The 57,543-nt window shown below is 67.6% G+C and carries 50 protein-coding genes, 1 tRNA gene and 1 pseudogene (1 of these 52 only partly in view); 30 read left to right on the forward strand and 22 right to left on the reverse strand.

Annotation, left to right across the window (positions count from 1 at the left end):
• Positions 1–883, reverse strand: a pseudogene (locus tag A9X00_RS10740) (transcription-repair coupling factor); the annotation flags it as partial.
• A gap of 107 nt (positions 884–990) precedes the next feature.
• On the opposite strand from A9X00_RS10740, the gene lysA reads away from it, so the two are divergent.
• Positions 991–2,331: a diaminopimelate decarboxylase gene (gene lysA / locus A9X00_RS10745; RefSeq protein ID WP_067152716.1), complete on the forward strand. Its 1,341-nt coding sequence runs from the start codon at positions 991–993 to the stop codon at positions 2,329–2,331.
• A gap of 56 nt (positions 2,332–2,387) precedes the next feature.
• Here the strand turns inward: lysA and A9X00_RS10750 are convergent, their stop codons facing one another.
• Together A9X00_RS10750 and A9X00_RS10755 are read right to left on the reverse strand one after the other, a co-directional pair.
• The gene (locus A9X00_RS10750; RefSeq protein WP_067152718.1) at positions 2,388–3,548 is read right to left on the reverse strand and encodes a DUF1214 domain-containing protein; all 1,161 of its coding nucleotides are present in this window, start codon (positions 3,546–3,548) and stop codon (positions 2,388–2,390) included.
• Entirely contained in the window at positions 3,545–4,798 is a 1,254-nt protein-coding gene (locus tag A9X00_RS10755; protein ID WP_067152720.1) for a sulfotransferase, read from the reverse strand. Before A9X00_RS10755 ends, A9X00_RS10750 begins: the two co-directional genes overlap by 4 nt.
• Between A9X00_RS10755 and A9X00_RS10760 the strand changes: the two genes are divergently transcribed.
• From A9X00_RS10760 to A9X00_RS10770, 3 genes are read left to right on the forward strand one after another with little or no spacing between them, the layout of a single operon-like run.
• Positions 4,791–5,495: a TetR/AcrR family transcriptional regulator gene (locus A9X00_RS10760; RefSeq protein WP_232006759.1), complete on the forward strand. Its 705-nt coding sequence runs from the start codon at positions 4,791–4,793 to the stop codon at positions 5,493–5,495. The two genes, A9X00_RS10755 and A9X00_RS10760, sit on opposite strands and share 8 nt — an antisense overlap.
• A gap of 14 nt (positions 5,496–5,509) precedes the next feature.
• The gene (locus A9X00_RS10765) at positions 5,510–6,547 is read left to right on the forward strand and encodes a TIGR03617 family F420-dependent LLM class oxidoreductase (protein WP_067152803.1); all 1,038 of its coding nucleotides are present in this window, start codon (positions 5,510–5,512) and stop codon (positions 6,545–6,547) included.
• Positions 6,548–6,582: 35 nt separating this feature from the next.
• Complete coding sequence (locus A9X00_RS10770) at positions 6,583–7,419, forward strand: SDR family oxidoreductase (protein WP_197515130.1); 837 nt, start codon at positions 6,583–6,585, stop codon at positions 7,417–7,419.
• 6 nt (positions 7,420–7,425) lie between these two features.
• Here A9X00_RS10770 and A9X00_RS10775 read toward each other — a convergent pair whose 3' ends face one another.
• Positions 7,426–8,019: a TetR/AcrR family transcriptional regulator gene (locus A9X00_RS10775; protein ID WP_142282191.1), complete on the reverse strand. Its 594-nt coding sequence runs from the start codon at positions 8,017–8,019 to the stop codon at positions 7,426–7,428.
• 144 nt (positions 8,020–8,163) lie between these two features.
• Between A9X00_RS10775 and A9X00_RS10780 the strand changes: the two genes are divergently transcribed.
• The 9 genes from A9X00_RS10780 to pth all read left to right on the forward strand — a co-directional run bounded on the left by A9X00_RS10780 (position 8,164) and on the right by pth (position 17,968).
• A tRNA-Gln gene (locus tag A9X00_RS10780) sits at positions 8,164–8,235 on the forward strand.
• Positions 8,236–8,399: 164 nt separating this feature from the next.
• On the forward strand, positions 8,400–11,555 hold the full coding sequence (locus A9X00_RS10785) for a type 2 lanthipeptide synthetase LanM family protein (RefSeq protein ID WP_067152725.1): 3,156 nt from the start codon (positions 8,400–8,402) through the stop codon (positions 11,553–11,555).
• Between the two features lie 153 nt (positions 11,556–11,708).
• Entirely contained in the window at positions 11,709–13,187 is a 1,479-nt protein-coding gene (glmU, locus tag A9X00_RS10790) for a bifunctional UDP-N-acetylglucosamine diphosphorylase/glucosamine-1-phosphate N-acetyltransferase GlmU (protein WP_067152727.1), read from the forward strand.
• A gap of 97 nt (positions 13,188–13,284) precedes the next feature.
• Entirely contained in the window at positions 13,285–14,265 is a 981-nt protein-coding gene (locus A9X00_RS10795; RefSeq protein WP_067152729.1) for a ribose-phosphate diphosphokinase, read from the forward strand.
• Positions 14,266–14,610 (forward strand): arsenate reductase (glutaredoxin), encoded by a 345-nt coding sequence (gene arsC / locus A9X00_RS10800; protein WP_067152730.1) that lies wholly within the window; start codon positions 14,266–14,268, stop codon positions 14,608–14,610.
• A gap of 38 nt (positions 14,611–14,648) precedes the next feature.
• Positions 14,649–15,260: an LpqN/LpqT family lipoprotein gene (locus A9X00_RS10805; RefSeq protein WP_067152805.1), complete on the forward strand. Its 612-nt coding sequence runs from the start codon at positions 14,649–14,651 to the stop codon at positions 15,258–15,260.
• Between the two features lie 32 nt (positions 15,261–15,292).
• A complete protein-coding gene (locus A9X00_RS10810; protein WP_067152732.1) occupies positions 15,293–16,174 on the forward strand; it encodes an oxidoreductase in 882 nt (293 codons plus the stop codon).
• Positions 16,175–16,717: 543 nt separating this feature from the next.
• Entirely contained in the window at positions 16,718–17,380 is a 663-nt protein-coding gene (locus A9X00_RS10815) for a 50S ribosomal protein L25/general stress protein Ctc (RefSeq protein ID WP_067152734.1), read from the forward strand.
• 12 nt (positions 17,381–17,392) lie between these two features.
• Positions 17,393–17,968 carry an aminoacyl-tRNA hydrolase gene (gene pth, locus A9X00_RS10820; RefSeq protein WP_067152736.1) on the forward strand — a complete coding sequence of 192 codons (576 nt, stop codon included), beginning with the start codon at positions 17,393–17,395 and terminating at the stop codon, positions 17,966–17,968.
• Positions 17,969–17,975: 7 nt separating this feature from the next.
• On the opposite strand, the gene A9X00_RS10825 is transcribed toward pth, so the two are convergent.
• The 9 genes from A9X00_RS10825 to A9X00_RS10865 all read right to left on the reverse strand — a co-directional run bounded on the left by A9X00_RS10825 (position 17,976) and on the right by A9X00_RS10865 (position 28,427).
• Positions 17,976–19,493, reverse strand: coding sequence for an MCE family protein (locus A9X00_RS10825; protein ID WP_067152738.1), 1,518 nt, complete (start codon positions 19,491–19,493; stop codon positions 17,976–17,978).
• Entirely contained in the window at positions 19,493–20,683 is a 1,191-nt protein-coding gene (locus A9X00_RS10830) for an MCE family protein (protein ID WP_067152807.1), read from the reverse strand. Before A9X00_RS10830 ends, A9X00_RS10825 begins: the two co-directional genes overlap by 1 nt.
• Before the next feature lie 47 nt (positions 20,684–20,730).
• A complete protein-coding gene (locus A9X00_RS10835; protein ID WP_067152740.1) occupies positions 20,731–22,128 on the reverse strand; it encodes an MCE family protein in 1,398 nt (465 codons plus the stop codon).
• Complete coding sequence (locus A9X00_RS10840) at positions 22,128–23,210, reverse strand: MCE family protein (RefSeq protein ID WP_067152742.1); 1,083 nt, start codon at positions 23,208–23,210, stop codon at positions 22,128–22,130. The genes A9X00_RS10835 and A9X00_RS10840 overlap by 1 nt, the downstream gene beginning before the upstream one ends.
• On the reverse strand, positions 23,203–24,237 hold the full coding sequence (locus A9X00_RS10845; RefSeq protein ID WP_067152744.1) for an MCE family protein: 1,035 nt from the start codon (positions 24,235–24,237) through the stop codon (positions 23,203–23,205). The genes A9X00_RS10840 and A9X00_RS10845 overlap by 8 nt, the downstream gene beginning before the upstream one ends.
• Positions 24,234–25,400, reverse strand: coding sequence for an MCE family protein (locus A9X00_RS10850; RefSeq protein WP_369830739.1), 1,167 nt, complete (start codon positions 25,398–25,400; stop codon positions 24,234–24,236). The genes A9X00_RS10845 and A9X00_RS10850 overlap by 4 nt, the downstream gene beginning before the upstream one ends.
• Positions 25,401–25,636: 236 nt before the next feature.
• A complete protein-coding gene (locus A9X00_RS10855) occupies positions 25,637–26,539 on the reverse strand; it encodes an SDR family NAD(P)-dependent oxidoreductase (protein ID WP_067152748.1) in 903 nt (300 codons plus the stop codon).
• The gene (fdxA, locus tag A9X00_RS10860; protein WP_067152750.1) at positions 26,536–26,865 is read right to left on the reverse strand and encodes a ferredoxin; all 330 of its coding nucleotides are present in this window, start codon (positions 26,863–26,865) and stop codon (positions 26,536–26,538) included. Before fdxA ends, A9X00_RS10855 begins: the two co-directional genes overlap by 4 nt.
• Entirely contained in the window at positions 26,862–28,427 is a 1,566-nt protein-coding gene (locus A9X00_RS10865) for an NAD(P)/FAD-dependent oxidoreductase (protein ID WP_067152752.1), read from the reverse strand. The genes fdxA and A9X00_RS10865 overlap by 4 nt, the downstream gene beginning before the upstream one ends.
• A gap of 140 nt (positions 28,428–28,567) precedes the next feature.
• On the opposite strand from A9X00_RS10865, the gene A9X00_RS10870 reads away from it, so the two are divergent.
• Complete coding sequence (locus A9X00_RS10870) at positions 28,568–29,167, forward strand: TetR/AcrR family transcriptional regulator (RefSeq protein ID WP_067152754.1); 600 nt, start codon at positions 28,568–28,570, stop codon at positions 29,165–29,167.
• A 92-nt stretch (positions 29,168–29,259) separates the two neighbouring features.
• Here A9X00_RS10870 and A9X00_RS10875 read toward each other — a convergent pair whose 3' ends face one another.
• The 5 genes from A9X00_RS10875 to A9X00_RS10895 all read right to left on the reverse strand — a co-directional run bounded on the left by A9X00_RS10875 (position 29,260) and on the right by A9X00_RS10895 (position 35,233).
• Positions 29,260–30,894: a fatty acyl-AMP ligase gene (locus A9X00_RS10875; RefSeq protein WP_067152756.1), complete on the reverse strand. Its 1,635-nt coding sequence runs from the start codon at positions 30,892–30,894 to the stop codon at positions 29,260–29,262.
• Positions 30,895–31,150: 256 nt separating this feature from the next.
• The gene (locus A9X00_RS10880) at positions 31,151–32,107 is read right to left on the reverse strand and encodes a 4-(cytidine 5'-diphospho)-2-C-methyl-D-erythritol kinase (RefSeq protein WP_197515133.1); all 957 of its coding nucleotides are present in this window, start codon (positions 32,105–32,107) and stop codon (positions 31,151–31,153) included.
• Positions 32,108–32,169: 62 nt separating this feature from the next.
• The gene (gene rsmA / locus A9X00_RS10885) at positions 32,170–33,117 is read right to left on the reverse strand and encodes a 16S rRNA (adenine(1518)-N(6)/adenine(1519)-N(6))-dimethyltransferase RsmA (RefSeq protein WP_067152811.1); all 948 of its coding nucleotides are present in this window, start codon (positions 33,115–33,117) and stop codon (positions 32,170–32,172) included.
• Entirely contained in the window at positions 33,081–34,208 is a 1,128-nt protein-coding gene (locus tag A9X00_RS10890; RefSeq protein WP_197515131.1) for a resuscitation-promoting factor, read from the reverse strand. Before A9X00_RS10890 ends, rsmA begins: the two co-directional genes overlap by 37 nt.
• Positions 34,209–34,378: 170 nt before the next feature.
• A complete protein-coding gene (locus A9X00_RS10895) occupies positions 34,379–35,233 on the reverse strand; it encodes a TatD family hydrolase (RefSeq protein ID WP_067152760.1) in 855 nt (284 codons plus the stop codon).
• An 18-nt stretch (positions 35,234–35,251) separates the two neighbouring features.
• On the opposite strand from A9X00_RS10895, the gene metG reads away from it, so the two are divergent.
• Both metG and A9X00_RS10905 read left to right on the forward strand, forming a co-directional pair.
• Positions 35,252–36,808 carry a methionine--tRNA ligase gene (metG, locus tag A9X00_RS10900; protein ID WP_067152762.1) on the forward strand — a complete coding sequence of 519 codons (1,557 nt, stop codon included), beginning with the start codon at positions 35,252–35,254 and terminating at the stop codon, positions 36,806–36,808.
• 134 nt (positions 36,809–36,942) lie between these two features.
• Positions 36,943–37,305: a PAS domain S-box protein gene (locus A9X00_RS10905; RefSeq protein ID WP_082975056.1), complete on the forward strand. Its 363-nt coding sequence runs from the start codon at positions 36,943–36,945 to the stop codon at positions 37,303–37,305.
• 46 nt (positions 37,306–37,351) lie between these two features.
• On the opposite strand, the gene A9X00_RS10910 is transcribed toward A9X00_RS10905, so the two are convergent.
• Both A9X00_RS10910 and A9X00_RS10915 read right to left on the reverse strand, forming a co-directional pair.
• On the reverse strand, positions 37,352–38,113 hold the full coding sequence (locus tag A9X00_RS10910; protein WP_067152766.1) for a bifunctional 2-polyprenyl-6-hydroxyphenol methylase/3-demethylubiquinol 3-O-methyltransferase UbiG: 762 nt from the start codon (positions 38,111–38,113) through the stop codon (positions 37,352–37,354).
• A 100-nt stretch (positions 38,114–38,213) separates the two neighbouring features.
• A complete protein-coding gene (locus A9X00_RS10915; RefSeq protein ID WP_082975048.1) occupies positions 38,214–39,104 on the reverse strand; it encodes a WecB/TagA/CpsF family glycosyltransferase in 891 nt (296 codons plus the stop codon).
• A gap of 254 nt (positions 39,105–39,358) precedes the next feature.
• Here A9X00_RS10915 and A9X00_RS10920 point away from each other — a divergent pair, with 254 nt between their 5' ends.
• Complete coding sequence (locus A9X00_RS10920) at positions 39,359–39,916, forward strand: serine acetyltransferase (protein ID WP_067152768.1); 558 nt, start codon at positions 39,359–39,361, stop codon at positions 39,914–39,916.
• On the opposite strand, the gene A9X00_RS10925 is transcribed toward A9X00_RS10920, so the two are convergent.
• Positions 39,913–40,641, reverse strand: a complete 729-nt coding sequence (locus tag A9X00_RS10925) for a TetR/AcrR family transcriptional regulator (protein ID WP_067152769.1) — start codon at positions 40,639–40,641, stop codon at positions 39,913–39,915. The genes A9X00_RS10920 and A9X00_RS10925 overlap by 4 nt on opposite strands.
• Positions 40,642–40,773: 132 nt before the next feature.
• The gene (locus tag A9X00_RS10930; protein ID WP_067152771.1) at positions 40,774–41,451 is read right to left on the reverse strand and encodes a TetR/AcrR family transcriptional regulator; all 678 of its coding nucleotides are present in this window, start codon (positions 41,449–41,451) and stop codon (positions 40,774–40,776) included.
• 483 nt (positions 41,452–41,934) lie between these two features.
• Here A9X00_RS10930 and A9X00_RS10935 point away from each other — a divergent pair, with 483 nt between their 5' ends.
• The 13 genes from A9X00_RS10935 to A9X00_RS10995 form a co-directional block, all read left to right on the forward strand.
• The gene (locus A9X00_RS10935; RefSeq protein ID WP_067152773.1) at positions 41,935–43,167 is read left to right on the forward strand and encodes a PPE family protein; all 1,233 of its coding nucleotides are present in this window, start codon (positions 41,935–41,937) and stop codon (positions 43,165–43,167) included.
• Positions 43,168–43,282: 115 nt separating this feature from the next.
• Complete coding sequence (locus A9X00_RS10940; RefSeq protein WP_067152775.1) at positions 43,283–44,113, forward strand: glucose-1-phosphate cytidylyltransferase; 831 nt, start codon at positions 43,283–43,285, stop codon at positions 44,111–44,113.
• Positions 44,110–44,772, forward strand: a complete 663-nt coding sequence (locus A9X00_RS10945) for a PIG-L deacetylase family protein (protein WP_067152777.1) — start codon at positions 44,110–44,112, stop codon at positions 44,770–44,772. Before A9X00_RS10940 ends, A9X00_RS10945 begins: the two co-directional genes overlap by 4 nt.
• A gap of 21 nt (positions 44,773–44,793) precedes the next feature.
• On the forward strand, positions 44,794–45,840 hold the full coding sequence (locus tag A9X00_RS10950) for an NAD(P)-dependent oxidoreductase (RefSeq protein ID WP_067152779.1): 1,047 nt from the start codon (positions 44,794–44,796) through the stop codon (positions 45,838–45,840).
• Positions 45,837–46,394 carry a dTDP-4-dehydrorhamnose 3,5-epimerase gene (gene rfbC, locus A9X00_RS10955; protein WP_067152781.1) on the forward strand — a complete coding sequence of 186 codons (558 nt, stop codon included), beginning with the start codon at positions 45,837–45,839 and terminating at the stop codon, positions 46,392–46,394. The genes A9X00_RS10950 and rfbC overlap by 4 nt, the downstream gene beginning before the upstream one ends.
• A 53-nt stretch (positions 46,395–46,447) precedes the next feature.
• Complete coding sequence (locus A9X00_RS10960; protein WP_082975050.1) at positions 46,448–47,950, forward strand: sugar transferase; 1,503 nt, start codon at positions 46,448–46,450, stop codon at positions 47,948–47,950.
• Positions 47,950–49,440, forward strand: a complete 1,491-nt coding sequence (locus tag A9X00_RS10965) for an oligosaccharide flippase family protein (protein ID WP_067152783.1) — start codon at positions 47,950–47,952, stop codon at positions 49,438–49,440. The genes A9X00_RS10960 and A9X00_RS10965 overlap by 1 nt, the downstream gene beginning before the upstream one ends.
• A complete protein-coding gene (locus tag A9X00_RS10970; RefSeq protein ID WP_067152785.1) occupies positions 49,437–51,449 on the forward strand; it encodes a glycosyltransferase in 2,013 nt (670 codons plus the stop codon). The genes A9X00_RS10965 and A9X00_RS10970 overlap by 4 nt, the downstream gene beginning before the upstream one ends.
• Complete coding sequence (locus A9X00_RS10975) at positions 51,446–52,897, forward strand: hypothetical protein (protein WP_067152788.1); 1,452 nt, start codon at positions 51,446–51,448, stop codon at positions 52,895–52,897. The genes A9X00_RS10970 and A9X00_RS10975 overlap by 4 nt, the downstream gene beginning before the upstream one ends.
• Entirely contained in the window at positions 52,878–54,119 is a 1,242-nt protein-coding gene (locus A9X00_RS10980) for a class I SAM-dependent methyltransferase (protein WP_067152789.1), read from the forward strand. Before A9X00_RS10975 ends, A9X00_RS10980 begins: the two co-directional genes overlap by 20 nt.
• The gene (locus A9X00_RS10985) at positions 54,116–55,213 is read left to right on the forward strand and encodes a class I SAM-dependent methyltransferase (protein ID WP_067152791.1); all 1,098 of its coding nucleotides are present in this window, start codon (positions 54,116–54,118) and stop codon (positions 55,211–55,213) included. Before A9X00_RS10980 ends, A9X00_RS10985 begins: the two co-directional genes overlap by 4 nt.
• Positions 55,210–56,325 carry a glycosyltransferase family 4 protein gene (locus A9X00_RS10990; RefSeq protein ID WP_082975052.1) on the forward strand — a complete coding sequence of 372 codons (1,116 nt, stop codon included), beginning with the start codon at positions 55,210–55,212 and terminating at the stop codon, positions 56,323–56,325. Before A9X00_RS10985 ends, A9X00_RS10990 begins: the two co-directional genes overlap by 4 nt.
• A 3-nt stretch (positions 56,326–56,328) precedes the next feature.
• Positions 56,329–57,543, forward strand: the 5' portion of a protein-coding gene (locus A9X00_RS10995; RefSeq protein WP_067152793.1) for a polysaccharide biosynthesis tyrosine autokinase. It continues 345 nt past the right edge of the window; the window shows 1,215 of its 1,560 coding nt (coding positions 1–1,215); its start codon is at positions 56,329–56,331; its stop codon lies beyond the right edge, outside the window.

Here is a 57,543-nt window from a genome sequence, read left to right on the forward strand (position 1 = left end):
CCGGCAGCGTCACCGACATGCTGGCCAAGCTGGGCGAGGGCATCGCGGTCGACGGCATGGAGGCGCTGCTGCCGGTGATGGCGGGTTCGGCCCCGGAGTGCCGGGCGGCCAGCGCGGCGGCCCGCTCCCGCACGCCGTCGGTGAGCAGCAGCTCGCGGCACGCCACCGCGATGACCGTGTCGACCTCGATCTCGGGTATCGAGCGCTGGTCAGCGACGGCGAACATCCGCATCTCGCTGACCTCGTCGCCCCAGAACTCGACGCGCACCGGGTGCTCGGCGGTCGGCGGAAAGACGTCGAGGATCCCGCCGCGCACGGCGAACTCGCCGCGCCGCCCGACCATGTCCACGCGGGTGTAGGCCAGCTCCACCAGCCGGGCGATGACGTCCTCGAAAGCAACCTCCAGACCGACAGTGAGCGTGACCGGCTCCACGGCGCCCAGCCGCGGCGTCATCGGCTGCAGCACCGAGCGCACCGCCGTCACCACCACTTGCAAGGGCGGCCCCAGCCGCGCGTCATCGGGATGAGACAACCGGCGCAGCACCATCATCCGGGCGCCGACGGTGTCGACGCCGGGTGAGAGCCGTTCGTGCGGCAGCGTTTCCCACGACGGAAAGACCGCCACCGCGTCGCCCAGCACGCCGCGCAGTTCGGCGGTCAGGTCGTCGGCCTCGCGCCCGGTCGCGGTGACCACCAGCAGCGGCCCCAGCCGCGCCAGCGCGGTGGCGACGAACAGGCGAGCACTGGCGGGCCCGACCAGGCTCAACTCGGCCGGGCGCGCGGCCGCGCTGTCGATCAGTTGCTGGAACGTCGGCGCCGTCAGCGCCAGGTCCACGAGCCCCGCGATCGGGGTTTCTGGGCGAGCAGGCCCCGGTCCGGTCATGATGAATCCATTCTAGGGGCGCCTAACGACGTCAATATTGGCCCCGGCGGCGTCAAGGGATCGTAAGAAAAGCGGCACCGGACACCGGCCGGGCGCACCTTGAAGTCATGACATTGCTCGACATCCTGCCGTCCCTTGGAAAGGCGGCCCCGCGCCGGTTCGATTCGTCGATCTGGCCCGTCACCACGCGCTCCGACGAGGAGGGCCGCCTGTGCGTCGGCGGCGTGCCCCTGGCCGACATCGCCGACGAGTTCGGCACCCCGACCTACGTGGTCGACGAGGCCGACTTCCGCCTGCGCGCCCGCCGCTACCGCAAGGCGCTGCGCGACTTCAGGGTCGTCTACGCGGGGAAGTCGCTGCTGACGACCGCGGTAGCGCGGTGGGCGCGCGAGGAGGGCCTCGGCGTCGACGTCTGCTCGGCCGGCGAGCTGGCCACCGCCCTGGGCGGCGGCGTGGACCCGGCACGGATCGTCGTGCACGGCAACGCGAAATCGCCGGCCGAACTGCGCGAGGCCGTGCGCGTCGGCGTCGGGCGCATCGTGGTCGATTCGTGCATCGAGATCGCCTACCTCGCCGGCCTGGCGCGGCGACGGCAGCCCGTGCTCGTCCGGGTGACCCCCGACATCGACATCCACGGACACCGCGCCGTCACCACCGGGATCAGCGACCAGAAGTTCGGCTTCACCCTCGCCGGTGACCACGCCTCGGACGCCGCGAAGCGGGTGCTGGCGCACCCCATCCTCGACCTGGTCGGGCTGCACTGCCACATCGGCTCGCAGGTCACCGACCCCGCCCTCTACGGCGAAGCGATTCGCCGGCTGATCGCGGCCATGGCCGACATCCGCGCGCAGCACGGGGTCGTGCTCACCGAGCTGAACATCGGCGGCGGCCACGCCATCCCCTACATATCGGGCGACCGGGAGCTCGACCTCGACGAGCTGGCTCGCGTCATCGACGACGCGCTGGACGAGGCCTGCGCCGCCGAACACTTCCCGCGACCGACCATCGTGGTGGAGCCCGGCCGCGCCATCAGCGGCCGGGCCGGGGTCACGCTGTATCGCGCGTGCTCGGTGAAGACCCAACCGGGCGGGCGCACCTTCGTCGCCGTTGACGGCGGGATGAGCGACAACCCGCGGGTGTCGCTGTACGGCGCGCAATACACCGTCACGCTGGCGAACCGGCACCCGCTGGGCGCCAGGCTGCGCGTCACGGTCGCCGGGCGGCACTGCGAGGCCGGCGACGAGATCGCCCGGGACATCGAGCTGCCGGCCGACGTGCACCCCGGTGACCTGTTGGCCGTGGCCTGCACGGGCGCCTACCACCACAGCATGGCGTCGAACTACAACCTGGTCGGCCGCCCGCCGGTGGTGGCGGTCAACGACGGCCGGGCGCACGCCCTGGTCCGCCGCGAGACGGTCGCGGATCTGCTGGTCCGCGACTGTGGCTAAGCGGCGACCCGCTGCGCCCGGCTACGCCGCGCTTGCGATCACCGCGGGCTAACCCGTCATGGCGTATCCCGCTCGGCGAAGTGGCGTTGCCGCGCCAACAGCGCCGCCGCGCGCTGCTCGGCGGTGACGCGCCGCGACGGGTCGAAGTAGTCGTCGACGCGGTCGATGTCGATCACGGTGGCGGTGGGCGCGGCGGGCTGCTCGGCGGCGGTGGCGCGCCAGGTGACGACCCCGCTTCGGTACCCGCGCGCGTCGAGCCAGTTGTCCACGCCGACGTCCTCGGTGGACAGCAGCACCCGCACCCGGTCGCCGTCGGTGTGCGACTGGCCGAGGTTCAGACTCGTTTGACGGAAGGCGATGTCGATCATCTCGCTCCACCGGTTGGTCAGGCAAATGCCGACATAGGGGCTGCCGCTGGGGATTTGGTAGTCGATCACCAGGGCCTGGCCGTCGGCCAGTTCCCAGGAGATGGGGACGAACCAGGCGCCGGCCATGGCCGACGGCGGCTGCATCGGCGGGATGACGAAGTTCTTCGGCAGCGCCCCGAAGACCCGCGCGGGAATGTCCTTGACCCACATGGTGAACAGGTCGCGCGACGCGGCGAGGTGTTCGTCGAACGCGGCGACGGTCTGCGCCAGTGAGCCGGGGCCTGCCGGTCCGTCCGGGTTGAGGCATTCGATGCGGATGGTGCCCTTGGATTGGCGCTGCCAGTCGCCGTAGGTTTGGTAGCAGCAGAACGACTCGGCTCCCGGCGGAAGCTGAAACCAGTTGGTATCGCGCATTTTTTGGCGGGTGAAGTAGATTTCGAAGGATCCGTCCGCCGCGATGTCCAGGTCCTCGGATTGCGTCTTGACCGCTTGGGCCTGGTCGTCCTTGCCGGCGTAGACGCCGAAGGTGGTCTGCGCCACCGAGCCCAGCCTGCCGTAGACGCGGTAGTCGTGCGCGTCGTCGATACGCGCTGACAGGTACAGGGTGTCGGGGTTGGAGTGGCCCCAGTTCCACGGCGCGTACTGGGCGTTGATCAGCATGGGGCGTGCCGGGTCGCTGCGCAGCTGCAGCCCCATGTACTGAATGTGGCCGATCAAATGCCCGAGAAGCGCACTGGCAGAACCCTCGTCGAGCTCGCCCTGCGCCAGCCCCACCCCGAGCAGCTCGTCGTGCAGTTCCCCGAACCTTCGCCATGCGGCCCGCAGCGCGTCGCTCGCCTGTTCTGTCATGGCTTGCCCTCGATTCCGTAGAAGTCGCGGTAGTACTGCAGTTCCGGCCAAAGCGCCGCGATGTCGAGCCCGTAATCCTCGGCGCGGTAGACGTTGGGCTTGCGGGCGGACCCGCCCCGCTTGGCCATGAACCGGCTCATCTTGCGCCGCACGCCGTCGGTGAGTTCGATGCCGAAATGGTCGTAGATCTCCGCGACGCAGGCCATCGGGTCGCGCACCATGCGGTCCATCGAAAAGTCGACGAATTGGTCTGAGCGGTCGGCGAATTGGCGCCTCAATTCGACGTTGCGGGCGAGCATGCCCCCGGTGCGCCAGCGCATGTAGCGGCCGTGATCGTGCCAGTCGACCCCGTCGGTCACCATCGCGAAGACGGTGCCGGACAACTTGCAGCTGGAGGCGATGACCTCGGTGGGCTCGCGGTAGGTGGTGACGAAGCGTGCGTCGGGGAAGACGTCGAGGATCTTGTCGATGTTGGCCATGTGCGGTGGGGTCTTGAGCAGCCAGCTCTCCCGGGGACGCAGTCCCCCGCTTTGCATGTACTGCAGGAGCAGCTTCTCCTCCTGGTAGACCCAGGTGCGGTCCTGATCGGCCAACCACCGGTCGTAGGCCTGGCAGTTGAACATGACCAGGAACGTCTCGCTGTGAAAGGCGTAGGCGTGCAACAGCGCGCATTCCTGGGCCTCCCACGCGCCGAGCGGGTGCGCGGCGTCGAGATCGGGGGCCAGCGACAGGGTTCGGCGGATCTGCTTCTCGCTGCGCGCGATTCGCGGATCGGTGCGCATGGTGGCCGGATCCAGCGGCGGGTGCAGCTCGTCGCACTCCCAGGTGAGCGGGAAACGGAACCGGTCATCCTGGCTGAGCAGATGATGGGTGATGGTGGTGCCCGTGCGCGGCGCGCCGACGAGGAAGACCGGTTTGGCGATGGCCTCGTCCCGGATCGACGGATTCCGGCGGATGTGCTCCATAACCAGCAGGCGCTGGCGCAACAGGTTGGTGATGTGGGTCGCGGCCAGGATCCGGCCGAAGCCGTTGAGCTTGTCCTCGGAATTGATCGACTCGATGAGCCGGTCCAGGCCCGCTTCGAAGCGGGGATCGCCGAAGTCGGTCAGGCCGCCCGCGCGCCGGCTGGCCCGGTCCATGAGCGCGTACTTGCGCAGCGGCACGGGATGGGCGCCGACGCGGCGCGCGGCGCGATACGCGCCGTTGAGCATGCGAAACGGGAGCGGTCTGGGTGGTGTCTCGATGGCCATAGCGGCGTTCCTCACCGTTGAGCGCGCAGCTGAAATATCTTGGCGGCCTTTCGTTGTGCCCGGTCGTGCAAAACATTACGATCTGAACGTAATGAAATCAACACCTTTCGAGCGCAAAAGTCGCGAGGCCAAGTCGCAGGGGCGGCCCCGCGACGCGCGCATCGACGATGCGGTGCTGCAAGCCACCAACGAACTGCTCGAAGAGATCGGCTATGCCCGGCTGAGCATTCCGTTGGTGGCGACGCGCGCCGGCGCCACGCCGCCCGCCGTGTACCGACGCTTTCCCACCAAGATCGAACTCGTCTTCGCCGCGGTGTTTCCCCCGACGCCACAAGCTCAGTTGCCGCTGACGGGTGATCTGCGGACGGTCGTGCGCAGCCTGCTGGAAGGATCGATCCACCTGTTCAGCCGGCCGGCGGTGCACAGCGCGGTGTCGGGGCTGACGGCCGAACTGCCCTCCGAGCCCGGGTTGTCCGCGCGGCTGCTGGACCGCCTGCAGGGCGGCACCTACGAACGCCTGCAGCGCTACCTCGATCACGCCGCCGCCGAGGGGGCGGCGGCCGACGGCATCGACGCGCGCCTGCTGATGGACATGATCGGCGGCACGGTCATGATGTCGATGGCCACCGAACGCACGCTCGACGATGCCTGGCTCGAGCACAACACCACGCTGATCGTCCGGGGGCTGAGTCGATGAGCGCGGGCCGGCCGATGGAGGTCGTCGCCTCCGCACCGGCCCAGCTGGGCCTGGACGAAATCGGTCCGTGGGCCGCGCGCATGGAGCGCATCGGCTTCGAGGTCGTCCACGTGTCCGAGACCATCCACGACGTATTCACCATCGCGGCAATGGCATTGGCCCACACGACGCGGCTCACCGTGCGGACCAGCATGGCCCTCGCGTTGCCGCGCAGCCCCATGATCACCGCCTACGCGGCCTGGGATCTGGCCCGCTACTCCGACGGCCGCTTCCAACTCGGCCTGGCCTCCCAGGTCCGCGGGAACATCGTCGGACGATTCTCGGTCCCGTGGTCGCAGCCGTCGCTGCGGATGCGGGAGTACATCGAATCGCTGCTTGCGATATTCCACTCCTTCCAGACCGGCGAGCCCCTTGACTACAGCGGGCGGTTCTACCGCTTCGACCGCCTGCAGCCGTATTTCAATCCCGGTCCGATCCAGTGCCCGCCCCCGCAGATCTGGACCGGCGGCGTCAACAAGAAGATGTGCGTTCTGGCCGGTGAAATGTCGGACGGCTTCGTATGTCATCCCACCAACTCGCATCCGTCGATTCTCGCGACGCAGACGCTGCCGTACCTCGCCGAAGGCGCAAAGCACGGTCGCCGCAATCGAACTCCGCTCGCGGTGGTCGCCAATCCGCAACCGCTGATGGCCGCCACCCACGACGAGCTGGCCCGATTGCGGGAGGCCCGGCGATCGGAACTGGCCTTTCTGTACAGCACCCCCGCCTACCGCCGGCAGCTCGAACACTTCGGCTTCGAGGACATCGGCGAGGCGCTCAGCGGCATGGCGCGCCGCAACGAATGGGCCGACCTGCCCGAGCACCTGACCGACGAGGTGATGGATCGGGTTGTGCCGCAAGGCACCTACGACGAAATCCCCGCGGTGCTCGAGCGCTGGTACTCCGGCGTCTGCAGCGGGCTGAGCCTGCCGGTCACCGACGTACCCGACGACGTCCTGACGATGCTGATCGAACGCCTCAAATCCATTCCCACCCTCGGAAGGCGCCAATGAACGCAACACAATCGGCTGTCGCCAAGCAGTGGCGCTTGCACAGGCCGTTCGTCCGGCGCCCACCGAAGAACTTCGCCGGGCAGTACGGGCCGTGGGCGCTCGTGTCCGGTGCCAGTGAGGGCATCGGCGGCGCCTGGGCGGATTACGCTGCCTCCCAGGGCTTGTCGGTCGCGATCGTCGCACGCGATCCCGACAAGCTCGAGAAGAAGCGCCAGGAACTGGTGTCCCGGTTCGGCGTCGAGGTGCTGACCGTCTCCCAGGACCTGGGGGCGGCCGACGCCGTGGAAAACATCGTCGCGGCCGTCGGCGACCGCGAAATCGGGCTGCTGGTCTCCAACGCCGCCCTGGCCACGGTGGGCGGATTCTGGGCCGACGACCTCGAATTCGAGCGGCGCCGGATAAACATCAACTGCGGCAGCCCGTTTGGGCTGACCTACCACTACGGGGCGCTCATGAAGGCGCGCCGTCGCGGCGGCATCGTCCTGATGAGCAGCGGCACGGGGCTGATCGGCAGCCCGTACTACACGCACTACGGCGCGACGAGGGCATACAACATCATTCTCGCCGAAGGGCTCTGGTACGAACTGAAACCCGACAACGTGCACGTGTTGGCCTGCATGGCCGGACTCACCAGTTCGCCGGGGGCCGCCGAGGCGCTCGAGGTCGCACGGGCCAGGGGCAGCCTCATCAACACGCCCGAAGAGAACGTCGAGGAGGCGGTCCTGTATCTCGGCAAGCGGCCCAGCATGCAGGTGGGGGCGCCGAATCGGCGGATGATGTTCGTCGTGACCCGCCTGCTTCCCCGGCCCCTGGGCATCCGGGAAATCGGCAAGCACGCCCTGAACAACTTCCTCGACGGGGTGCGGCCCTAGCGAGCGTTACTCGTCCTGCAGCTTGGGATCCGCTTCCAGGTGGGTCAGGCCGTTCCACATCAGGTTGACCAGGTGCGCGGCGACCACTTCTTTCTTGGGCTCGCGGGTGTCGAGCCACCATTGCGCCGTCATCGACACCGAGCCGACCAGCGCCTGGGCGTACAGCGGCGCCAGGTCCGCGTCCAGGCCGCGGCGGGCGAAGTCACCGGCCAGGATCGAGCTGACCTGGCTGACCGCGTCGTTGAGCAGGCTGGAGTAGGTGCCCGAGCTGATCGCGGCCGGCGAGTCGCGGATCATGATGCGGAAGCCGTCGGTGCGCTCCTCGACGTAGGTGAGCAACGCCAGGGCCACCCGCTCCACCCGCACCCGCGATCGGTTGTTGGTCAGCGACGAGGTGATCATGTCCAGCAGCGCCGACATCTCGCGGTCGACGACGACGGCGTACAGCCCCTCCTTGCCGCCGAAGTGCTCGTAGACGACGGGCTTGGACACGTTGGCGCGCAGCGCGATCTCCTCGATCGAGGTGCCCTCATAGCCGCGCTCGGCGAACAGCGAGCGGGCGATGCCGATGAGCTGCTGGCGGCGATCGCTGCCCGTCATCCGGGCGCGCGCCGGCCGCGCTTCCTTGTCGGGCTCTTTATCGAGAACGGCCACGTCAATCAGCGTATCGGGTCGGCACAACCACGCCGCCGTCCCGCGCACCGTCTAGAGTCTCTTGGTGGCGCGGGCCTACGGGGCTTGCAGTCCGTCGTGGTGTAATCGGCAGCACATCAGATTTTGGTTCTGAGAGTTCAGGTTCGAGTCCTGGCGACGGAGCTCCGCCCGTTTGCCGCGCGAGTGGCCCGTCGGGCAAGTCGTAGGTGACGATGCTTCCAATTACTATTGAGTTTCCTCTGTAGATTTCGGCGGGTTGACGTGCGCGTTTGCTGCGCAACACATCCAGCTCATCGGTAACCGGGAGTTCGGGATGGGGGCTTTCGATGGTTCTCGATGAGCGTCTGCTCGCTCGGGCCGCCACCGTCGATGAGTTGCTTTCCGACGCGTTTGACCAATTGCCCATTCAGAAGGGTGACACCGACCTCGCCGCGCGCCGTCTTGCCGCATGGTGCCGGTCGTCCGCCGGCGGCGACCCAACACTGTTCGCCAGGCGGCTTCAGCGCGACGGACTGTCGATCGAGCACGTGGTCGCAAAATTCGCGGCGGTTCGCCGCAATCCGCGCCTACCGACACCGGGCTGGGTCAAGGACGCAGCTTGGGTCGCCGCAGCGTTGCAGGATCCCCGCGAAACCGCGGCGAACACGATGCTTCCCGAAGCCGGGCAGTGCGCCTTCGCGGACCTGCTGGAACCGGTGGTCGGGGAGGCGGAGCACGTGCTCTGGTCGGGCATGGGCGACAGCGCCCGAGACGCGCTGGACGACGGCGCGCGCGCATGCCTGCGCGGTTCGCTGACAGCGCAGTTGTCGGACCTTTCGGCGCCCGCTCTCTACGACGTGTTTGCCCGCGCCCGCAACGACGGTGCGCCGGGCGGCTGCTATGACCGCTTCGTCCGCACCATGAAGACGACCGGGTGGCGTCAGCTGTTCGAGGACAAACCGGTCCTGTTGCGATTGATGGCCTCGCTCACCCGACAGTGGATCGACGCGTCACGGGAGCTGATCAAGCGGCTGGATGCCGATCTGCCGGCGATTCGCCGCGACTTGCTGGGGGAGAGCACATCTGGCCCGTCCTGCCGGGCAATCAGCATCGACACCGGCCTCTCCGACCGGCACAACTTCGGCCGCACCGTGACGATCATCGGCTTTCAGGACGGCTCGCAGGTCGTGTACAAACCCAAGGATTTGGGGGTCGACGCAGCGTGGCATGCGCTGACCGAAAGACTGAACTGCCTTGCCCCCGTCGAGCTGCGGGCCGCCCGCGTGCTGCCACGACAAGGTTACGGCTGGACGGAGTTCATCGATCACACGAGTTGTGCCGATCGACAGGGCTTTCAGCGATACTTCCGGCGCGCGGGCGCATGGCTGGCGCTGTTCCACTGCTTCGCCAGCGTCGACATGCATCAGGAGAACATCATCGCGAGCGGCGAGCATCCGGTGCCGATCGATCTGGAGATGATTTTGCAGGCCGCCGAACCGTGGGGCGACACAGCCACCGCCGGCGATCGGGACGCATTCGAGGCGGCGACGCTGAAGGTCATGAATTCGGTAGTCATGGTCGGTGTCCTTCCGACCTACAGCTGGGATTCCAATGAGACCTTCTCGATGGGCGGAGTGATCTCGAATTCCGTTCCGCGGACCGCACTCACATGGACAGACGTCAATTCCGACACGATGCGGCCCGCGAAAGTTGTCCAGACCGAGTCGACCATCCCGAACCTGCCCCATATCGACGGGTGTCATTCTCGGCTCGGCGGTTATGTCGACGACCTCACATCCGGGTTCCGCGACTACGCGAAGTTTCTTTCCCAGCAGCGCCCGGACGACCTGTTGGACGGCTTCGGCGGCCTGCCGATCCGTAAGGTCGTCCGGCCAACGAGGTTCTACGGCATGCTGTTGCAGCATCTGGGAGATCACCGCGCCATGGCCGACGGCGTCGCGTGGTCCGCTCAGGCCGACTTCGCCGCTCAACTGGCGGACTGGGAGCAGGACATCGACCCGACCTGGCCCTTGCTGCGCGCCGAACGCGCCGCTGTCGTGGACTTGAACGTTCCACATTTTGTGATGGCAAGCGACGGCCACAGGATCCACGACGCGCACGGCACCTCAATCCCGGCGCGGTCAACACCGGGTCTCGATCGAGCGCGTGCCCGCCTGCGCTCCCTCGATGACGAGGAAATCGCCTGGCAGACCGAGCTCATCCGGCAGAGCACCGCCACGCTCGGGCCAGCCGAACCCGTCCCGCTTGTCCCCGCGATCGGGCAGTGCGACCAGGATGCGACCGCCACCTTCACCGGCGCAGCCGACGCGGCGGCCCGAACGCTCTCGGAGCATGCGGTGCGCAAGGGGACGAGTGCGGCGTGGATCGGTCTCGACTGGCTTGGCGAGTCCGAGTTGTCACAGCTGGTCGTGCTCGGTCCCGACCTCTACAAGGGCACGTGCGGCATCGCGCTGTTCCTTGCCGCGCACGCCGCCGTCACAGGCTCCACCTCCTCAAAAACCCTTGTGGACGCTGGGCTGCGGCGGCTGCGGGGATTCCTGCGAGGATCCAACCCGGGGCGCGTCGCTCGCCAGGTCGGGCTGGGCGGTGGCCTTGGTGTCGGATCGATCGTGTACGGGCTCGCGGTCATCTCGACGCTCCTCGATGATGACGATGCGCTCCTGGACGCGCACGCCGCGGCGGAGACGATTACCCCGGAAGCTATTTCAGCTGATCGTCAGCTTGACGTCCTGGGCGGCAGTGCCGGCGCCATCCTCGGTCTGCTCCGGCTATATCGCCAGACCGGATCCGGCGACGTACTCGAGCGGGCGACCAACTGCGGGAGGCATCTGCTTGCCCAACAGCGTGTGGGGCCCGCGGGCCGGCGCAGCTGGGCGCCGCCAGGTTCCGCCGGCCCTCTCAACGGCATGTCGCACGGCGCGGCGGGTTACGCCTACGCTTTGGCGTCGCTGGCCTCGGCCACCGGATATGACGAGTTCGCAAGCGCCGCAATCGAATGCATCGCCTTCGAGAACGCCTCCTTCGACACCCACACCAGCAATTGGCCCGACCTACGCGGTGTCGGTGCCGTCGGGGGAGCCCGATGGTGTTATGGCGCTCAAGGAATCGGGTTGGCGCGGGCCGCCATGACCAGACACCCGGTACCGTCGGTCGGAGTCGTCCGCGCCGACATCGAGAACGCCGTCGCGGGTACGGAGCACGGATGGCCGGGCGCAACCGACACGCTGTGCTGCGGCGCGCTCGGCAGCATCGAGTTCCTCTGGGAGGCCGGCGGCATCCTCGGGCGCGACGATCTCTGCGAGCGGGCCTCGCAGCGGCTGCTGTCAGTCATCGAAACCGCCCGGTCGAGCGGCGACTACCGGTGGACCGGCGGGACGACCGACCGCTTCAATCTTGGTCTTTTCCGCGGCATCGCGGGCGTCGGCTACACGGCGTTGCGGCGAATCAAGCCCTCGCTGCCCAACGTCTTGATCTGGGAATGAATGGGTCGAGCCGGCCATCCTCGGGAGGCCGTGGCACCACGGCAGGGGCGAACACGCCGACCGGCCCTGCCGCACCGCCGCCTAAACTCATCTCTTGGAATAGCAGCAACGCACGCTCGCGAGCCCCGCGACCAGCCAGTAGGGGGACGGTTGATGGCCTTTCGTGGTGACACCGCGGTCCTGGTCCTCGCGGCCGGACCCGGCACCCGGATGCGGTCCGACACCCCGAAGGTGCTGCACACGATCGGCGGCCGCAGCATGCTGTCGCATTCCCTGCACGCGATCGCCAAGGTCGCACCCCAGCACCTGGTCGTGGTCCTCGGCCACGATCACGAGCGCGTCGCGCCGCTGGTCGGCGAGCTCGCCGAGACGCTGGGCCGCTCGATCGACGTGGCGCTGCAGGACCGGCCGCTGGGCACCGGCCACGCCGTCCTGTGCGGCCTGTCCGCCCTGCCGGACGACTACGCCGGCATCGTCGTCGTCACCTCCGGCGACACCCCGCTGCTGGACTCCGACACCCTGGCCGGCCTGATCGCCACCCACACCGCCGAGTCGGCCGCGGTCACCGTGCTCACCACCACACTGAGCGATCCGGTCGGCTATGGCCGCATCCTGCGCACCCAGGACAACGAGGTGATGGCGATCGTCGAGCACACCGACGCGACGCCCTCGCAGCGCGAGATCCGCGAGGTCAACGCCGGTGTCTACGCCTTCGACGTCGCGGCGCTGCGCTCGGCGCTGGGCCGGCTGAGCTCCAACAACGCCCAGCGGGAGCTCTACCTGACCGACGCGGTCGCGATCCTTCGCGGCGACGGCCTCGCCGTGCGGGCCCAGCACGTCGCCGACAGCGCGCTGGTGGCCGGCGTCAACAACCGCGTCCAGCTGGCCGAGCTGGGCGCCGAGCTGAACCGCCGGATCGTCGCCGCCCACCAGATGTCCGGCGTGACCGTGGTCGACCCGGCCACTACCTGGATCGACGTGGACGTGACGATCGGCCGGGACACGGTCATCCACCCCGGCACCCAGCTGCTGGGCCGCACCCGGGTCGGCGGTCACTGCGTCGTCGGCCCCGACACCACCCTGACCGACGTCACCGTCGGCGACGGCGCGTCGGTGGTGCGTACCCACGGCACGTCCTCGTCGATCGGGGACGGCGCCACGGTCGGCCCGTTCACCTACCTGCGACCCGGGACCGTGCTGGGGGCCGACGCCAAACTCGGCGCGTTCGTCGAGGCCAAGAACTCGGTGATCGGGACGGGCACCAAGGTTCCGCACCTGACCTACGTCGGCGACGCCGACATTGGCGAGCACAGCAACATCGGCGCATCCAGCGTGTTCGTCAACTACGACGGCGAAACCAAGCGGCGCACCACCATCGGGTCGCACGTGCGCACCGGGTCGGACACCATGTTCGTCGCCCCGGTCACCGTCGGCGACGGGGCCTACACCGGCGCCGGGACGGTGGTGCGCGACGACGTCCCCCCGGGGGCGCTGGCGGTGTCCGCGGGACCGCAACGCAACATCGAGGGCTGGGTGCAGCGCAAGCGGCCGGGCAGCGCGGCGGCCGAGGCCGCGGAACGGGCTGCCGGTAAGGCGGCCGACGAAAATTCCGAGAATTCGGGGCCTGAATAGACACCGTGAGTTTGGTCCCTGGCAACCCGGCCACATTTCCGTACGATTCGCTACGTACGATGGGGCTTCCATTTCGATCCCGAGGCAGGGCAGTGCGTTGAGCCACGACTGGACCGATAATCGCAAAAATTTGATGCTTTTCTCGGGCCGCGCGCATCCCGAGCTGGCCGAACAGGTCGCCAAGGAACTCGACGTCCACGTCACGGCGCAGACGGCCCGGGAATTCGCCAACGGCGAGATCTTCGTGCGGTTCCACGAGTCGGTGCGCGGCTGCGACGCCTTCGTCCTGCAATCCAACCCCGCGCCGGTCAACAACTGGCTGATGGAACAGCTGATCATGATCGACGCGCTCAAGCGGGGCAGCGCCAAGAGGATCACCGCCGTCATGCCCTTCTACCCCTACGCGCGGCAGGACAAGAAGCACCGCGGACGCGAGCCCATCTCCGCGCGGCTGGTCGCCGACCTGCTCAAGACCGCCGGCGCCGACCGGATCGTGACCGTCGACCTGCACACCGACCAGATCCAGGGTTTCTTCGACGGGCCGGTCGACCACATGCGCGCGCAGAACCTGCTGACCGGCTACATCAAGGACAACTACCCGGACGGCAACATGGTGGTGGTCTCCCCCGACTCCGGCCGGGTGCGCATCGCCGAGAAATGGGCCGACGCGCTCGGCGGAGTTCCGCTGGCCTTCATCCACAAGACCCGCGACCCGCGGGTGCCCAACCAGGTGGTCTCCAACCGCGTCGTCGGCGAGGTCGAGGGCCGCACCTGCGTCCTGATCGACGACATGATCGACACCGGCGGCACCATCGCCGGCGCGGTGAACCTGCTGCGCGAAGACGGCGCCAGCGACGTGGTGATCGCGGCGACCCACGGCGTGCTCTCCGACCCGGCCGCCGAGCGGCTGGCGTCGAGCGGCGCGCGGGAGGTCATCGTCACCAACACGCTCCCGATCGGCGAGGAGAAGCGTTTCCCGCAGCTCACCGTCCTGTCCATTGCGCCGCTGCTGGCCAGCACCATCCGCGCCGTTTTCGAAAACGGCTCCGTCACGGGGCTTTTCGACGGAGACGCGTAGATGGCCGATACCGTCATCTACCACAACCCGAAGTGCAGCACCTCCCGCAAGACCTTAGATCTTTTGCGGGACAACGGAATTGAACCGACCATCGTTCAGTACCTGAAAACCCCGCCGTCACGCGCGGAGCTGGCGCGCATGATCCGCGACGCCGGCATCGAGGTGCGTGCCGCGGTGCGCAAGCGCGAACCGCTGTATGCCGAACTCGATCTCGCCGACGCGACCGACGACGAGTTGCTCGACGCCATGGCCGAACACCCGATCCTGATCGAGCGGCCTTTTGTCGTCACACCGAAGGGCACCAGGCTGGCGCGGCCGGTCGATGCCGTGCACGAGATTCTGTGAAGCGCTCGACCGCCGCAGTGGTGCTGGTCGCGCTGAGCATGCCCGTGGCGGCGTGCTCGCCCCCGAAAGCCCCTGACTACCAGTCGATCCTGACGCGGAGCTCGACGACCAGCGCCGCCCCCACCACGACGGAGAAGCCCGTCCCGCTGTCGCAGTACCTGCAGAACATCGGCGTCACCGGCCAACAGGTGGCGCCGGGATCGCTGCCCGATCTGAACGTGTCGATACCGACGCCGCCGGGCTGGTCGCTGGCGAACAACCCGAACATCGCCAAGGAGACCGTGATGATCTCGCACGGCGGCAAATATCCGACCGCGCGGCTGGTGGTCTTCAAATTGCACGGGGACTTCGACCCGGCGCAGGTCGTCAAGCACGGCAACGACGATGCGCAGCTGTTCGAGAACTTCAAGCAGCTGGACGCCTCCACGGATAACTACAACGGCTTTCCGTCGTCGATGATCCAGGGCAGCTACGACGTCGAGGACCAGCGGCTGCACAGCTGGAACCGGATCGTCATCGCCACCGGGTCGCCGCCCGCGAAACAGCGATACCTGGTCCAGCTGACCATCACCAGCCTGGCCAACCAGGCGGCCGCCGAGTCGACCGACATCGAGGCGATCATCCACGGGTTCGTCGTCGCCGCCAAGTAGGCTGCGACGCCCTGTCACTAAGCTCATCAGCCATGACGAACTGGACCGCCGCAGACCTGCCGTCGTTCGCCGGGCGCACCGTGATCATCACCGGCGCCAATAGCGGGCTGGGCGCGGTGACGGCCCGCGAGCTGGCCGGCAAGGGCGCCAAGATCGTCATGGCCGTCCGCAACACGGGCAAGGGCGAGGCCGCCGCGAAACAGATCACCGGCTCCCAAACCGGCCACGTCGAGGTGCGCCCCCTCGACCTGCAGGACCTCTCGTCGGTGCGCCGGTTCGCCGACGGCGTGGACGGGGTCGACGTGCTGATCAACAACGCCGGCATCATGGCCGCCCCCTACGCGCTGACGGCCGACGGATTCGAGAGCCAGATCGGCACCAACCACCTCGGTCACTTCGCGCTGACCAACCTGCTGCTGCCCAAGCTGACCGACCGCGTGGTCACGGTGTCGTCGATGGCGCACTGGCCGGGACGGATCAACTTCGACGACCTGAACTTTAAGAACCGCCGCTACTCTCCCTGGCTGGCCTACAGCCAGTCGAAGCTGGCCAACCTGCTGTTCACCAGCGAGCTGCAGCGACGGCTCGACTCGGCCGGTTCGCCGCTGCGGGCGCGGGCGGCCCATCCCGGCTACTCGCACACCAACCTGCAGGGCGCGTCAGGCCGCAAGGTCGGCGACGCGCTGATGTCGGCCGCCACCCGGGTGGTGGCCACCGACGCCGATTTCGGCGCCCGGCAGACCCTCTACGCGGCGTCGCAGGATTTGCCGGGCGACACGTTCATCGGCCCGCGATTCGGCTGGGTTGGCCGGACGCAGCCCGTCGCCCGCAGCCGGCGCGCCCAGGACGCGGCCGCGGCCGCCAGGCTGTGGGAGCTCTCCGAGCAGCTCACCGGCACCAAATTCCCGCTGTAGGGCTTTTGAGTGTGAACTGAGGGCTTTCAGTGTGTGCTGGGGGCGGAAATCCCGTCACATTCGCGCCCTGGCGCACCACGCAAAGCCGTCAATGCACACTCAACGGCCAACCCCGGAGCAAGCGGCCCGCCGACTGGGCGGCGGCGCGTTGAGTGTGAACTGAGGGCTTTCAGTGTGTGCTGAAGGCGCGATTTCGGCCGATTTTCAACCCTGGCGCACCACTCAAAGCCGTCAATGCACACTCAACGGCCAACCCGGGAACAAGCGACCCGCCGACTAGGGGGCGGGCGCGTTGAGTGTGAACTGACGGCTTCAGTGTGTGTTGAGGGCGCGATTCCGGCCGATTTTCGGCCCTGCTGCACCACGCAAAGCCGTCAATGCACACTCTCGAATTTCCGCTCCCAGGCGCAAATGCGCTAACCTGACCGGGCGTCACGGCGAGGGTGGCTGGCTGGCCAGCACCGTTATCGACGGAGACCGACTTCAAAGTCGCGACCTTTGCCGTGCTCCCGACCCAGGTATTGAGCACATAGGAGCGACACGATGGCCAAGTCCGCAGTCAACCAGCTGAAGGTGGCGGTGCGAGCCGAGACCGGCAAGGGCGCGTCCCGCCGGGCCCGCCGCGAGGGCAAGATTCCCGCCGTCCTCTACGGTCACGGCGCCGCACCCCAGCACTTGGAACTTCCCGGGCACGACTACGCGGCAGTGCTGCGGCACTCGGGCACCAACGCGGTGCTGACCCTCGACATCGCGGGCAAGGAGCAGCTGGCGCTGACCAAGGCGCTGGACATCCACCCGATCCGCCGCACCATCCAGCACGCCGACCTGGTGGTCGTGCGCCGCGGCGAGAAGGTGCACGTGGAGGTCAACGTCGTCGTCGAGGGCGAGGCCGGCCCCGACACCCTGGTCACCCAGGAGACGAACACCATCGAGATCGAGGCCGAGGCCATGTCGATACCCGAGCAGCTGACCGTGTCCGTCGAGGACGCCCCGCCGGGCACCCAGTTCACCGCCGGGCAGATCACGCTGCCCAGCGGCGTCAGCCTGGTGTCCGACCCGGACATGCTGGTGGTCAACGTGGTGAACGCCCCGACCGCCGCGGACCTCGCGGAAGAGGGCGCCGGCGAGGCGGCCGAAGGCGAGGCGGCGGCTCCCGAGGCCGAAGAGGGCGGCGAGGCCGAGGCCTCCGCCGACGAGTCCGAGTAGGCGGCCCCCGACGTGGCCGAACCGCTATTGGTGGTCGGCCTGGGCAACCCCGGAGACAACTACGCGCGCACCCGGCACAACCTCGGGTTCATGGTCGCCGACCTGCTCGCCGCGCGGCTGGGTTCGAAGTTCAAGGCGCACAAGCGTTCCGGCGCCGAAGTTGTCAGCGGCCGGTTGGCCGGGCACTCGGTGCTCGTGGCCAAGCCGCGCTGCTTCATGAACGAGTCGGGCCGCCAGGTGGGGCCGCTGGCGAAGTTCTACTCGGTGGCCCCGGCCGACATCATCGTCATCCACGACGAACTCGATCTCGAGTTCGGCCGCATCCGGCTCAAGCTCGGCGGCGGCGAAGGCGGCCACAACGGGGTGCGCTCGGTGGTTGCGGGGTTGGGCACCAAGGACTTTCAGCGGGTTCGCATCGGGATCGGGCGTCCACCGGGGCGCAAGGACCCGGCGGCGTTCGTGCTGGAGAACTTCACCGCGGCCGAGCGCGCCGAGGTGCCGACGATTTGCGAGCAGGCCGCCGATGCCACCGAGGCGCTCATCGAGCTCGGGCTCGAGCCTGCGCAGAACCGCGTCCACGCCTGGTAGGCGCGGGCTACCTCGGCAGCATGTCCTTCCACGACGTCGGCGTCGCCCCGGCAGCCAAGTCGGATTGTTGGAACAGTTGGCCGCCGGGCGCCATGTAGGTGCCGGTGCGCGGGTCGTATTGCGCGACCGCCACAGACGGATTCGCCGAGGGCCCAGCCGTCGTCAACGAGCTCGGAGCGGCGTCCGGCGGCGTTCCCGACGGCGAAGCCCCCGGCGGCAGCGCCGTCCCGTCCACCGGGCCGAAGATACGGTCGTGGACCGTGACCCGATCGTCCGGCGGGATGCCCTGCGATATCAGGTTCGGATCCAGCGGATAGGGGCCGAGCACATGTTGGCGCATGGCCAGCGGTTCGTACGGCTTGTCGCTGTCACAGATCTGGACGGTCGGCGCGCGCTTGCCCGGCTTACCCATGCATGGGTAGTTGCGTGCCCCCCGCACCGAGATGGGGGAATCCTGAGGCAGTTTGCAGTACAACCCATCTGGAGTATCGATCGTGGTGGTGTCGGCGGGCGAACGCCACGATGAGGGCGGCAGAAACCCGGCGGTGCACGGCGGCGGGTCTGCGACGCTGATCGCGAACTCGCCCAGCGCCATGCCGGTCGGATTGTTGCTCGACAACCCGGAGGCCTGCAACGACGCGATCACCGGCGGCAACAACACCAATAGCTGCTCGAGCGACGGGTTATATGTCACCAGAATCTGACCCACCGTGGTGAGGTTCGCCAGCAGGACCGGCAGTGTCGGCTTGATCTGGTCGAGCAGGCGAGAAACCTCGTTGGCGGCGCCCGGCCCGGCCTTCAGTACCGTGCGCAATTCCCCATCGTCAGCGACCAGCGTGTGCGTCACACCGGCCAGGCTGCGCGCCCAGGTGCGAATGGAGTCCGTGGTAGCGGCTTGTGAATCCAGCAGCGGCACAGCATCATCCACCAGCGTCCGGGTCCGATCCGCGACGGCGCTGGCGTCCCGGCTCACCCGGGCCGAAGAGTCCAGCAGGGAACCCAGGTCGAAGCCGGCCCCGTTGAGCCCCTTGAACGACTCGTCGAGCAACGCGCTCATCTTGTCCTTGGGAATGCTGTTGATCAGCGCGCTGACCTTGTTCAGCATCGGCCCTACGGCTTGGGGAATCGTCGTGCGCTCAACCGGAATGACCGAGCCGTCCTCGAGGTAGGGCCCCGCGTTGTGCCGCGGACGCAGGTCCACGTATTGCTCCCCCACCGCCGAGACACTGCGTACCTCCGCCCGCAGATCGGCGGGAATCCTCGGCGACGTGTCAAGCGACAGCGTCGCCCGCACCCGATCGGGCTGCAATTCGACCGCGGTGACCTTGCCCACCTGCACGCCCCGATAGGTGACATTGGCGAACCGGTATATCCCTCCGCCGGAAGGTAGTTCGAGCCGCACGGTGATGTGGTCGATGCCCAGCAGCGTCGGCGCCTGGATGTAGACCAGCGCCATCGAGACGACCGCAACGATCGACACGATCGTGAAGATCGTCAGCTGGATCTTGATCAGACGCGTCAGCATCAGCCGCCCGCTTGATCTTTCGGCGGAAAATCGGTAGGCACAGGAACGCCGGCGGTCGGCCCCGTCGGACCCGGTTCGGCCCCGCCCGGGACGGGCGTCGACCCGCCCGCGGTAGCCGGAACGGGCTGCGGCGGCTGCAAAGGCGCGCCCAGCGGATCGTGCGTGTAGTTCAAATATTCCGGCTCTCCCGGTGCTGGAACCAACGGGGCGCCGACCTGACCCCAACGAGTGCCGAGCAGCAATGTCCGCTTGAGCCGGGGAAGCGTGAGATCGGCGACCAAGAACATGTTCATGTAGTCACCCCTAACACCGCGGTCGATCAGATTCTGGCCGTACGGGAAGGTCGTCGCCCAGGCCAGTGCGGCAGCCAGATCCGGACCGATGTCGGCGAGCGCCTTGATCGTCGGCTCCAGATTCTTCAGGTTGCGCACCAAATCGTCGCGGGTGTCGGTGACGAGCCCGGTTGCCGTGTCTCCGAAGACCCGCAACTTGTCCAGCGCCGCCGTGAGGCGCGGTCGCTCGCGTATCAACACATCCAGTGCCGGGGGAATCTTTTGCAACGTCTGCGTGATCACGTCGCGCTGCCCGGCGAGCGTGTCGGTGAGGCGGTTCAGGTCTCCGATGACTCCAATGAGGTTGTCGCGCTGGGCGTCCAGGGTCCCGACGAAATTGTCAAGCCGGGTCAGCAAATCGCGGATCTGGTCCTCATGCCCGGACATCGCGTCGCTGAAGTTGTGGACGATGTCGCCGATTTGCCCCAGTCCTCCGGCGTTGATCACCACCGACAGCGACGAAAGGGTCTGCTCCGTCGACGGGTAGGTCGATGACCTGTTCAGCGGGATGGTGGATCCGGGTTGCAACCGGCCGGTCGGCGCCTGGCCCGGCGGCGGATTCAGCTCGAGGTGCATGGATCCCAACAGGCTGGTCTGCCCCACCCGGGCCACCGCGTTCGCGGGCACCACGACGGAGGGTTTCACCGAGATGGCGACATCGGCGTGCCAGTCGTGGAAGGTCATGTGGTCGACGCTTCCGACAATCACGTCGTTGAGCATCACCGGCGAATTCGCCTCCAGCGTACTGACATTCGCCAACTCGACATGGTAGGTGGCGGCGCCGGGCCCTCGCCCCACCGTGCCGGGAAGCGGAAGCGAGTTCAATCCCTGGAACGCGCAGCCGGTTGCGGTGAGCAGGAGGAAGCCACCGACGGCGAGCGCCCGGCCCGCTGGCCGTGATCGGGTCACGGCTGAGCCCCGCCCAGCAGCATGTCCTGGAGGTTCGCGGGTGCGCGTGCGGGAATGTCCTGCGGCACAGTCCCGGTGGCCGTCGTGGGCGGCGGCTCGGGTTGTGCCAGTCCCGGTATGCGTGCCAGTGGCGGCGGTGGCAGCGCCGCGGGCGGCACGTCGCCCGGCAGCCCGACGTAGGCGGACACCGCAGGCGGCTGCACGGGCAACATGGGTTTCGGGCCCTCGCCGCCGGGCGCCAGTCGTGGCTCGGAATAGATGATGTTGTCGGGGTTTGCCGACTTCATCAGGACCAGGCTCGTCGGAATGGGCGGGTAGTTGACGCTGATCGTTTGGAGCGCGGGCCCGAGATATTGGGCACACAGCTTTCCCGTCTCGCCGGCGGTGACGTTTTCGAGCGCTCCGATCTGTGCGCAGATGAACTGCAGCGGATTCGAGAAGTTGTTGAGCACGATGGATCCGATGGTGTCACCGGTGTCGGGGTTATAGGCGTTGTAGAAATTGGCGAATGCGTTCGGGGCGACGTGCAAGAGGTTCTCGAGGTCGGTGCGATGGTCGACGAGGTTCTGCGTGACGTCGGCCAATCGCCGGATTTGTTCGGAAGCCTGGTCACGGCTTCCGGAGACGAATCGTTGCACGTCGCCGACCACGGTCGACAGATCGGTCAAGGCGGCGTCCAGGTCTGACTTGCTGTCGTCGAGCACGCTGGTAAGCGTGGCGAGCCGATCCTCGAACGAGACGACCTGCTGGTTGCTGTCACGCAGTGCCGTGACGAAGACCTGCAGATTGTTGATGATGTCGACGATGTTGCCGCTGCCGTTGGCAAGGATCCTACCCACGCCGGAAAGCTGCGCCAGCGTCCGGCGCATCTTGTCGCCGTTGTCACTCAGCGCGTTGGCGGCGCTGTCGATGAACCGCGCCAGCGACGGCGTCGACACTTGACTGTTAGGTCCCAAATCGGTTGCGAGGCGCGTTAGTTGGGCCTTCACCTCATCCCATTCGACCGGCACCGCGGTGCGTTCGACGGGAATGACGGCGCCGTCGCGCATCGTCGGGGTGCCCCCGCGGTGCGCCGACGCAAGCTGGACATAACGCGCGGAAACCAAATTCTGCGCGACGATTACCGCCTTGGCGTCCGCGGGGATGCGCACGTCGTGGTCGACGTTCATGGTGATTCCGACCAGGTCGCCCTCCGGGCGGATCGACTTGATCTCACCGATTTTGACGCCCGCGACGCGCACCTGGTCACCCGGATAGATCGCGGTCGCGGTAGTGAAGTAGGCCGTGATCGTCTTGGGATGCCAGAATGACTGATAGGCAAGGACAGTCGCGCCCCCAATACCCAGTCCGGCCAACACGACGGCCACGCACAGCACCAGCCTGTTCCGCGACATCAGTGTGGTCCCTCTGGAATCCCATTGTGCGGGAAGGGGAATAATGCACGCGGGCCGGCGTTGTCCGGCGGCTGCCCGGGGATGTTGCCCCTGCGGAAGCCCCACAAATAATCCATGAACGGCTGTATGAACGCGGGCGGCATGATATTCGGCGTGAACGACTGGTAGTAGAACCCGCTAGACACCGCTTCCCCCTGGGTGACCTCGTATTTGGCCAGGCCCGGAAGGGCTTTGGCGATGTTGTCGCGGTTCTTCTCCAGGACGGCCGTCACCGAATTGAGCTTCTGCAGCATCGGGGCCAACGTCTTTTCGTTGTCGTGCACCAGCCCGGACAGCTGCTTGGCCATCGCCGATATGTTTGCCAGCAAGTCGACGATCGTCCGGCGCCGCCGGGCCAGAACGTCGAGCAGGTCGTTGGTGTTGAGGATCAACCGGTTCACCTGCTGGCTGCGTTCGGAAAGAATGCCGGTCAGGGCGCCGGCGTCCTTGAGAACCTCACCGAGCGTCTTGTTGCGGCCGTTCAACGACTCCGACAGCCGGGTCAGGCCGTCGAACATCGGCCCCAGTTGCGGTGCGACCCGGTCGATCGTCGCCGACAACGTGTCGAGCGATTGGTTGAGCGATGCGGTGTCGGTCCCCGCGAGATTCGTCGTGAGTTCGCTGACCGATTCGGTGAGGGAGTACGGCGACGAGGTGCGCGAGACCGGGATGACGTCGGACGGGCGCAGCGTCCCGGTGCCAGCCGTGTCGAGGGTCAGCACCCGCTGGCCCAACAGCGAACCCGTCCTGATGTGTGCGGTGCTGTTCGACCCGAGCCGAACTTTTCCGTCGACGGTGAAGGTGACCAACACATCTTCGTCGCGCAGCGCGATGTCGGATACCTCGCCGACCTTGATGCCCGATGCCGTCACATCGTTGTCGACCTCGAGCCCACCCGCCTCGGTGAACAACGCCCGGTAGCGGACGTCGGTCGCCAGCGAGATCAATTGCTGCGGTTGCAGGCCGACGGCGATGACGAGCACGACGAGGGCAAAGCCGATGAATCCGGCCCGCGCGAGGTGAGCACCGCGGTACTTACGCATTGGGTTCCGCACACCTCCCGCCGGTTTGCTTGAGCCAGGGGAACACCGCGGTTCGGCCCTGCAGATCGGAGACCCGGACCGTCATCCCGCAGATGTAAAACTGGATGAAGCTGCCGTACGCGCCGAGTCGTACGAGTTTGCGGTAGTTCTCCGGCGCCTTCTGCAGGGCCGCGTCGATCTGGTCTTTGCCCTGATCGAGCAATGGCGCCAGGCGACTGAGTTGCTCCACGGTGCCGGCCAGCGGCGGCCGTCCTTGCCGCAGCAGGTCGGCGATGGACGCCGTCCCGTTGTCCAGCGATTCGATCGCGGCGCCGATTGGGTCGCGGTCTTGGGAGAGGCCGGTGGTCAACCGCTCCAGCCGGTCGATGGCGCCGGAGAACTTGTCGCCATCCCGGACGAGCGTGGCGAGCACCGTGTGCATGTTGTCGATGAGATTTTCGACCGTTCGGTTGTTGTCGGCCAAGGCATTCGAGAACGATGAGGTCTTCGAGAAGACGGAGTCCAGGGTGTCGCCCTCACCCTGGAAGACTCGCACCAACGACGAGGTGAGCGCGTTCACGTCTTGCGGGTTGAGGCCCTGGATAACGGGTTTCAAGCCGCCCAGGAGGAGATCGAGGTCGAGCGCGGGCGCCGTGCGGTCGATCGGGATCTGCGCCCCGGGCGGCAGCACCCGGCTCGATCCCGGCCCGTCGATCAGTTCCAGGTAGCGATCCCCGACCAGGTTGAGATAGCGGACCGCCGCCTTCGTGCCCGTGGTCAGCGCGACTCCGCGATCGGCATCGAACTTCACCAAGACGGTGGTGTTCGTGCGCAATTCGACGCTGTCGACCGTTCCGACCCGGATGCCGGCCGCGCGCACCGAGTCGCCGGGTTTGAGGCGCGACACGTCGGCGAACACCGCGGAATAGCCGGTGGTGGCGCTCGTGCGGTACTGACCGAAGATGAAGAACAGAGCCGCGGTCAGCGTCACCATCACGGCGGCGAAGACCCCGAATTTGAGCACCGTCGCTCGCGCCGAGCCGCTCACCCGGGCTGCCCGACCTGAGCGGAGTTGCGCGGCGGCCCGTCGATCGGCCCGTAGAGCAATTGCTTGAGCCCGTCGGCGTTGAGCAGTATCCCCTGGTTTCCGTACTGCCAGGGGTTGGCGCCCACGTCGGTGACCAAGAACGGCGGAGCGGTTCCGGGAGAGACCGCCGGCAGGTGCTGGTCCTGGCAATGCGGACCTCCCGTGGCCGCCACCTTGGGCAGGTGGCCCGGGTACCGATAACGTTCGAGCGCCGACGTGAAACTGACCGAAACCACAACGCCGGGATCGCCGGGCGGCGGGTTCTTGGATATCGGCACCATCCCGGCCAGCGCGCAGTTCAGCGCTTCGTGGTAGTCGTTGGTCGTGTCGGTGGTCGGCACCAACAGGTGAACAACATCGGTCAGCGCGCCCCGGTTGCCGCCCACGACGTCGTTTCCGATGTCTCCCAGCCCGATCGCGCTGATCAGCAGTGCATCGAGGTTGGCTTGTTCGTCGACGATGGTCTGACTTATCCGGGTCGCGTTGCCGGCGACCTCGACGAGGTCGTGGGCCCCATCCGCGTAGGCGCCGAACGCCTTTCGCGACGCGGCGATGTCGTGGCCCAGGTTGGCAAGGCCCGGGTCCAGCTTGGCCAGGAAAGAATCCAGGTCGGCGAGCATCTGGCCGATCTGGTGACCGCGCCCGTTGAGCGCCGCGGCGAGCGCACCCAATGTCTCGTTGAGTTTCTCCGGTTCGATCTTCGACAGTGCCGACGTGAGTTCCTCGAACACCGTATTGATCTCCACCGTGACGCTTTTGGCATCGAGCACCTGTCCGGCGTGCAGCATCTCCGTCGAGGGTTCCGCCGGCGGAATCAGCTGGACGAACTTGGCGCCGAACACCGTCGTAGAGGCGATGTCGACCAGCACGTTGGCCGGTATCAGACGTAGCTTCGCCGGATCGATCGCCAGGCGAAGCGCCGCTTGGCCATCCGGCCGCTCCTCTATCGAGGAAACCGTTCCGACCTGCACCTCACGCAATTTCACCTTCGCGTCTGGATTCATCACCAACCCGGCGCGCTGTGACAGCACGGTGATCGGCACAGTCTCGACGAAATCCCCGCGGAACGCCCCCGCGGTGACGGCGATGAGCCCGGCAATCGCCGCCAGAGTCAGCAGGCCCATCAGCGGACGGACGACCCCCGACATTAATTCCCTCGCCGGCACAAGTAGAAGTGGGTCGGGGAGCTGGCGATCGGCCGGGAGAGGTTGCGCGCCAACCTCGTTGGCTCAGTCATGGTTCGGGCTCCTTGTTCCACCGCGCCCCAGGGCGACTCACCGAGCACCCCGCGGCTGACGCTAGAATATGTCAGTGCTGACGTAATTGGAAGATGTCAGCACTGACAAGTTTGGCAGGGCGATTACGCCGGTGAAGGTTCGGCGAAGCCGCGGCCGAACCGCTCCACCATCCGCCAATACTCCGGCACGTTGCCGTCGCCGAGGTAGTCGACCAGCAACCGCACCTCGGGCGGCACACGTCCGTCGACGTCGGTGAAGCCGTACTCGCGGGCGAGCCGCGAGGCGAAGAACGATCGGCCCGTGCGGGCCATCCGATCGGGGTCGGTGAACAGCGCGACGACCGCGCGGCCCGGGAACCGCGGCGACTCGCAGATGTCGAGGTCGAGCCCGAACAACTGACGCGAACCCGAGGGGCCCTCGGTCGCGAAGGCGAGGATGCGCTCGGTAAGCACCAATCCCGGCCACAGCCCGATCACGGCGACATTGTGCTCGCGCAGTTCGAGCGCGGTGTCGTGGGTGATCTTCTCGATGGCGGCCTTGGCCGCCCCGTAGGGCGTGGAAAGGAGGTAGTCCTCGCAGCCGTGGGAGGAGATGTTGACGATCAGCCCGCCCCCCTGCTCGATCATCATCGGCGCGGCGAGCGCCGAGGTTACGAAGTTCGCGCGCGGGCCGACGACGAGGCTATCGGTGATCGCCTGGAACGGCAGCGTCCAAAACGGTTGGGCCACCATCGATGTGAAGTCCGGCGACGCGACGTTGACCACCACGTCGAGTCGGCCCGCTTCGCGCCGCAATTCGTCGAACACGGCCTCCACTTGACCGTCGTCGGCGTGATCGCAGGGCCGGGTCACCGCAGCGCCGCCGAGCGCCCGGATCTGATCGGCGGTCCGCTCGAGCCCGGCGCCGTTGCGGGCGGTGAGCCAGACGGTGGCGCCCTGATTGCCCAGCTCGATCGCGATGCCCTGGCCGATGCCCTGGCTCGCGCCGGTGACGAGGGCCACCGCGCCGTCGAGGGGCGGTGTCACTGGCACTGCCCTCCAGCCGGCTCGAGCCCTCTGACCGCCGGCGGATCATCCTCGCACACACCGACTTTGGCCGCGCCGCCCGGCGAGCCCAGCCGCTCGAAGAAGTCGGCGTTGATCTGCGTGTAGCCGCTCCACTCGTCGGGCAGGTCGTCCTCGTAGTAGATGGCCTCGACCGGGCAGACCGGCTCGCAGGCACCGCAGTCGACGCATTCGTCGGGCTGGATGTAAAGCATCCGCGCGCCTTCGTAGATGCAGTCGACGGGGCATTCCTCGATGCAGGCCTTGTCCTTGAGATCGACGCAGGGTTCGGCGATCACGTAGGTCATCGCGAGATGTCCTCGAGCGCTTGATGCGCGGCGTTGTAGCCGGGGGTGAAGGTAATCCCCGGCCCCCCATGGCATCCCGCGCCACCCAGGTACAGCCCCTCGATCGGAATCGGCAGGTCGATAAAGCCCTTGGGCCCGGGTCGGTTGGGCCCCATCAGATCTGGATGCAGCATGCCGTGGCAGAAGTCGCCGGCGGGCGCCGCGAACATCGTCTGCATGTGGTAGGGAGCGAACGTGATATGCCGAATCTGGATGTCGCGGAAGTTGGGCGCGAAGCGGGTGATCTTGTCGATCACCTTCTCCGCCATCACGTTCTTGAGCTGGCCGTGCAGTTCACGGGGCGTTTCGACCGGGAACGCATAGGCGAACGCGCTCGCCGCGTGCTTGCCCGGGGGCGCCATGCCGGGGTCGTGCACCGACGGGATCTGCATGCCCATCGACGGATTGTCCGGAACGATGCCCCGCTTGCATTCCTCCCACTGGCGTTGCTGTTCTTCGGGCGACCCGAAGATGCCGATCGACGACTGCATGCCGGGTTCGTTGAGAAAGTCGTACGGCGGGGCGAATTCCGGCAGGCCGTCGAGGGCAAAGTGGATCTGGACGAACGGCGCCCGATGGTCGCGCCCGCTGAGCCGGGCGACGAGGTCGGCGGGCAGGTGCTCGGCCCCGACCATGTCGACCAGGGTCAGGTCGGGCGAGAGGTTGGACACGACGACCGGCGCGCTGATCTCGGAACCGTCCTTCAGGCGCACGCCGGTCACGCGGTCGTTCGCGACGAGAATCTTTTCCACCTTGGCGCGGTACCTGACCTCGCCCCCGTGTGAGACGAACAGATCGTGCAGGTGTTGGCCGAGCGCGCCGATGCCGCCCTCGAGTTTCGTCATCATCGCCGCACCCTCGTTGGGGACGGCGAGCGCGAACGCCAAACACGTTGCGCTGCCCGGGGTGTAGGGACCGCGGTAGGTGGAGTTGATGGCGAGGAAGGCGAGCATTCCGCGCAGCACCGCGTGCTTGTCCTTGTCGGGCAGGTAGCGGTCGATGGGATCCATCGCCGACCCGAACAGCACCTCGTGGATGGCCCTGCGCTCGGATTCGTTTGCGGCGCAGGCGTACATCTCGTCGAGAGTCTTGGGCGGCGTGCGCACCTCGAAGCGGCCGAGCGCTTTCGCGGGCCCCTGGCTCCAGCCAATCATCTCGGCCATCCCCGTGACGGCCTCGGTCCCGAGCTTCTCGGCGAGGTGGGTCATCAGCTGCATCGGATCGCGATAGAAGATCATGGGTTCTTCGCCGTTGTCGCCGAGGTTGACCGACTGGACTTCGGCGTCGACGGTGGGCAGCGTGTCCAGCCCAAGTTCCTTGGTGATTGCGGGGGCGGTGGGAAACTGCACCGAACCCGCTATCTCGTAACGGAATCCGTCGATCAACTCGACGGTGGCCGCCATCCCGCCGCTGTAGGTATTGGCCTCCAGGCACAGGGTGCGCAGGCCGGCGCGCTGCAGGACCGCCGCCGCGGTCAGCCCGTTATGGCCGGCGCCGACCACGATCGCGTCATAATCCGTCATCGCTGATGCTCCTTCTCCGAAATGGTCTTCGCGGCGGCCCGGCGAGACACCCATCGAGGGCGGACCTAATATATGTCAGTACTGACTCAATTGGAAGACGTCGGCGCTGACCGGATCGGGGATGTGATGTGATGCCAGGTATGGCCGAGCCGACGAACCTGCACAAGCTGCGCCGCAGCAGAACCCATGAGGCACTGCGCCAGGTGGCCTTGAAGAGGTTCGCGAGCGAGGGCTTCGGCAACGTGACGGTGCAGCAGTTGGCTCAGGAAGCCGGCGTCACCGAGCGCACGTTCTTCCGGCACTTCCCCACCAAGGAAGCCGTGCTGTTCCAGGACTACGACACGCACGTGGAGTGGCTGGCCGAGGCGCTCACGCAACGCCCGCGGTCCGAGTCGGTGTTCGACGCGGTGCTGGCCAGCATGGCCAGCTATCCGCACGACATGGAGCTGGTTCGGCAGGCGGCGCTCGCCCGCGCCGAACTGATCACCGGCGAGCAGATCGCCGGCCACCTGCGGGTGGTCCAGTCGTCGTTCGCGGCCGTCATCACCGACTTCGTCAAGCAGCGCTACCCCGACGTGGAGAACATCGAGCTGGTCGCCAACGTCGCGGGCGCCACGCTGGCCGCGGCCATGGTGATCGGGGTGGAGACGTGGGGGCGCAACGGCTGCGTCGACGACTTGGCGGCCATCTCCGCCACCTGCCTGGACCTGGTCAGGTCGGGGCTTTCCCCGCTCACCTGATCGCGAGTGTGCGTGTCTGCACGGCGACACGCCGCAATCCTTGGCAATTTGCGCACGCTCGCCGCAACGCGCGCGTACGGCCGAAACGAAAGCTAGCTGACCAGCGTGACCGACGTGGACCGGCGCAGCTTGCCCGACGGCGTCTTCGGGATGGTGCCGGGGCCCAGCACCACGACGTTGCGCGGCCGGACGTCGACCTCGGCCACCACTTCGTGGGCGACCTGGTGCTCGATGCGGCGCACCTCGGCCGGGTCCTGCCAGGCGTTGGACTCGACAGCGACGGCGAACGTCTCGCGGGAGTGGCCGGCGTCGAGGCGCACCGCGACGGCGCAGCCGGGCCGCACCCCCTCGACGCGGCACGCGGCCCGCTCGATGTCGGTCGGGTAGATGTTGCGGCCCGCCATGATGATCACGTCCTTGACGCGGCCGCACACCACCACGTGGCCCTCCTCGGTCAGGTAGCCGAGGTCGCCGGTGTCGTACCAGCCGTGCTCGTCCTGCGCCGGGATGAAGCCGCCCATGGTGAGGTAGCCGGGCGTCAGCGACTCGCCGCGCAGCTCGATGACCCCGACGCCGCGGGCGGGCATCACGTTGCCGTTCTCGTCGATGATGCGGGCCTCGAGGTCCTTCAGCAGCGGGCCCAGCGTGGCCAGCCTGCGGGTGTTGCCCTTGGTCGCCGGGACGGCGCGGCGTAGGGCCGCGAGCAGGTCGGCGTCGACCTCGTCGACGACGAGCCCGGCGTTGCACTCGGAGAACGACACCGCCAGCGTCGTCTCGGCCATGCCATAGGCCGGCAGGATCGCCGAGGGCCGCAACCCGAACGGCTTGCCCGCGTCGAGCAGGTCCTCGACGTCGGCGGGTTCGACGGGCTCGGCGCCGGACAGCGCGAAGCGCAGGGTCGACAGGTCGAAGTCGCCGGGCTTGGCGTTGCGGCGCAGCCGCTTGGCCAGCAGCGCGTAGGCGAAGTTGGGCGCCGCGGTCATGGTGCCCTTGTACTTGTCGATGAGCTTGGCCCAGAGCAGCGTGTCGCGCAGGAAGTCCATCGGCGTGACCTTGACCAGCTCCGCGCCGAAGTACATCGGGATGGTCAGGAAGCCGACCATGCCCATGTCGTGGAAGCAGGGCAGCCAGCTGACCATGACGTCCTTGTCGACGTCGTACTGGGCGCCGATGAACATCGCCTCGGCGTTCGAGTGAATGTTGCGGTGGGTGATCTGGACGGCCTTGGGAGATCCCGTCGAGCCGCTCGTCAACTGCATGAGCGCCAGGTCGTCCTCGCCCACCTCGATCGGGTCGATCGGCTCCGAGGCCAGCAGGTCGGCGACGGTGAGGACGGTGATGCCCTTCTCCTCGAGCACGGGGATGGCCACCAGGAAGGGCTCGGACACGATGACGGCCTTGGCCTCGATCATGCCGATGACGGTCATGGTGTCCTCGGCCCACATCGCCAGGTCGGTGCGCGGTGTCGGCTGGTGCAGCATGGTCAGGCTGGCGCCGCGCATCCACAGCCCCTGCGCCGTCGGGGCGATCTCCACCGGGAAGCCGGCGAGCACGCCGACCGCGTCGCCGAGGCCGATGCCCGCGGCGGCCAGGCCGCCGGCGATGCGACGGGCGCGCTCGTGCACCTCGCCCCAGGTGTGCCGGACGGGCGCGTGCGGTTCACCGGTGACCATGCCCGTCGTCGCGGTGCGGGCATTGTGGAACATCTTCTCGGTAAACCTGCTCACAAAAACCTCCTCGGTTCCGGCAGTTGCCCCAAGGCCCGGAATCTCATGTTCCGCCTGCTGGGTGCCACTTTGTAGCAGCCAAGCGAGCACGATTGCGCAGCGGTTAGGTCTCGGACAGGTGATGAGCCAACGAGCCCACCGGTAATTCCGGTGGGCGAAGGAATCGAGTGGTCTTGCTTACCGCTGCTCGTCACCGCCAGTTATCTTAAACTCCTCTTAAGTAACTGCCAAACTGTGACGCGCCTTGAGTGCGAATTCACACTTCAGTGGGGGCGGGCACGACGCGGGCGCCGGGCACCGGACCGGTGGCGACCCGAACGGTGCGACACACCCCCGCCCCGGACAGCTGCGTGCCGACGTCCACCGCCGACGCCGCCGACGTGCACAGGAAGGCGCACGTCGGGCCGGAGCCGGACACGATGCCGGCCAGGGCCCCCGCCTCGACGCCGGCGCGCAGGGCCTTGCGCAGGGCGGGGTTCATGCTCACCGCGGCCGCTTGCATCTCGTTGCCGAGCAGCGGTGCCAGTTGCTCCGGGTCGCCCGCGGCCAGAGCCGCCAGCACCGGCCCGGGCTCGGCGAGTCGCGGCGGTTTTCCGGCCTTCCTGAGCCGGTCCAGCTCCTTGAACACCGCCGGGGTGAGCAGCTCACCGTCGGCGAACGCCAGCACCCAGTGGAAGCTGTTGCGCGACAGCACGGTCGCCAGCTCCTCGCCGCGACCGGTTCCCAGCGCGGTGCCGCCGTGCAGCGCGAAGGGCACGTCGCTGCCGAGCTTCGCGGCCAGGATGCGCAGGTCGCGCCGCGGCACGTTGAGTTCCCACAGCGAGTTGATCGCCACCAGCACCGCCGCCGCGTCGGCGCCGGCGCCCGCCATGCCGCCGGCCACCGGAATGGACTTGTCGATCATGATCGAGACGTCGGGCGCCCGCCCGACGTGTTCGGCCATCAGCTCGGCCGCCTGCCAGGCCAGGTTGCGCTCGTCGGTCGGCAGCTTGCCGGCGCCCTCGCCGACGAGCTCGAGCGACAGCACGTCGGCGTTGCGGACCGTCACCTCGTCGAGCAGCGAGACGGCCTGAAAGACCGTCGTCAGCTCGTGGTAGCCGTCCTTGCGGCGGTCCCCCACCGCCAGGTAGAGGTTGACTTTGCCGGGCACCCGCACGGTGACCGACCCGGTGGGCACCCACTGCGCGGCGGTGTTGCCGTCAGACACGATAATCCCCGTCGACCACCGCAGCAGACTAACGCCGCGCCGGGCGAACCACACGCCATGGCGCCGGGTCAGCTCGCCGAAGCGTGCCCCGAAACGCTCGGCAGCGTGTCGTCCGGATCCCCGGAGCGGCGCAACAACCGCACGAAGTCGTCGATGGACAGCGTCTCGCCGCGGCGGGCCGGATCGATGCTGGCGGCCAGCAGCCGATTCGCCGACTCGTTGCCCGAGCCGGCCCATTCGGCGAACGCGTTGCGGGATGTCTTGCGCCGCTGGGCGAAAGCGATGTCGACGAGTTCGAACACCCGCCGCCGGAAGGCGTCGTCGGTCGGCCACGGCGACGTCGCGTAGCGGTCGATGCGAACCAGCCCCGAATAGACCCGCGGGATCGGCCAGAAGACGGTCGGCGACACCATGCCGCAGCGGCGCACCCGCCCGAAGAAGCGGACCTTCACGCTGGGCACGCCGTAGTCCTTGCCGCCCGGCTCGGCGGCGAGCCGTTCGGCGACCTCGGCCTGCACCATCACCGTCACGGTCCGGATGGACGGGAATTCGGCGAGCAGGTGCAGCAGCGCGGGGACCGCGACGTTGTAGGGCAGGTTGGCCACGACCGCGGTGGGTTCGTCAGGCCCGTCCGGCAGCTCGTCGCGGCGCAGGGTCAGCACGTCGCGGTTCAGCACCGACAGGCGCTGGATTTCGCTGTGCGAGTGTTCGGCGACGGTCTGGGGCAGCCGGCCGGCCAGTGCCGGGTCGATTTCGACGGCGGTGACGGTGGCGCCGCGGTCAAGCAGTGCCAGCGTGAGCGAACCGAGCCCGGGACCGACCTCCAGGACGTGGTCGGAACGGCCGACGCCGGAGGTTGTGACCACCCGACGCACGGTATTGGCGTCGTGGACGAAGTTCTGCCCCAGTGCCTTTCGTGGCCGAAATTCCAGTTCTTTGGCCAGCCGCCTGATCTCGGTGCGCCCGAGGAGCCGGATGGTCAGCTTGCACCAGCTCTTCCGCTGCACACGGGCCAGGCGCCCCAGCCCTGGCGCTGCCGGGTCACCTCGGCGACGGCGATCTGCTCCTCGCGGGTGGCGAGGTCGGCGCGGGGCGCGAAGCGCAGCCCGCCGTTGCGCTCCCAGGTTCCCTGGTCGAACTGCACACCGCCGTAGTACCCGTTTCCGGTGTTGATCGCCCAGTTGCCGCCGGCCTCGCAGCCCGCGATGGCGTCCCAGATGGATCCGTTGCTCACCGGCGGCACGTCGGTGCCGGGCTTGGTGCCCACCCGGACCACGGCCTCGCGGGCCGGGGCGATCACCGTGTTGGCGACGGGCAACCTGCCGGTCTCGACGCCGTTGACCGTGGCCACCGCGAACGTCACGTCCTGGGTGCCCGGGCTGCCCGCGTCTTCGACGACCTGGCGGCTGACGTTCATCTCCGGGTCCTCGATCCGGCGCGCGGGCGGCTGCAGCGGGACCCGCTCGGTGACCCGCTGGATCCGGTTGCGGGTGACCTGGATCTGCATCCCGTCCACGATCGGGGCCGCCGCCCCGGGTGCCACCTGGTCGCTTTCGAGCAGCGGCGCGCCGGCGGCGTTCAACAGGCCGGCGACGTTGGCCGCGGCGAGGTGGACGGTGCGCACCGTGCCGCCGTCGTTGATCTGGACCGTCTTGGCGCTCACCACGGGCAGCGACATCCCGGCCAGCGGAACGCGGCTGCCGCGGGAGGCAGCGGCCGGCGCGGTGTCGGTCATCGCCAATTGCGCAAGCGCCTCGTCCACCGTCGACGCGGTCGTCCACACCTGCTTGGAGTCGTGGCCGTCCAGCGAGATCTGCAGCGGCCGGCTGCGCCGCAGCACGATGTTGGCGGCGTCGCGCACCTCCACGTCGGCGGCCGGGTAAAGGTCGTCGCGCTCGTCGACCCTGAAGCCGTTCTCCTGGACGATGTCGATCACCCGCGACTTCATCGTCGACACCCGCATCGCGATTCCGTCAACGGTCAACGTCACCGTCTTGGACGCGGAAACCGCGAGCCCGCCGGCGAAGCCCAGTACTAACAGCAGGCCCGCGACAACGAGCCGCAACATCGGTGATGAATTGTGATGAAGTTTTGTCAATACAGTCAACGCGCGTTACCCCGACCTCAGCAACCAGTTACGAACCACTCAGCAGGAAAATCACTAAACGACAGCGGGGCCATTAGGCCCCGTCCGTTCGATCACAAGACGGTAACGAACCGGCCAATGTTGGGCAACTCCAACGGACCGGTGTTAACGAATTCACCGGTCCGCCACAGCTACTCCGAAGCCAGTCCGTAGACCCGGCGGGCATTGCTGGTCGTGACGTGCGCCACATCCTCGGGGCGACGATCCAGCAGTTCAGCGATCGCCCGCACAGTATAGGGAAGGCAATACGGCTCGTTCGCTGCGCCCCGATAGGGGTGCGGGGTCAGAAAAGGCGCATCCGTTTCGACCAAAAGCTGCTCCGGCGGGATCAGCGCGACGGCCTCGCGCAGGGCGCGCGCATTGCGAAAGCTGACCGTGCCGGAAAGGCTCAGCAACCACCCGCTGTCGACGCAGCGGCGGGCCATCGCGCTATCCGACGAAAAACAGTGAAAGATCACGGCGTCGGGGGCGCCCTCCGCCGCGAGCACGTCGAGCACCTCGGCGTCGGCCTCCCGGTTGTGGATCATCAGCGGTTTCCCGCACCGCTTGGCCAGGTCGATGTGCCAGGCGAAGGCCTCCCGCTGCGCGGCCGGTTCCGCGCAGCCCTCCAGCCGTCCCGGCCAGTACAGGTCCATCCCGGTCTCCCCCACCGCCACCACCCGGGGCTGGGCGGCGAGCCGCTCGATCTCCGCGCGGGCGGCGTCGTCCAGCGCGTTCGCGCGGGTCGGGTGCAGCGCCACGGCAGCGTAGACGCGCGGATCCCAGTCGGCCGCGCGCGTCACCCAGCGGGCCGACTCGAGATCGTCGGCGATGGTGACCACGGCGCCCACGCCGACCGCCGCGGCGCGGTCGACGATGGCCCGCACCCCCTCAGCGTCCTCGGCGCCACACGCGTCGAGGTGGGTGTGCGCGTCGATCAGGGGCGCCAGCGGCTCGGGCGCGGGCGGCGCTTCTCGTTCACCAGAGCGGTTGGAACCCACCGCCACACAATAGGGTGAGTCTCGATGAGGCCCTACTACGTCACCACCGCGATCACGTACCCCAACGCCGCGCCGCACTTGGGGCACGCGTACGAGTACATCGCCACCGACGCCATCGCGCGGTTCAAGCGGCTGGACGGTTTCGACGTGCGCTTCCTGACCGGAACGGACGAGCACGGCCTCAAGATGGCCCAGGCCGCGGCCGCCGAGGGGCTGCCGACCGCCGACCTGGCCCGCCGCAACTCCGACGTGTTCCAGCGCCTGCAGGAGAAGTTGAACATCTCCTTCGACCGGTTCATCCGCACCACCGACGCCGACCACCACGAGGCGTCCAAGGAGATCTGGCGACGGATCGAGGCGGCCGGCGACCTGTACCTGGACACCTACTCCGGGTGGTACTCGGTGCGTGACGAGCGGTTCTTCGTCGAGTCGGAGACCGCGGTGGTCGACGGGACGCGGATCGCGGTCGAGACCGGCACGCCGGTGACCTGGACCGAGGAGCAGACCTACTTCTTCAGGCTCTCGGCGTATGCCGACAAGTTGCTCGCCCACTACGAGGCGAACCCCGACTTCATCGCCCCCGAGGTGCGCCGCAACGAGGTGGTCAGCTTCGTCTCCGGCGGGCTGCGCGACCTGTCGATCTCGCGGACCTCGTTCGACTGGGGGGTGAAGGTCCCCGGGCACCCCGATCACGTCATGTACGTCTGGATCGACGCCCTGACCAACTACCTGACCGGGGTCGGCTATCCCGACACCGATTCCGACGCGTTCCGCCGCTACTGGCCCGCCGATCTGCACATGATCGGCAAGGACATCATCAGGTTTCACACCGTCTACTGGCCGGCGTTTCTGATGTCGGCGGGAATCGAGTTGCCGCGCAAGGTTTTCGCGCACGGGTTTCTGCTGAACCGCGGCGAGAAGATGAGCAAGTCGGTGGGCAACGTCGTCGCCCCGGACGAGCTCATCGATACGTTCGGCCTCGATCAGGTGCGCTACTTCCTGCTGCGCGAGGTTCCGTTCGGCCAGGACGGCAGCTACAGCGAAGAGGCGATCATCGCCCGGATCAACGCCGACCTGGCCAACGAACTCGGCAACCTGGCCCAGCGCTCGCTGTCGATGGTGGCCAAGAACCTGGACGGGGTGGTGCCCGAGCCGGGTGAGTTCACCGCGGCGGACACCGATCTGCTGACGGCCGCCGACGGCCTGCTGGAGCGCGTGCGGGCGAATTTCGACGGTCAGGCGATGCATTTGGCGCTCGAGGCGATCTGGCTGATGCTCGGGGAGGCCAACAGATACTTTTCGGCCCAGGAGCCGTGGGTCCTGCGCAAGAGCGAGTCCGAGGCGGATCAGGCCAGGTTCCGCACCGTCCTCTATGTCACGTGTGAGGCGGTGCGCATCGCGGCGCTGCTCGTCCAGCCGGTCATGCCCGAGTCGGCCGGCAAGCTGCTGGACCTGCTCGGCCAGGGCGCGGACCGGCGGGCTTTTGCCGCGGTCGGCGAGCGGCTGGTCCCCGGGACTGCGCTGCCGCCGCCCGCGGGGGTGTTCCCCCGCTACCAGCCCCCCGCCGCGCCCGGCGAGTAAGCGGCGATTCAGGTGCGCAGCAGGGCGATTCGGTCCGGCGTCCGACACCCGTGAGGAAAGCGACCGGGCGACCCGCGGTCATAGGCCATAATCGGCCTGTGGAACGACGACGCAACCCGCAATCGAGCGAGCCGCTGACAACATTGCAGCAATTGCCTGCGTTGGTCGTCCTGGAGCGAATCCCGGTCCCGGTGCTGGCGATCGGGAGTGACGGCGGGATTTTGTTCACCAACACCGCGTTCGCCGAGATGCTCGGGTTCGAGCCCGACGAAGTCTTGTCGCTGCGCTTCCAGGAGATCTTCCACGAGGCCGCCGAGTCGGAATCCCTGCTGTCGGTCGTCCACGCGCTGGCGAACATGGTCGTCAAACTCGCTCACAAGGACGGTTCGGTGGTTCGCGCCCTGATGAGCAAGTCCGCCCTCCTGCGAGCGGACGACCAGTTCGTGCTCGCGGCCTTCCAGGATCTGACCGAGCAATTGTGGGAAGACGAGCGGTAGGTCACTCGGCGCGCGTCTCCACCGTCGGGATATGACGTCGAATCAGTCAGGAATCGCCGTCCTTGATGCCGAAGACGGCGTAGATGCTGACCGTGGTGAATCTGTCGAGTCGCGGAAAGCGCTTGCGCGCCTTCTCGAGCACCGGCAGCAGCCGCTTGTCACCGCGGTTGTAGGCGATATCGACAAGCCGTAGCCCGCTGTCGTCGAACGCGGCCCGGAACTGGTCGGGCGTGTTCCCGTTGAGGCCGATATCCAGCAGGGACCCGACGGGATGGCCGTTGTGCCGAGCGGCCGCCGCAAACACCGCGCGGTTCGGCAAAACGGCGTGCGCCCACGGCACTTTCAGCCCGGCGCGGCCGTGGTCGCCGAAAGGGCTGTAATACAGCGGACTGAAGCCGGCGTAAATGAGCCCGTCCGGCCGGACCAACCGCTCGCCCAGCGCTTTCAGCAAGGCCGCGACATCGGCGACGTGTTCGAAGGTGTCCTTGGAAACGATCACATCGAATAGCTCGTGCGCCGGGAGCGAAGCCGCCTCGCCCGCTCGGAATGTCACGCGGTCGAGCAGGTGGGGAAACCGCTGCGCCAGGTTGCGGTTGGCGAACGCGATACGGCCCGCGTCGAGATCAACGCCCACCACTTCAGCCCCCGCTTCGGCCATCTCGACCGACATGGCTCCGTGTCCGCATCCGACTTCGAGAACGCGTTTGCCCGCCCAATCCACAGGGGCGCCGAACCTCCGCCAATACTCTTGGTTGGACGCCTCCTGCTCTTGGAAGTACTCGCGCGCATACTCCTCGGTTTCAGTCAATGCGAGACCTTTCGGTTATGACGTGTTCCGATGCTTGTGCTCTTACGGGAGCACTTGACTAACCGACCACTGTCGTTGTTCGCGAAAACGCATAAGGTAATCAAACCGCCAGAGCCCCTCCATCCAGCGCAGGGATATACGTCTTGCGGATGTCTTGGATGCGCATAAGAAACAGAAGATTTCCGATCACATACCTTTTAGCCAATCGCTTCGGCTCGTTCACTAAGCGAAAGACCCACTCCAGGTGAAGCTGACGCATCCATTGCGGCGCCCTTTTTACTTTACCGGCGATGAAATCGACGATGGCACCCCCGTTGATAAGTATTGGGTTATAACTCGCATTCTCCTTCAGGTACAAGGAAACGAGTTCCTGCTTGGGCATGCCCATTGCCAGTACGACAATCCGCGGTCTGTACTTTTCGACGACCGATAGGTATGACGCCGCATCCTTGAACCCGTCCGTGCAAAAAACGATGTTGTGCCCGGCTTGCTTGAGTGCTTCGGCCGCCTTGGACAGGTAAGGCTCCCGGGTGCCGAGGATGCCGACCGTCTCGCCTCGCGCTTTGTCGAGAAATTCCGGTATCAGGTCGGTCCCGTTCATGTTCAGGCCCGGATCGCCTTTCAACGCTTTAACGAGCAGCTGCATGCCAATGCCGTCGCGGAAGACGACGTCGGACCGCAGCACCGCGTCGGCGAACTCATCGTTTCGGTAGCACACATTGAGGCCATGTGCGTTGAGAAAAGAAATAATCTGCGGCGATTCCGAAGCGAGGCACTTTGCGAGCAGCGCGTCAGCCTGGTCGCGGTTCTGGATGGGGGTGATGCTATTGATCACCTTGTTGATCAGTCTGGGATCCGCCTTGCCCGTCGGCACCGTGTTCGGCGCCTGGCGGGGCCCTACGCCACCGCACGCCGCGAAGAAGCGCTTGTCAGCGCTCCCGCCGGAGCAGCCATCCAGCCCCTTCGCCTTGGGCAGACCGGTGGTTGGCATGAATGGAATAGTACATGCGTAAGGTATGGATTGTAAGCCAGATAAGACTATGAGTTAGAGCACCTCTGGTGTCCACACGTAGGCGGTCGGCAGTGCGACGGGACGCACGAAGCGGTGCCGTCCTGATTGAGCGGGGACTTCACGCCACGCGGCGCCCCGGCCTCGCGCTCGACGCAGCGAAGTGCCTGAAAAGCGCCTGTGAACCATACGTATGGTTCTATCCTGCTGCCGATACCTAGAGTATCCTCACTGCCATGATCAGGACTCGGGAGGACCTGAGAATGTATCTGGCGGCGGACTTGAGGGCGCACGGCCTAGAGCGTTGGAAGTTCCGCTATCAGCTCTTGGAACGCCCCGCCTATTTCCAGCGGATGCTGCGAAAATCCGAGTACTGGACGAACACCGCCCACACACCGATGGGCCACGCCATCGCATTCTGGTTGAGACTGCGGACGAAGCTCCTCGGCGAACGACTCGGGCTGTATGTCCCGCGAAACGTATGCGGTCCAGGCCTTCGGCTGGCACATCCGGGCGCCCTGTGGATCCACCACAAGGCGCGCATAGGTGCGAACTGCAACATCCACCACGGCGTCTCCATCGGGGAAAACCGGGGGAAGGTCCCCGTAATCGGCGACGGCGTGTGGATTTATCCCATGGCTATGGTGCTCGGCGATGTCCAGGTGGGCGACCGCGCCTCCATCCTGGCCGGCGCCGTCGTGACCCAGCCGGTGCCCGACGATGCGGTGGTGGCCGGCGCCCCCGCCCGGATCATTACGGTGGATTCCCGAAGTACCGCAGTCGCGAACGCTTAGCCGACCTCGGGGACCGCCACGACCTCCCCCTGGGATGATCCGGCGGGCGGTCCATGCCGCAGCGCCTCGCGCCTGAGAAATTCGCGGAAGTAAGGTAGCGACGCCTCCGTGACGATGCCCGCCAGCATGAGCTCCCAGAATTGGTTGGTGTGGGGGGCCAGACCGCCGTCGATGGCCGGACCCGCATCGCGCCCCGACAAGCCCTTGGCCGCCATCGCGTTGTACAGCAAACGCGTTCCGAACATGGCGCCGACGATCGACTCGCTGATGACCACCGGGTCGAGATCCTGGCGCACATCTCCTTCGGCGGCCGCCCGCTGCGCCTGAGCCGCCATCAGTTCGACCATGTTCGCGCAGAAGCGCATGGCCGCCTCGTTGAATCCGGTGAGAGCAGCCGTCAATTGCTCGGCGGCGCGGGCGGTCTTGTCGATGCTCAGCATGTTGGCGATCGTGAAGGTGCCGTGGATCATGTTCTCGAGCGCCGGCGACGACGATCCGCACACGTTGCGGAAGGCGACAAGTATTGTCTCCGAACCCTCTTCGATGATGGCGGAGGCCAGCGATTCCTTCGAATCGAAGTGGTGGTAGAGCGCCCCCTTGGTCATGCCGGTCCGCTCGATGATCGTGTTCCACCCGGCCGCGGCGTACCCGACGTCGGCGAAGACGTCTATCGCCGCATCGAGGATCTTTCGCCGGGTGGCTTCCGATCGAACCTGGCGCGCCATCGCGTCTACACCTCCGGAGTTCCGTCGATGTCCCCAGACGCGGATCTCGACCCCTGCACCAGCCTCTCGGCCGGAGGGGTAAGCGTAACAGCCACGCACCCGCGGGCCCGATCGCGCGACCTGCACATGGCGCTATCCAGAATCCGCGCCCGTCGAGGCGGAGGTGATCGCGAGTGCCGCACGGCGCCTGAGGAATTGGCGGAAGTAGTCGATGCGCTCCGCCTGCAGGATCCCGGTCAGCAGCAGCAGCCAGCACTTCTCGAGGTGTTGCAAGAACTGCTCCGGTTCCTCCATGTTGCTGATCTGTCGCAGCCCCATGTGCAGCGAGACGATCAGGCGTCCCACGTCCTGCGGGTCACAGTCGCCGTTGATGTCGCCCTCGGCGATGGCCTGCTCGACGACTCCCGCCAGGGCTTTGGCCCACTCCTCCAACAGCTTCTTCTGCAGTCCCTCGGACCGGCCGACCGACTCGAGCAGGTTCAGCCCCGCCCTGACCCCGTCGGTCTTGATATCCCCGACGGCGATCAGATACGAGAAGTCGATGAGGGTCTCCAGGCCCGAAAGTCCGCGGGTCAGCAGTTCTTCAACCGCGACGTTTCCCGCGGCCGTCTGCCTCTCGATGATCGCCACGGCCAGCGCGTGCTTGGAACGGAAGTGGAAATACATGGCCCCCTTCGTCAGCTCCGCTTCCGCGAGGATGTCGTCCAGGCCGACGTCGTGATAGGCCCGCCGGGCGAACTGATGCGACGCGGCCCGCAAAATCTGTCGCCGCGTCGCGTCCGCGCGTCCATCGGTCGAGTGGGTGGTCATCGGAGCCGGGGACTCAGCTGTCTGGTGCGGGTCGACCACGCTGCTGCGTGAGCAAGGCGGGTGATCATTCCGAAGCCTGCGCCGTGGCCCGGATCGATCGCTTCCACGTTCTCGATGCCTTCCTCGAGTAGGGCACACACCTCGGTTTCCAGGGCCAGCACTCACCGGCGTGTCTCGGGCGGCATATGGGCCGTCTTTGAGGTTAGCAGTCGGGGGTCGCCCCGCGGCATTCAACGCAGCGGGTCGCGTTGACGAACTCGCAAATACTTTCAGTTCGTGATGATGGTGCACTCCGAACTAAAAGTATGTAGAATCGACATCTATGTGGTCCTCAGTTTCTTCGCCTGGTCAGCGCGTTTTTTGCGGGCCGCGGGAGCGCTGCGCGCTTCGCTCGGCGCGCCAACCACGGCTCCGGGCGACCCGCGCGGACCTCGGACGACGTGTGTCGTTCGTCACTTCGCCGACGGGCAGGGACCGTTCGAAATGATCGATTTTGGCGCCCTCCCACCGGAGATCAACTCCACGAGGATGTACGCCGGCCCCGGGCCGGGGTCGCTGATAGCGGCCGCGGTGGCCTGGGACGATCTGGCCACCGAACTGCATTCCGCCGCGGCCGCGTACCGGTCGATCATCTCGGGCCTGACGGTCGGGCGGTGGCTGGGTCCCTCGTCGCTGACCATGGCATCCGCGTTCGGGCCGTACGTCGCATGGACGGCTGGAGCCGCCGGGCGGGCCGCGGAGGCGGCCGGTCAGGCCAGGCTTGCCGCCGAAATATATGACGCGGCCTGGGCCGCGACCGTGCCACCGCAGGCGGTCATCGCCAACCGGGTTCAACTGGCGTCGCTGATCGCCACCAACTTCTTCGGTCAGAATTTGCCGGCGATCGCGGCCAACGAGGCCCAATACGCCGAGATGTGGGCCCAAGACGCCGTGGCGATGTACGAATACGCCGCCAATTCGGCGATGGCCGCGGAGCTGACACCCTTCACTTCTGCGCCAGAGGTCGCCGACCCCTCCGGGGTCGCAGCGCAGTCGGCCGCAGTAGCCCAGACCGCTGGTTCCGCGACGGAGCAGTTCTCCCTGAACAGCTTGATGTCCGCGATGTCCTCGATGCTGCAGAGCCTGGCTTCGCCCGCCTCGGCGAGCGCCGCCGCTACGACAACGCCCGGGGGGACGCTGCTCAGTGAGCTCAGTTCCGCGGCGAGCGGCTTCTCGCTGTCGAGCTTCATGAGCGACTTCGAAAGCAACCTGCCAAGCCTGCTCCCCAGCTATCTGATGTTGGCCGTGACTCCGTTGTACGGGTTGTCCAGCGTGCTCGGCATGGCCCAGACCATGCAGGGGATAGCGACCACCGCGGCCCAGGGTGTCGCCGATGTGGCCGGGCAAGCGGCCGCGGACGCAGCCGGCGCGGCCGCCGGCGCCGCCGACGCACTCGGTGCGAGCGTAGCGGGCGCGATGGGCCAAGCGGGGGCACTCGGGTCCCTGTCAGTCCCGGCCAGCTGGACCAGCGTGATCCCCACCGCGCACCTGACCAGCGCGGGCGCGGTATTGCCCAACGTCGGCGGTCCCGGCGGCATCGGGAACCTGCCGCCGAGCATGCTGGGCGGTCTGCCAGGCGCCGGCGTGGGACGCCAGGCGCCGGGTCCGCGGTACGGCCAGATACCGACCGTGATGGCACAACCGCCATCCGGCGGCTATGGGGCGGCGATCGTATGACCGCCGCGAGGGTGCCCGCGCAAGCCGGATCCGGCCCACGGCACGAAATACCAGAAGTATCTTTTTCGCCCGTTGGGCGGATGTTCGGTCTCGGCTCGTCGAAGGGATTGGTGTCATGAAGGTTGTGCTGTTCTGCGGCGGTTACGGCATGCGGATGCGGACCGCCGAAGGCGACCAGGTTCCCAAGCCCCTGCAGATGGTCGGGCCCCGACCGCTGCTGTGGCATGTGATGCGCTACTACGCCCACTACGGGCACAAGGAGTTCATCCTGTGCCTGGGCTACGGGCAGGCGATGGTCAAGGATTTCTTCCTCAACTACCGCGAGATGGAGTCCAACGACTTCGTCATGCGTGCCGGTCAGATCGAGCTGCTCGATTCCGACATGTCCGACTGGAGCATTACGTTCGTCGACACCGGGCTGGAATCGCCGATCGGGGAGCGGCTGCGGCGGGTGCGCAAGTACCTCGGCGACGACCAGTACTTCCTGGCCAACTACGCCGATGTGCTGACCGACGCGCCGCTCGACACCATGGTCAACCGGCTGAAGACGAGCGGCGCGGCCGCCTCCATGCTGGTCGTGCCGCCCCAGTCGTCCTTCCACTGCGTGGATGTCAGCGCCGACGGCGACATCAAAGAGATCGCGCCGATCGCCAAGTTTCCGATCTGGGTGAACGGGGGCTACTTCGTCCTGACCCAGGAGGTCTTCGACCTCATCCCGGAAAACGGCGACCTCGTCGGCGACGCCTGCATGGCGCTCGCGGGCACCGGCCGGCTCCTGGGCTACCGGCACGACGGCTTCTGGAAACCGGCCGACACGTTCAAGGAACGCGCGGAACTCGACGCCGACTACAACGCGGGAAACCGCCCGTGGATGGTGTGGGAGCAACGGCACCGGGTGGCCGCAGTACCGGCGTCGATGGGACGCCACGCGAGACGTTCGGCATGACGCAGCTGGACACGGGCGCAATCAACTCGATTGCCGTCATCGGGGCGCACTGCGACGACATCGTCATCGGTGCCGGCGCCACCCTGCTGCAGATCGCCGACCACAATCCGGGTGTCGTCGTGCACGCCCTGGTGCTGACCGGCGCGGGCACGGAACGCGAGATCGAGGAAAAGAGCGCCTTCGCGGCGCTGTTCCCGCACTCGGAGGTCCGGCTGACGGTGGGTGATCTGCCCGACGGCCGGCTGCCGGACAACTGGGGGGCGGTGAAGGGCTACCTCGCCGAGTTCCGGCGGGACTGCCAGCCCGATCTGGTGATCGGGCCACACCGCCACGACTACCACCAGGACCATCGCGTGGTCGCCGAACTCATCCCGACCGAGTTTCGTGCGCACCTGGTGCTGGGCTACGAGATCCTCAAATGGGAGTCCGACTTGCCGAATCCCAGTGTGTACGTGGACATTCCGGGCGAGATAGCCCATCGCAAGGCGCAGTTGCTCGCGCAGTCGTACCCGTCGCAAGCCGGCCGCGACTGGTTCGACGACGAGGCGTTCCTCGGCCTGATGCGGGTCCGGGGCGTCCAGTGCCGGGCGCGCTACGCCGAAGCCTTCGTGGCCGAGAAGGCGGTCGTGCGCCCCTTCGACGCTCGTTCATTCAACTGACTCTGCGGGAGGGACGACACCATGCGAGTGCTGGTCACCGGCACCGAGGGCTACCTGGGTTGCCTCCTCGCGCCGCTGCTAGTCGCGGACGGCCACGACGTCGTCGGCCTGGACACTGGGTACTACCGGGCCGGTTGGCTGTGCCCGGGCCCGCTCGCCGGAAGCACCCACGGGGTGGCGCCGCTGACTCTCATCAAGGACATTCGCGACGTGACCGTCGCGGACCTGCGCGGGTTCGATGCGATCGTGCATATGGCGGAGCTGAGCAACGACCCGATCGGCGACCTGATCGGCGACGTCACGTTCGAGATAAACCACCTCGGCAGTGTGCATTTGGCCGAGTGCGCCAAGCGCGCCGGCGTCGGCCGGTTCGTCTACATGTCGTCGTGCAGCGTGTACGGGATCGCCGACGGGACGGTCGATGAGACCAGCGCCATCAACCCGCTGACCCCCTACGCCAAATGCAAGGCTCTGGTCGAACGGGACCTCACCGCGATGGCCGACGAAGACTTTTCGCCGTCGTTCCTGCGCAACGCGACGGCATTCGGCGCCTCGCCGCGGATGCGCTTCGACATCGTGCTGAACAACCTGGCCGGGTACGCCTGGACCGAACACCGCATCGCGATGACCAGCGACGGCACCCCGTGGCGGCCGCTGGTGCACGCCCTCGACATCGCGCAGGCCATCCGGTGCGCGCTGCGCGCCGATCGGCAGACGGTGCACCAGCTGGTGGTCAACGTCGGCAGCGACGAAAACAACCGCACCGTGCGCGAAATCGCGGAGACCGTCAGCGCCGAGTTCCCCGGCTGCGAACTCACCTTCGGCCCGCCCAACGCGGACAACCGCAGCTACCGGGTGGCGTTCGGCAAGATCCGCGAGGTCTTCCCGGACTTCCGCGCCGAGTGGGACGTCGCGGCCGGGGCGGCGCAGCTGCACCGCGTCTTCCAGAACATCGCAATGGATCCCGAGACATTCCACGGCCGCGGCCACACCCGCCTCAAGCAAATCGAATATCTGCTCAAGACCGGGCAGGTGGATCAGCGACTGTTCTGGAAGGAGACTCAGTGAAGTACACGCCCACGAGTGTCGCCGGGGTGACGATCATCGACATCGAACCCCATCGCGACCATCGCGGCTTCTTCTCTCGATCCTTCTGCGCTGACGAATTCCTGACCTACGGTCTGATTTCCGAAGTGGCACAAACAAACCTGTGCTTCAACTACACCCGGGGGACGATCCGCGGCCTGCACCGACAGGCGCCCCCGCACGCCGAGGCCAAACTGGTGCGCTGCGTGCGCGGCGCGATTGCCGACGTCGCCGTCGACGTCCGGCCCGAATCGCAGACCTACGGCAAGCACGTGATGGTGGAGCTGAGCGCGGAGAACCGCCGGGCCCTGTTCCTGCCGCCATACGTGTTGCACGGCTTCCAGACGCTGACCGACGACACCGAGGTCATGTACCAGGTCAGCGGCCCCTATGCGCCCGAAAGCGAAGAGGGGTTTCGCTGGGACGAAACCGAATTCGGCATCAAGTGGCCGCTGCCGGTGACCGTCATGTCGGAGAAGGACGCCAGCTGGCCCGCTCTTCAGGAGGCACCACCAGCCGAAAGCGAGGCGTCATGACGCCGCCTCGCCTGGTCCGAGACCACCGGGGATAGGTCGGCCGGGAGACAAGCATGACGACGACGCTTCGAGCCGACACCGGCCCATCGCTGCTTCACGCGCAGCCCGCGAAAACGGTTGACGCCAAGGTTTCGCGATGGCAGCAGAAGTACTCGGCGCGTCTGCGCATCTGCGACTCGGTGATCGTCTGCGCCGCGGTCGCGCTCGCTCAAATCGTGCGGTTCGGGGACACGCCGAACACGTCGGGATACCCCGGCCAGGTCATGACCATCTTCTCGGTACTGTTTGCCGCACTGTGGCTTTCGTCCATGGCGATGTTCCAAACCCGGTCGACCCGGATCATCGGCGCCGGAATCGACGAATACCGGCGCATCGCCAGCGCCTCGTTCTGGACGTTCGGGTTCATCGCGATCGTCACGCTGCTCGCCAAAATCGAGCTGGCCCGCGGTTATCTGGCGGTCGCGCTACCCGTCGGCACCCTCGGACTGCTGGCGGGCCGCAATTTGTGGCGAAAGCATGTGTGGCACCAGCGGGCGCTCGGCGAGTACCAGACGATGGTATTGGCCATCGGAGACCGGCCGGGCGTTTCACATCTTGCCCGCGAGCTGATCCGCAACCCGAACGACGGGTACGTGGTGGTCGGCGTGTGCATCCCGGGTTACGGGCCGGCTCGCGGCGAAACGCTGACGATTCAAGGCCACGAGATCGCGATCCTCGGGGACGAAACCAATGCGATCGCCGCGATCTCGCGTTGCGGGGCCGACACGGTGGCGGTGACGCGGACCGAACACTTCGGGGTGCATGGGATCCGGGACCTGATGTGGCGGCTGGAAACGATGGACGTCGACCTCGTGGTCTCACCCGGGGTGGTGGACGTGGCCGGGGCCCGGCTGGCCCTGAAGCCGATCGCCGGTTTTCCGCTGCTGCACGTGGAGAAGCCGCAATACGAAGGCACGCAACGGTTTCAGAAGCGGGCCTTCGACTTCTGCTTTGCGCTGGCCGCGATCATCGGAACGTCGCCGCTTCTGGTCGCCGCGGCCGTGTGCATCAAAGCGACGAGCAAGGGACCGGTCTTCTACCGCGCCGAGCGCATCGGGTTGGACGGCAAGCCCTTCACCATGCTCAAGTTCCGGACGATGGTGGATGGCGCCGACACCCAGGTCGAGCGCCTGCTTCCGCTCAACGAGGGCGCCGGCGGCATGCTCTTCAAGATCCGCCAGGACCCGCGGGTGACTTCGGTCGGAAAGGTACTGCGCCGATTCAGCATCGACGAGCTGCCGCAGTTCATCAACGTGCTCAAGCAAGACATGAGCGTCGTCGGACCGCGGCCACCGCTGCGGCGCGAGGTCGAGAACTACGACGGCGAGGTCAAGCGGCGGCTGCTGGTGAAGCCGGGGGTGACCGGGCTCTGGCAGGTCAGTGGCCGGTCGGACCTCTCCTGGGAGGACTCGGTTCGGCTCGATCTGTCCTACGTCGACAACTGGTCGATGGCGGGCGACCTGATGATCATCGCCCGCACACTCAAGGCCGTGCTGAGCAGCGACGGAGCCTATTGATGGCGCGCGACACCATAATTGAGCCGACGCCGACGCCGACGCCGACGGCACCGGCCTCCCCTGTGGTACGGCAGTCGCGCATCGCGCGCGCATTTTCCGTCCAGCTGATCTGCCGGGCACTGGGCATGCTTGCCTCGGTCGTCTCGGTGGCGATGACCGCCCGCTACCTCGGTCCCGGGCGCTACGGCCAGCTCATCATCGCGGTCGCCTTCGTCGGGATGTGGGCCAGCCTGGCCGATCTCGGCATCGGCACCGTCATCGTGCGCCGCGTCACCTCGGGAACGGGCGACCTGGAACGACTCGTCCGCGTCAACAGCGGGCTGTCTTTGATGTATTGCGTTCCGCTGGCGGCGCTCACCGCCGGTTCCGGCCTGCTGCTCTATCACGACCACAACGTGCGGGTCATGCTCGTGGTGTTATCGGGCCAGCTGCTGATGTTCACGATGTCCACGCGGTTCGAACCGGTATTTCTTGCGACCGTGCGCTTCTCGGCCGTGGCGATGTCGGATATCGCGGGCCGGATGGGCACGCTGGCGATGGTCAGCTACCTGGTGGCCACGCGGGCCGACGTCGTGTGGTTCGCGGTCGCGCAGCTCATCCCGCCGGCCCTGCAGCTGCTGATCCAGGGCGCCGCGGCCGCGAGGCACATCTCACTGCGGCCGATCTTCGCGCCCCGCGAGGTCGCGGACCTGTTGCGAGAGAGCGCATTTCCCATCGGTGTCGCGGTAGTCGGCATCCTGTACTGGCGCACCGACGGCGTCATCCTGTCGAAGGTGAGCACACATTCCGAGGTCGGGGTGTACGGACTGGCCTACACGGTCGCGTTCAACACCCTGGTCGTCTCGATGTTCTTCCTCAAGGCGACGCTGTCGACCGCCACCGAACTGTTCTCGCGCGACGTCGAAGCGTTTGCCAAGTTCCTGCGGCGCTGTGTCGAGCTGATGTACTTCGCGGGTGTCCCGCTGGCCATCATCGGCGCGTTGCTGGCCCGACCGCTGATCGAATTGTTCGGCGATCGGGAGTTCGTCGGGCGCGGCGGTCCCACCCTCGCGCTGCTATTCGTCGCCGTGGCATTGCGTTTCGTCACCGGCACCCTGGGCCAGGGCCTGTTCGCCGCCCACCAGCAGAAGTTTCTGTTCCACTTGTCCATCGCCACCCTGGCGGTCAACGTCGTCCTGAACGTGGTCCTCGACCGGCCGTTCGGCGCGGTCGGGGCCGGCCTCGCGTTGGTGGGCACCGAGCTGTTCGGCATGGCCGTCGCCACCTGGTGGCTGCGCCGGGAGTGCGGCTATCGCGCACCGGTCAGTTTCGCGCTTCGGCTGCTGGCTCCCACCGCGGCCTCCGTGGCGGTCGCGCTGTTGTTGTCGGGTCACCACGTGGTCCTGATCGTGGCCGCGGCCGCGGCCGCCTACCTGACGACCAGCGCGGCGGCCGGCCCCCTCACCTGGTCAACGCTGACCGAGCTACGCCAGAAACGGGTGATGCCATGACGCAGGAATTGCACCGGGCGTATCTGAAACGTCCCGTCGGCCGCGCGTCCACCAGGTCCGAGCGGCCGCTGGTGGTGCTGATCGTGACGTACAAGAGCCACGACCTGGTCGAGCAGTGTCTGGCGAGCGTCGCCGAACACCTGCCGGGACTGCCCGTGTACATATACGAGAACAGCGGCGACACCTATCCCGGTCGCGAAGAGCTGGCGGCCCGGCACCCCGAGGTGCACTGGGTGCTGGGCCCGGTCAATCTCGGCTTCGCGGCGGCGTTCAACGCCTTGGTGGAGCACACGCCGCCCGACGCCGACCTGCTGCTGTTGAACGCCGATGCACGATTGCAGGGGCCGCTCACCCGGACCCGGGAACTGCTGCACCAGACCAAGGTGGCCGCGGTGTCTCCCCTGGTGCGCGACGACGGGGCGCCCGGCCCCGCGCGGTGGGACATCGCGACGCGGCGCCGGACGCTCGGCCGGGCGCTGGTCGCCGCCGCGGGCTATTCGGACCTGCTGCGGGGCACGCCGATATCACACCTGTATGCCCGTCAGCCCGCCGAATCGCAAAGCATCGACGGCTACATAGGTGGCGCGTGCCTGGCGATCAACCGCGCGGCCTGGGACGAAATCGGCGGCTTCGACGAGGAATTCTTCCTCTTCGGGGAGGAAGCCGACTGGCAGGCGCGCGCCACCGGCGCGGGCTGGCGCGTCCTGCTGGCCGACGAACTTGCCATCGATCACGGCAATCCCGCGGCCGTGCAGAACGCCGCCGAGCCCGGTTCCACGCATGGCGCAGAAGTCTCGCCCCACGAACGCCGCCGCAACCGAGACTTGTCGCGCGCTAACGCCGCACTGCTGCTCGAACATCAGCGCGGGGTTCATCGCGCCGACATCTACCTGGCCGGTACCACTCTGCTGGAACGGGTACAGCGGTCAAAGCGCGACGCACACAAGCGCGCCATCGCGGCCCGCCGCACCGGCAAGCCCGCGATCGTGATCACCACCAACCGGCTGGTGTACGGCGGAGCGGAGCGCCAAAAAGCGCTCTTGGCAGCCGAATTGGATCGCCGCGGCTACCCGGTCACGATCGCCTGCATGCAACGGTTCGGGCCACTGATCAGAGAGATCCCGCACACCGTGCGCGTGCTGCGACAGCCCTGGTGGGCGCCGGCCGTCGACGTCCCCGCCGGCCCGGCGGTGCTGATCAGCGGCGACACCAACACCGAGACGGGCTTTGCCACCCTGTGGCGCGCGGCCGGGCGCGACCGGCGCTGGCTGGTCGCACCGCACGTTCCGCCGGAGCCCGACCGCCCGATCTACTCGCGGGCGCTGGCCGCAGCGATGCGGCGCAGCGACGGGTTTATCGTTCTGGCACACCGTCATTGGGACATGCTCACCGCGCAACACCGGCTCGGCGAACGCCGGTTCGTCGCGCCCAACGGCGTGGCCCCAACCGATGAGCCGAAGCCGCGGGCCCGGGCCGCCGGCGAGCCGGTGCGGTTGGTGATGCTCTCGCGCATCGTCGAGCACAAGAACCCGCAGCTGCTGATCGAGGCGCTCGGCGGCCTGACCGACATGCCCTGGGAGCTCTCGATATTCGGCGACGGACCCGATCGGGAGCGGCTGCAGGCGGGCACCCCCGACGCGCTGCGCGACCGCGTGCACTGGCGCGGCTGGTCGCCCGGGCCCGGGCCCGCACTGGCCGAGGCCGATCTGCTGTGCGTTCCCAGCCGCTCCGAGGCGTTCCCGCTGGCGATTCTCGAGGCGATGGCCCGGGCGGTACCGGTTGCGGCGTCGGCGATTTGCGCCGTTCCCGAGATGTTGGACTTCGGCAAAGCGGGTTTTGTCGTCGAGCCCGTCTCCGTGCCCGCGTGGCGCGAATGCCTCGCCGAGATTCTGGCCGACCCCGGCGCCCTACCTTCGATGGGGCAGCGCGGCCATGAGCGGATGCGCCTGCACTACACGGTGGAGGCGATGGCCGACGATTATCTCGAAGCCATCGAGGCCGTGTTGTGAGCGCATTGAGACTGACGTGGAAATCGGCCCGCCGCAACAAACTTGGCCAACGGCCGACCACCACCGAGCCGACGCGAGTCTACGAAACGGTGATCCTGGGTGGCGGGCCGGCCGGTACCGGCGCGCTGGTGTGGGCGGCGCGGCACGGTCGGCTGGACGCGTGGCTGGACGGCGGCGTCGCGCTGGTGGAGCAGGCCGACGGGCTGGGCGGGACGCTCGGCCGCTACGCGCTGAACGCCGACTCGCGCGGCACCTCCTTCCTGGAATGCCTGGACGGCCCGGATTGCTCACCGTTTCTGGCCGACGTGAGGGTCGATCCCGTTGCGCAAGAACTGGAACGCTTCCGCGCCGGGCACCCCACCCTGGAACTGGTCGATCGTTTCGAGCGGCGCGTCGGCGCCGCCATCCTCGCCGAGTTCGACCGCCATCCGAATAGCCGCGCCTGCACCGGCACTCGCGCCCAGGCAATCCGGCTGCAGGGCGACGGCTCGGTCGCGGTATTCACCGCGGACGCCGATGGGCGGCGCGCGGTCGTCCGCGGCGCCAGCGCGGTGGTCGCGATCGGCGGGCGGCCGAACGCGTCGTGGTCCGAGATCGAGGTCACGCCCGGCGTCCACCTCGGGCACTGGCGCGAGAAGATCGTGTCCAGCCACCGGCTCCTCAGCCGTGGCGGCGCACAGGAGGTGGCGCGGCGTCTGGCGCGTGCGCAGGGCAGCCCGCGCGTGGTCGTCCTGGGCGGTTCGCACAGCGCGTTTTCGGCGGCATGGATGCTGCTGGAACGAATTCCGGGGTTGAGTTTCGGTCCCCGCGGCGTGCAGATCCTGCACCGCAGCGAGCCTCGGCCCACGTATCCGTCGCGCGCCGCGGCCCATGTCGACTTTTACGAGTTCTCGGAATCCGACGTGTGCGCGGCCACCGGGCGCGTGCATCGGCTCGGCGGGTTGCAGGGCGACGGCCGCGAGGTGTGGCGGCGCATGCACGGCAAGCCCGGCACCGAGCCGGATGACCGCGCGGTGGCCCTGCCGATGGGCGGCCTGTCCCGCGCGGACCTGCTGGGCCTGCTGACCGACTGCGACCTGATCATTCCGGCCCTGGGGTATCGCCTTGCGGCGCCGCCCATTTTCGACGCGCGCGGCGCGCGAGTGCCGGTGGCGCGGACCGGCCCGTCGGTCGACGCGAACGCGCGGCTGCTGGCCGATTCCGGCACGCCGGTCCCGGGTGTCTTTGCGGTCGGGCTGGGCAGCGGGTTTTTGCCCTGGGGCGCGATGGCCGGAGAGGAGTCCTTCTCCGGTCAGCAGAACAGCCTCTGGCTGTACCAGAACGGCCTGGGCAAGCTCATTCATGACAGCACCCGGCGCCGGGCGCGACGCCTCGCGCTGGACGCCCAGCCCACCGAAACATCCAGCAGCACAGAGAATTGGGAGCCATATGCTTTGCCGGTTGTGTGACTCGGAGCGCCTGCTCAGCATCGTGGACCTGGGCGCCACTCCGCCGTGCGAGAAATTCCTCACCGCCGAGGAACTCGACCTCGCGGAGCAGACCTTCCCGCTACACCTGCGGTTGTGCGAGGACTGCCTGCTGTTGCAGATACCGGCGCTGATCACGCCCGAGGACACCTTCACCGAATACGCTTACTTCGCTTCGTATTCGGACAGCTGGGTCCAGCACGCCAAGCTCTTCGTCGACGAAGCCGTCCAGCGGCTCGGGCTCGGCCCGCAATCGCGGGTGGTCGAGGTCGCCAGCAATGACGGCTACCTGCTGCAGCACGTGGTCGCGGCTGGAGTGCCGTGCCTGGGAATCGAGCCGTCCGAGAACGTCGGCGCCGCCGCCCGCGCGCGCAACATCCCCACGCTGACGGCGTTTCTGGACGAGAAGACGGCGGCGCACGTTCGTGAGGAATACGGGCCGGCCAACCTCGTCGTCGCCAACAATGTCTACGCGCACATCCCCGATCTGCGCGGCTTCACCCGCTCGCTGCGCAGGCTGATGGACGACGACGGCTGGCTGAGCATCGAGGTGCACCACGCGCTGAACCTGGTGCGGCTCGGGCAGTTCGACACGATCTATCACGAGCACTTCCAGTACTACACGCTGTTCTCGGCGATCTGCGCGCTGGCCACCTCCGGGCTCGCCGTGGTCGACGTCGAGCTGCTGCCCACCCACGGCGGGTCGATGCGCATCTGGGCCCGTTCGGCGGAGATCGCCTCGCGGCCGACCGAACGGGTGGAGAAGGTGATGCGCGCCGAGGAGGCGGCGGGACTGCACCGCGCCGACGGCTATTTGCAACTGCGGCCGCGCGCGGAGGCGATCCGGCACGACCTGCTCCGCTTCTTGCTGCAGTGCCGCGCCGAGGACAAGCGCGTGGTCGGCTACGGGGCGCCGGGCAAGGGCAACACGCTGCTCAACTATTGCGGGATCCGAACCGACCTGCTCGAATACACCGTCGATCGCAACCCGTACAAGCACGGCCGCTTCACCCCGGGCACCCGGATCCCCATCCACGAACCCGAGCGCATCGCAGAGGACCGCCCGGATGTGGTGCTGGTGTTGCCGTGGAACCTCGAACCGGAGCTGACCGACCAACTCCATTACATCGCCGAGTGGGGCGGCCAGCTTGTCTTTCCGCTTCCGACCCTGCACGCCGCGGAAATTGATAGCGTGCGCCGATGAGCACCTGCCGGGGGTGCGGTGGCACCGATCTGCGACCGGTCCTTGACCTGGGGACCGTGCCGGCTGGCGACGAGTTTCCCCCGGCCGCGGAACCCGTGCGCCCCGAGGAGTCGTCGCATCCGCTCGCGATGGACCTCTGCGACAACTGCGGCCTGGCCCAGCTCGCACACGACGACACGGCGGCCGCCGAGCCGCGCGGCATCGAGCCGCAGGCCCTGCGCGACCAGGCGGCCGATGCCGTCCGGCGCGTCGCCGACGCGGGCTGGCTGCGCGGCGCCACCGTACGCGAATTCGGCAGCCCGCACGGCGGAACATGGGTCCCGCTGCTGGCGGAGCGCGGTTTCACCGAGGCCGAGCGCGCCGACGTCGTGCTCGACTCGTTCGGCATCATGCACGAGCCGGACCAACGGCTTGCCTTCCAACTGCGCGCGGAGGCCACCGCGCCCGACGGCGTGCTGCTGCTGCAGTTCCACTCGATGTTGACGATCGTGACCGAGGGCCAATGGAATGCGTTGCGCCACGGTCACTTCGCCTACTATTCGCTGACCGCGTTGACCAGGCTGCTCGGCGCGGCCGGCATGAGCGTCGCCTCGGCGTGGGAGTTCGATCTCTACGGCGGCACCGTGTTGGTCGCCGCCGTGCACGGCGACGTGCAGCCCGACGGGCGCGCCAGGGAAATCCTGCGGCGCGAGCAAAACGTCGGCATCACCGAGGCGGCGGTCGTGCGCAGCCTGCAGTGCGCCGCCGAGCGCCACGCCGCGCAGCTGCGCGACTGGCTGGTGGAGCAGGCGTGCGACCGGCGCACGGTGTACGGATATGGCGCCGGATCGCGCGTCGTCTCGTTGTTCAGCATCGCCGGGGTCGACCGGCGGCTCCTGCGCGCCGTGGCCGACGCGTCGCCGGCGAAGCACGGGCGCCGGATTCCGGGGACCGACGTCGGGATCATCTCACCGGAGGAGCTCATCGCGGCCGCGCCCGATCGCGTCATGCTGACCCTGCCGGATCTGTACGACGAGGTCCGCCGGGCGTATCCCGAACTGGACGGCCGCTGGTCGGTGGACCCCGGCGCGGGCGGGAGCCGGGCGCTGCTATGAATCCCATTCGGGTGCTTTGGCTTTCGCCATGGATGCGGCCGCTGGCCCGCATTCAGGCCGAGGCGCTGCGACGGCGGGGCGCCGACGTCTTGCTGGTGACCTCCGACCTGCACCCCGAGTCGGACGCCGCCCGCGAGTACGAGCTGGTGCTCGATCCGCGGTTCCGCACGGCCGCGACGTGGCCGTCCAGCGTTGCCGCGTGGCGCCGCATCCGCGACTACCGGCCGCAGGTGGTGATCACCGAGCTGGTCCGCGACCCGCGCTGGATGGCGATGGCCGGCGGCGTGCCCCGGGTGCAGCTGGTCCACGACGACAGTCCCCACGACGCCGTCGAACGGCGGCCGGCCTACGAGCGTGCGGTATTCGACCGCTGGGGCGCCCGCTCGGCGGCGACCGTCACCTACAGCGACTACGTCGCGGAAGCCATCGGCACCCGGCGCGACGTCGCCCGGACGCCCGTGCACGTCTTGCCGCTCACCAGCGACCTCGACGTGGACCTCGTGCCGCCGCCGGTCCACGCCGAGGGACGCCGCGATTTCGTGATGATGGGCCGGCTCAACCCGTACAAGAACATCGACGTGGTGCTGCAGGCCTGGCAACGACACGTGACCGGCGAGGGCTGGCGCGGCGACGACCTGGTGCTCATCGGCGACGGGCCGATCGCCCTGCGAAGCACCCAGCTGCCGCAACACGCGCGGTGGTGCTCCGGCACGTACCGCTACGCCGACGTCGTCGAGACACTCTCTGCGGCAAAAGGTTCCGTAGCCCACTACCGGCGCGCCTCGCAGAGCGGGGTGCAGGTGCTGTCGATGCAGCTGGGCGTGATGCCGATCGTCTCCACCAGCGGCGGGCTGCCGGAATACCAGCCGCCGGGCGGCCCGACGGTCGATGCCGACGACGTCGCGGGGCTGGCCGCCGCGTTCGACAGGCTGGCGGACCCGGCCACCGCGGCGCGCCTCGGTGCCGAGGCGGCGCGCCACTACGCGGAGCGCTTCAGCGTCGACCGGGTCGCCGACCGCATGCTGGATATTCTCACAGGGGTCGTGGTCACGCACCCGCCGCACGGGGTGCGTGAGCTCGAGGGCGCCGGCCGGCGCCGGGAAAGGTTTTAGCCGATGGATTTTCGAACTTTCGTCCGAACGCTGACAACCCACTGGAAGCTGTTCGTCGGCGCCCTGCTGGCGTGCCTGGCGGGGGCCGCGGCCATTACGGTGTTGCAGACCAAGCTCTACCAGTCCTCGGCCACCATCCTCATCTCGTTCACGGGTGAAACCGACCTGACCCAGGTGTACTCGGGAACGCAGGCCGCCCAGGAACGCCTGTCGTCCTATGCGGCGATAGCCGGCGGCCACGCCGCGGCGCAGCGCGCGGTCACCCAGTTCCGTCTCCCGATCAGCCCGGACGTACTGGCGGGCGAGACCCACGTGGAGTACATCCCGAAGTCGACGATGTTCACCATCTCGGTCAGGGACACCGATCCGAATCGTGCTGCGGCACTGGCGAAGGCGATGGCGGACACGTTCACCGGGATGGTCGGCGCCCTCGGTGCGAACCCGAAGGACCCGGTCGCACTGGTGAACAGCTCACCGCCGCAGGCGCCGCCGCCGCCCGCGCCCGCAACGCAAGGACCCCCGCCCCAGGCGCCCGCGCAGGACGCCGACGGCCAGCCCGCGACGCAACCCCCCGGCGAGACCACCCCGTCCGCGGAACCGCCGGCCGCACCGCCGCAGCCGGCGCAACCCCAGCCGGTGCCACCCGCGGCCGCCCCCAACACCCCGATCGCCCGGGCCACCATCGTGGAGCAGCCGGGCGTACCGGATAGCCCCATCCAACCCGTGCCGGTGCGCAACATGGCGATGGGACTTGTCGCGGGTCTGCTGCTGGGTACCGGTGTGGCGCTGACGCGCGAGGCCGCCGACCGCACCGTGCGCGACCGCGCCAAGCTGGAGCGGATCTCCGAGCTGCCGACGTTGGCCGAGCTCCCCGGAAAGCGCGGCAGCGCACCGCGATTCGGCACGGACATCTCATTCGACGACGCGGTCCGCGGGTTGCGGGCGCGCCTGCTGCGGGCGATGCCACCGGGAACGCGCCGGGTGCTGCTGACGGCGCCGTTCGGGGGCGAGGGCACCACGACGACCGCGCTGAACCTGGCGCGGGCATTCGCCGAATCCGGCGAAGAGGCCCTGCTGGTCGAGGGCGACACCCGCCGACCGGTTATCGCCGGCCTGCTGAAGGTCGATTCCGGGGAGGGGCTGGCGAACGCGTTGGCCGACCCCGACATCGCGCCGGAGGCCGTCAAGCCGACTCCGATTCCGAAGCTGTTCATCCTG

The sequence above is a fragment of the Mycobacterium sp. 1245805.9 genome, assembly GCF_001672915.1.
Lineage (GTDB): Bacteria > Actinomycetota > Actinomycetes > Mycobacteriales > Mycobacteriaceae > Mycobacterium.

What these genes read in the sequence shown, in the direction of transcription:
- A9X00_RS10980 (WP_067152789.1), top strand. Translation starts at nt 52,878, where the DNA reads ATGCTTTGCCGGTTGTGTGACTCGGAGCGCCTGCTCAGCATCGTGGAC.
- A9X00_RS10965 (WP_067152783.1), top strand. Translation starts at nt 47,950, where the DNA reads ATGGCGCGCGACACCATAATTGAGCCGACGCCGACGCCGACGCCGACG.
- A9X00_RS10920 (WP_067152768.1), top strand. Translation starts at nt 39,359, where the DNA reads ATGATCAGGACTCGGGAGGACCTGAGAATGTATCTGGCGGCGGACTTG.
- A9X00_RS10805 (WP_067152805.1), top strand. Translation starts at nt 14,649, where the DNA reads ATGCCCGTGGCGGCGTGCTCGCCCCCGAAAGCCCCTGACTACCAGTCG.
- fdxA (WP_067152750.1), bottom strand. Translation starts at nt 26,865, where the DNA reads ATGACCTACGTGATCGCCGAACCCTGCGTCGATCTCAAGGACAAGGCC.
- A9X00_RS10825 (WP_067152738.1), bottom strand. Translation starts at nt 19,493, where the DNA reads ATGCTGACGCGTCTGATCAAGATCCAGCTGACGATCTTCACGATCGTG.
- A9X00_RS10775 (WP_142282191.1), bottom strand. Translation starts at nt 8,019, where the DNA reads ATGACGGGCAGCGATCGCCGCCAGCAGCTCATCGGCATCGCCCGCTCG.
- A9X00_RS10810 (WP_067152732.1), top strand. Translation starts at nt 15,293, where the DNA reads ATGACGAACTGGACCGCCGCAGACCTGCCGTCGTTCGCCGGGCGCACC.
- A9X00_RS10915 (WP_082975048.1), bottom strand. Translation starts at nt 39,104, where the DNA reads ATGCCAACCACCGGTCTGCCCAAGGCGAAGGGGCTGGATGGCTGCTCC.
- A9X00_RS10970 (WP_067152785.1), top strand. Translation starts at nt 49,437, where the DNA reads ATGACGCAGGAATTGCACCGGGCGTATCTGAAACGTCCCGTCGGCCGC.
- A9X00_RS10865 (WP_067152752.1), bottom strand. Translation starts at nt 28,427, where the DNA reads ATGACGGATTATGACGCGATCGTGGTCGGCGCCGGCCATAACGGGCTG.
- A9X00_RS10835 (WP_067152740.1), bottom strand. Translation starts at nt 22,128, where the DNA reads ATGTCGCGGAACAGGCTGGTGCTGTGCGTGGCCGTCGTGTTGGCCGGA.
- A9X00_RS10750 (WP_067152718.1), bottom strand. Translation starts at nt 3,548, where the DNA reads ATGACAGAACAGGCGAGCGACGCGCTGCGGGCCGCATGGCGAAGGTTC.
- A9X00_RS10950 (WP_067152779.1), top strand. Translation starts at nt 44,794, where the DNA reads ATGCGAGTGCTGGTCACCGGCACCGAGGGCTACCTGGGTTGCCTCCTC.
- A9X00_RS10785 (WP_067152725.1), top strand. Translation starts at nt 8,400, where the DNA reads ATGGTTCTCGATGAGCGTCTGCTCGCTCGGGCCGCCACCGTCGATGAG.
- A9X00_RS10925 (WP_067152769.1), bottom strand. Translation starts at nt 40,641, where the DNA reads ATGGCGCGCCAGGTTCGATCGGAAGCCACCCGGCGAAAGATCCTCGAT.
- A9X00_RS10815 (WP_067152734.1), top strand. Translation starts at nt 16,718, where the DNA reads ATGGCCAAGTCCGCAGTCAACCAGCTGAAGGTGGCGGTGCGAGCCGAG.
- A9X00_RS10755 (WP_067152720.1), bottom strand. Translation starts at nt 4,798, where the DNA reads ATGGCCATCGAGACACCACCCAGACCGCTCCCGTTTCGCATGCTCAAC.
- metG (WP_067152762.1), top strand. Translation starts at nt 35,252, where the DNA reads ATGAGGCCCTACTACGTCACCACCGCGATCACGTACCCCAACGCCGCG.
- A9X00_RS10935 (WP_067152773.1), top strand. Translation starts at nt 41,935, where the DNA reads ATGATCGATTTTGGCGCCCTCCCACCGGAGATCAACTCCACGAGGATG.
- A9X00_RS10940 (WP_067152775.1), top strand. Translation starts at nt 43,283, where the DNA reads ATGAAGGTTGTGCTGTTCTGCGGCGGTTACGGCATGCGGATGCGGACC.
- A9X00_RS10760 (WP_232006759.1), top strand. Translation starts at nt 4,791, where the DNA reads ATGGCCATAGCGGCGTTCCTCACCGTTGAGCGCGCAGCTGAAATATCT.
- A9X00_RS10945 (WP_067152777.1), top strand. Translation starts at nt 44,110, where the DNA reads ATGACGCAGCTGGACACGGGCGCAATCAACTCGATTGCCGTCATCGGG.
- A9X00_RS10840 (WP_067152742.1), bottom strand. Translation starts at nt 23,210, where the DNA reads ATGCGTAAGTACCGCGGTGCTCACCTCGCGCGGGCCGGATTCATCGGC.
- A9X00_RS10985 (WP_067152791.1), top strand. Translation starts at nt 54,116, where the DNA reads ATGAGCACCTGCCGGGGGTGCGGTGGCACCGATCTGCGACCGGTCCTT.
- A9X00_RS10870 (WP_067152754.1), top strand. Translation starts at nt 28,568, where the DNA reads ATGGCCGAGCCGACGAACCTGCACAAGCTGCGCCGCAGCAGAACCCAT.
- glmU (WP_067152727.1), top strand. Translation starts at nt 11,709, where the DNA reads ATGGCCTTTCGTGGTGACACCGCGGTCCTGGTCCTCGCGGCCGGACCC.
- A9X00_RS10850 (WP_369830739.1), bottom strand. Translation starts at nt 25,400, where the DNA reads ATGGGCCTGCTGACTCTGGCGGCGATTGCCGGGCTCATCGCCGTCACC.
- A9X00_RS10990 (WP_082975052.1), top strand. Translation starts at nt 55,210, where the DNA reads ATGAATCCCATTCGGGTGCTTTGGCTTTCGCCATGGATGCGGCCGCTG.
- arsC (WP_067152730.1), top strand. Translation starts at nt 14,266, where the DNA reads ATGGCCGATACCGTCATCTACCACAACCCGAAGTGCAGCACCTCCCGC.
- lysA (WP_067152716.1), top strand. Translation starts at nt 991, where the DNA reads ATGACATTGCTCGACATCCTGCCGTCCCTTGGAAAGGCGGCCCCGCGC.
- A9X00_RS10765 (WP_067152803.1), top strand. Translation starts at nt 5,510, where the DNA reads ATGGAGGTCGTCGCCTCCGCACCGGCCCAGCTGGGCCTGGACGAAATC.
- A9X00_RS10930 (WP_067152771.1), bottom strand. Translation starts at nt 41,451, where the DNA reads ATGACCACCCACTCGACCGATGGACGCGCGGACGCGACGCGGCGACAG.
- A9X00_RS10960 (WP_082975050.1), top strand. Translation starts at nt 46,448, where the DNA reads ATGACGACGACGCTTCGAGCCGACACCGGCCCATCGCTGCTTCACGCG.